Here is a 55,757-nt window from a genome sequence, read left to right on the forward strand (position 1 = left end):
AAGCATGGACCGGGTCAGTCGTACACAGAAGACCGGACACTCTCCCACGTTCCGCGAGGCAAACCGCCGCACGTAAGGCAGGTGCTCGCGGATAAGGCGTTCGGTAGCGGATTCGGAGATCAGGATTTCGACTTCCAGCTGACTGGCCTCGGCTTGGCACGCTGGGAACAGCGCCAGTCTGCGAACCAACTCCTTGTGGAATGCGAGAGAGAGTTCCAATGCCTCGAGCGCAGCAAGTGCCTCTCTTCGTCGTTTGCCGTCCATTACCCGGCCAGTAGTATACCACGACCTCAGGGCGTCCGCGGCGGCCATTACTTCGGCCGTCTCCGCATGGCCCGGTCGCGAGGGAACAATGGTTCTCAGGGAGACCGAGCCGGGGTCTCGCGAACCGTCGCGGATGCGGTCCATGGCGTCGAGGATCATTTCGACGGCTGTCTCGGAGGCCAGGATACCCAGCTAGAGTTCCTGCTTGGCCCGCATCATTGGCTCCAGCAGTTGCAGCTCTTCTGATTTGTCCATGACGAAGCGCTGTGTGCCGGGAAGCCGCGTCCGACGCGTAAGGGCTGCCTCTATCGCGCCAGCAAGGTCTTCGGACGATGTGTCCGAGACGGCGTCCCAGATGTCAGCATCATGCCCCGTCGCCTGAGCGAGATCGAAGCCAGCTGCTTCCAGGTTGCGCTGGAGATTGATGCGCAGTTCCTCGAGATCACCATTTCCTTCGCAATGGGCGACCAGGCGGTCGATATCGTCGAGGGAGCACTGACCCTTTGCCAGAATCTCCTCTGCCCAGGTGACGCAGAGCTCTGGGTCGATCGACATCCGCGTGCCGCTCTGGACGACCGCTCGTTTGACCGATTGTCGGCCGCGGTTCCGGACTTTCAGGAAGTCGTTCTCTGCACCATGATCGGCCGTCACCGCGGCGCTGGAGGCGATGGCTTCTCCAGCAATCGGCGCCGCTGAAAGGTCGAGATCCCAATCCCCATCCTCGCTATCCGAAATCACTGGTGACGAACTGATGAGCGCTACGAATGTCCCCGATGCCGTATCGCCCGCGTGCTGATCGAAGAATTCCTCTGGTTCTGCCTCAGCTTCGAAAGTCAGCAGGTCATCCAGGTCGTCGGTCCTGTCGGTTGGATCTATCTCCTGAAAAACGGCGACACGACGCTCCGGAACTCTATCGGGCCCGGTGACGACATCCCCGACCACAAGTGAGAACTCGCGCTCGCCAACCGTCTCCATTTCCGTCTCCGAAGACTCCGCAACAAGCGAAGACAGAAGCTGGGCGGCGAGACCGTGACCTTCGGCGAATGCCACATCTGCAGGTTTCTGTCGGCCGTGGTTCAATGCGCTGGGGTCGGCACCTGAGCGAATGAAGAGATCGCAGACGGCCAGATTGCCCATGCGCGCGGCAAGGTGGAGTGGTGTATCTCCTTTCGGGTCGGCGGCAAGGAGGCGAGAAGATGCCGCAAATTCGGCAAGCCTCTCGAGCTTCCCTTCGGCGATCAGCCGGATCTCGAAAGGCCCAAGAACATGGCTGTCCGGTTCGCTCGCCGCTGGGTCGGGGCTGCCGAGAATGCGGGACAGTCTATCCATGATCTTCATGAATGACCTCCCTGTTGAGAAGCACGATCTGCTGGTCCTGCGGCTTCCTCGCGCCGGGATCAGTATCAAGCCCGAGCCGCCTGAGCGCGTAGTACAGCAGCGCGCGCCGGAGCTTGATCTTCGCCTTGCCGCCACGCATCCCGTAGTCGAGCGCGATGACCTTGGCCTGAGTTTCGGAAAGGGCGGGGTGGAGGCCGATTTCCAGATTGGCTTCAGTATTCCAGTCGCGGTCGTCCGTCGCGGACACATGGCTTTCCCGACACTCTCGAATCTCGAGCATTCGCGAGAGCAGGAGGTCCTTGAAGGTTCCGTCGGTCAGGCAGAACGCCCGTGTGTGCCAGCGGAACCCGTCGAACCCGATGGCGTCCGGAGCGATCCATCGCCAGCGCGGCTCCGGACTGGACAGGGACTGGTACTTCACCTCGATCGCCTCGGACCGGCGTATGGCGCCGACCACGGAGCGGAGCGTCACCGGATCGACGCCGCGCACCGGGGTCGGGGCTGAGGCGTAGGGTGGGAGATCGGCGATCCAAGAGTCCTTGCGGTCGAGGATCCCGTTCGCCACCGATCGAAGCTGGGCGAGGTAGCGGCTTGCGTCGGGTTCGAGGAACCGGGGCTTGAACTCGGGGCCACGGACGTAGGTCCGCGTGCTCTTGTCGTAGACCATGTTGTCGGGTGCGAAGCCGATGTAGCGGTTCAGGTCGGTGGACGCCTGGTTCACCGAGACTCCGAACGGGTTCATCAGGTCGCTGCGGTTCACATGTCTTTCCCAGAACAGGCGGAACTCTATGGACTCGAGACGCTGCTCGACCCCCCAGCGAAGTTCGGACCTCTCGTTTTATACCTTGGCCTCCCAGCCCCCTGATGCGCACGGTAATTATGCGCGCCCATTTCCTGGGTTGTTGTGAGGCTAGCCAGGGGATGATGATCTGGCAATGGAAATGCTTCTCAGTAGCCCCAGCCAGAGCTGACGAGGGGATCGCCAAGCGGATCTTCAAGCTCGTCGACTGCCGGGAACAGATCGCATTCGCCCGCAAAGGATTTCGCAGCGGTTTGCTCCAGACAAGGTCGTAGAGGTCCCCACGGCTAGTATCTGTGAAGGCGACAATTCTTGAACTCTCCGCAATACAGATTCACGCGGAAGCAATATCCCGCAGCGCCGCTTTAGCTGTCATCGCGACCCGGGTGAAACGTGGAGAAGGGTGGGAGACCAGCAGGCAGGGCAGGACACGGACCGCGGTGCAGATGGCCTCACGAGATTTAGCGCGGCTGAAGCCCAATTGCGACAGGTCCGGGGCAGGTCGGACAGTTGACAGCCGCGATCGCGACCGGCCCGCCAGAGGCGGGGACGTTCAAGCTTTCGCGGATCAGCATTCGGCTGCGGTAGCCTTGAAGCCACCGATAACCGGCTGCCCCCCGCGCGTGGTCGTGATCCAGTCGGTTGCCGGAGACAGCTTGCCGTTCTCGCGCACGATCCACAGGGCTTCGCTGGTAAGGGCGAGCGAGCGGGCGCTCATCGCCAGTTCCGCCGGGCCGAACAGGACCGTGCCGTCCACGTCCGCGATTGCGACCGTTCTCCCATAGGCTCACGCAGGCCTGACCATGGCCGTCAGTTCCGCGACGTTCGAGCGCCCGCCTGCCGCTAAACAGGCTTGCATCCTGCCGGTCCCCGCCCTATCTGGACACTGAGAGGTTGGCGCGGGCGAGCGCCTCGCCAACCCGGTCAGGTCCGGAAGGAAGCAGCCGTAACGAGCCCCGCTTGGGTCGTTGTCCAGCCTCTCACCTCTTTTCCCTGCATCGATGTCACCCGCGCTGCCCGGGCGTACGCGCCGGCCATACGGCGCCGGTCAGCCGCCGAGGGTCACCCGCGACATTCCAGACCGACTTCGACAGGGTTCGGCACCAATTCCAGCATGGCGCCGGTGCTTGCGTCGACACCTGCGCCGATGATGCCGCCCACCAGCACGTTCCCGGCCATCGCGGCGCCGCCGCTGCCGGACACGCGGTTCGTGACCCGGATCTGCTGCGGCTTGCAGTTCTCCTTGGACACGAGCACGTTCAGCTCCGACTTGCGCGGAAGCTTGAAGGTGCAGGGCGTGCCGGTGCAGGACTGGCCGTTGCTCATCTTCACCTGGGCACCCGACGGCGTCGAGTTCACGACAAGGACGTCGTTCGTCCCGCGGGTCACGGTGGCGCAGCCGGCAACCGAGAGCGCGGCGCAGAGTGCGAAGAACCTGGAAAGCATGTCGAACCTCACTTGAATGCAAGATTCGTGTAGGCTGCCCTGAGGATTCGGACAATCCGTCTACTTACTTCGTAGTAAACGGGAAATTAATCCAGATCCGCGTCCTTGCCGGCCAGCCACCGCGAGATCAGCCACCCTGCGATCGGGCCCTTGCGCGGCTGCCGGATGCGGGGGTGCGTTCCCTCCATCACCTGCCGGACCTCCGCGCGGGGCAGCCACAGGGCGTCGTCGAGTTCCACCTCGTCCAGCGTGATCGCGTCGGTCTCGGCCACAGCCGTGCAGCCGATCATCAGGGATGCGGGGAACGGCCACGGCTGGCTGCCGGCATAGGCGACCGCGCCGACGACGACGCCGGTTTCCTCGGCCACCTCGCGGCGGACGGCGGCCTCGATCGTCTCGCCCGGCTCCACGAAGCCCGCGAGGCAGGAATACATCCCCTCGGGCCAGCCGGGGGACCGGCCCAGCAGCAGCCTGCCATCGCGTTCCACCAGCATGATGACGACCGGATCGGTGCGGGGGAAATGCGCGGTCCGGCACGACGGGCACACGCGCTGCCAGCCCGATTGCGCGGGCGCCGAGTCATGGCCGCAGGCGGCGCAGAAGCGGTGCGAGACGTGCCAGCCGGTCAGCGCCCGCGCCACGGCGGCCAGCGCGCCGTCGGCGGCATCCAGCGCCGGCATCGCGCCGCGAAGGTCCACGAAGCGGGCGCCCGCGATCTCGGGGTGCCGCTGCTCGGTCGGATCGAGGAAAAGCTGCGCCTCGGCGAGGCTCGGCGGGCTCCAGGCAGAGATGTCCTGCGCGGCGACCGGCGCACCGTCCAGAAGGCCCAGCAGGATCGGATCGCCCGCCCCCAGCGCAGCGTGCCCGGGCGGCAGCCATGCCAGCGCGCCGTCGTCGCCCAGCAGCACCTTGCCGCGCCAGACGGGGGTGATCCGCGCGCCCTCGCGCCACGCGCCGTCCTGGCGCAGATGCGCCGCGCGGTCGATCCTCCCTGCCCCGCCGTCGCCGCCCGTGAAGGCCAGCATCCACCCGTCCGCCTGCATCGCGATCCCCCGCCCAAGCCCTGCGAGGGCAACCTGCCGCGGGCGCCGTTCGCCGGCAAGCGGCGGTTTACCTTGGACCCGCGCGCACCTAGATTGCCGCTGTCATGGAGTTCCCGATGCCCGACGACCCTTCCGCCGCGCCTTCGACCGACCCGGCGGCCGCCCCCGCATACCAGGTGCTGGCCCGGAAATACCGGCCCGAGACCTTTGCCGACCTGGTGGGGCAGGACGCGATGGTCCGCACGCTCAAGAACGCCTTCGCCGCCGACCGGATCGCGCAGGCGTTCATCATGACCGGCATCCGCGGCACGGGAAAGACCACGACGGCGCGGATCATCGCCAAGGGCATGAACTGCATCGGCCCCGACGGGACCGGCGGCCCCACGACCGAGCCTTGCGGCGTCTGCGAGCACTGCCGCGCCATCATGGAAGGCCGCCACGTCGACGTGCTGGAAATGGACGCGGCCTCTCGCACCGGGGTCGGCGACATCCGCGAGATCATCGAGAGCGTCCATTACCGGGCGGCCTCGGCGCGCTACAAGATCTACATCATCGACGAGGTCCACATGCTGTCGACCAGCGCGTTCAACGCGCTGCTCAAGACGCTCGAGGAGCCGCCGCCACACGTGAAGTTCATCTTCGCCACCACGGAAATCCGCAAGGTGCCGGTCACGGTCCTGTCGCGCTGCCAGCGCTTCGACCTGCGCCGGATCGAGCCCGAGGTGATGATCGCGCTGCTGCGCCGGATCGCCGCCGCCGAAGGGGCCGAGATCTCGGACGACGCGCTCGCGCTCATCACCCGGGCGGCGGAAGGGTCGGCGCGGGACGGGACCAGCCTGCTGGACCAGGCGATCAGCCACGGCGCGGGCGAGACCACCGCGCCCCAGGTCCGGGCGATGCTGGGTCTGGCGGACCGGGGCCGCGTTCTCGACCTGTTCGACATGATCCTGCGCGGTTCGGCCGCCGAGGCGCTGGCTGAACTGCAGAGCCAGTATGCCGAGGGCGCGGACCCGCTCGCGATACTGCGCGACCTGGCCGAGATCACCCACTGGATCAGCGTGGTGAAGATCACGCCCGACGCCGCCGACGACCCGACCGTCGGCCCGGACGAGCGCGAGCGCGGCCGCGACATGGCCGCGCGGCTTCCCATGCGTGCGCTCAGCCGGATGTGGCAGATGCTGCTCAAGGCGCTGGAGGAGGTGTCGGCCGCCCCCAACGCCATGATGGCGGCCGAGATGGCGGTCATCCGCCTGACGCACGTGGCCGACCTGCCGGACCCGGAGGCGCTGATCCGCAAGGTGCAGGCGGCGCAGGCGGCAGGCGACTTCAGCCGGCCGGCGATGCCCGCCCCTTCGCAGGCGGGGAACGGTGCGGGCAGCGCGCCGGTGATGCAGGCCGCACGGTCGGGCGGGGGCGCCGCGCGCCAGCCCCGACCGGTGGATGCCGTGGCGGTCGATGCCGTGGCCGTCGATGCCGTGGCGCAGGCCGGGGCCGAGATTCTGGCCAGCTATCCCGACTTCGACACGGTGGTCGACCTGATCCGGCGGATGCGCGACATGGCCTTGCTGCTCGATGTCGAGAAATCCGTGCGCCTCGTCCGCTACGCCCCCGGCCGGATCGAGTTCCAGCCGACGCCGGACGCACCGCCGAGCCTTGCCGCGCGCCTGTCGGACCGCCTTCGCGGCTGGACCGGGGGAACGCGCTGGACCGTCTCGGTCGTGGACCAGGGCGGCGGCCCGACCATCGCGGAACGCCGCGCCGAGCGCGAGGCCGCCGAGATCGAGACCGCGCGCCGGAATCCCGTCGTGCAGGCAATCCTTTCGGTGGTGCCCGGCGCGCCCATCAGCGTGCGCCACGAGGCCCCACCGGCCCCGCCCGCGGACGCGGATGGCGAGGTGGCGGCCGAGGATCTGCACGGCCCCTCGGACGGACCCGTCGCGGCGGTCGAGGAATGGGACCCGTTCGAGGATGAGGAGTGAGACGATGAAGAACCCCTTTGGCGGCATGGGCGACCTGTCGAAGATGATGCAGGCCGCGCGCGAGATGCAGGACAAGGTGGAGAACCTGCAGAAGTCTCTCGACGCCATCACCGTGACCGGCGAGGCCGGTGCGGGGCTGGTCCGCGCGACCGCCACGGCGAAGGGCGACCTGACGGCGCTCGACATCGATCCCTCGATCTTCGTCGCCAGCGAAAAGCAGGTGGTCGAGGACCTGATCCTCGCCGCCATCAAGGACACGCAGCGCCGCGCGCAGGACCGCGCGAAGCAGGAAACCGAGCGGCTGGCCGGCGACATGGGCCTGCCGCCCGGCATGAAGCTGCCGTTCTGACGCGGGCGCGGACTTGGGGCTGAAGGGGCCATGACGCGCGAGGGCAGCGACGATATCCAGGCGCTGATCGCGCAGATCGCGCGGCTGCCGGGGCTCGGCCCCCGGTCGGCCCGCCGCGTCGTGCTGGCGCTGATCCGGCGCCGGTCGACCCAGATGACCCAGCTTGCCGCGCTGATGGCGCGGGTGGCCGAGACCTCGCGCGAGTGCGTCCGCTGCGGCAACATCGCCGAGGCCGAGCTGTGCCCGATCTGCGCCGACCCGGCCCGCGCCACTGGCGAGCTGTGCGTCGTGGAAGGCGTCGCCGACCTGTGGGCGATGGAACGTGGCCGCGCGTTCCCCGGCCGCTATCACGTTCTCGGCGGGACGCTATCGGCGCTGGACGAGGTGGGCCCCGAGGATCTCGGCATCCCGCGCCTGCTTGGCCGGATCGCGGACGAGAACGTGACCGAGGTGATCCTCGCCCTCAATGCCACCGTCGAGGGGCAGACGACCGCGCACTACATCGCCGAGGCGCTGGAAGGCAGTTCCGTGGCGGTGACGGGCCTCGCCCACGGCGTCCCGATCGGCGGCGAGCTCGACTTCCTCGACGACGGCACGATCAGCGCGGCCCTGCGCGCGCGGCGGCGGCTGTAGGCGGAGAGGTATTTCCGCGGCGCCTCGGCGTTACGGCCACGAACGGCTTTACCGAAGCGGCGGGGTGTCCCGGACCTCCGCGGAACGTGGCTGAGATCGGCCGAGGTCACCTGCGGGCTTGAGGGATCTACAGCCCTGAACACCGCCTGACCGGCCGACGCTTCCTGAGGGTTCACCGCCCACTCCGTCCTGGCGCAGGCAACCGCACGCGGCAGCGGAACACGCCAGACTGAGAGCAGGATCGACGGCGTGTTGGCCGGGGAAATGGCCGTTTCGGCTTGGCGTTCGCGCTGAGGCCGCGTTAACCGCGCATTAGGCAGACGGATACTAAGGTCTGGACAGGGCCGATTCGAGGCTGCTCACAGGGGGACGCGCCGATGGACGACTGCAAGAATCCGATCACCCGCGACGACACCGCGCCGCTGTGGCGCGCCGCGCTGCCCGGACGGCCGCTGACCGGCCTGACCGTGCTGGTGGTCGAGGACTCGCGCATCGCGTCCGAAGCGGTCCGGCTTCTGTGCCTGCGCTCGGGCGCCCGCATCCGCCGCGCCGACAGCCTGCGCGCGGCCTCAAGGCACATGGCGGCCTATCGTCCGGCGGTGGTGATCGTGGACCTGGGCCTGCCCGACGGGAACGGGGCGGAACTGATCGCCGCGATCGCCAGCACGACGCCGCGCGTGCCGGTGCTGCTGGGAATGTCGGGCGATCCCGACAACGAAGGCGCGGCGCTGCAGGCCGGGGCCGACGCGTTTCTCGCGAAACCGGTCGAAAGCCTTGCGGTGTTCCAGCACGCGATCCTGTCGAACCTTCCCGCCGACGCCCGCCCGACCGGGCTGCGGCTGGTCGTCGACGACACCATCATCCCCGACAGCGGCGCGCTGCGCGACGACCTCGTCCACGTGGCCGAGGTGCTGGCGGCGGCGGAAAGCACCGACTGCATCGACTACATCGCCCGCTTCCTCGCGGGCGTCGCCCGGTCCTCGCACGATCCGCGGCTCGAGGATGCGGCGACGGCGCTGGCCCGCGACCACTCTGCCGGCCGGGCGCTGGCCGCCGATCTCGCGCGGATCAGCGGGCTGGTGCAGGACCGCCTGGCAGCCGCGGGGGCCTGACGACGCGGGGCCGCGGCGTCAGGCGCGCCGCAGGTCCCCGCGCAGCTCGGTCATCGAGCGGCGCTGGCGGCCATCCGCGTCGAAGTTGTCCAGGGCAAGCCACGCCTCGTAAACCTTGCGGACCTCGGGCCAGTCATCGTCCGTCATCGCCCACCAGGCCGTGTCGCGGTTCCGCCCCTTGACGATCATGTGGTTGCGAAAGGTGCCCTCGAAGGTGAAGCCGAACCGGTCCGCGGCCCGCATGGAGGGAGCGTTCAGGTCGTTGCACTTCCACTCGACACGGCGGTAGCCGGCGTCGAACGCCCAGCGGATCATCAGCATGATCGCCTCTGACGAGGCGGAGGTGCGCTGCAGGACCGGCGCAATCTGGATGTGGCCGATCTCGATCACGCCGTTCGCGCGGTCGATCCGCAGGAACGAGGCGACGCCGCCCACCTTGCCGGTCGCGGTGTCGCGCAGCGCGTAGAACAGCGGATCCGCCGATGCGGCCATCGCCGCCTGCCAGGCGCGATAGTCGTCCAGCGCGGCAAATGGGCCGTAGCCGAGATAATCCCAGACCTCGCCGCGGCCGAGATTCGCGTCGAACAGGTCGGCGGCATGGCGGTCCGGGTCCAGCCGCTCCAGCGTGACGAAGCGGCCGGCGATGGCGTCCGGACCCGGCGCGGGCGGAGCGGTGAAGTCCGGGACGAGCCGCCCGAGGCGGGATGACGCGTCCTCCCCTGGAACCGACGGGGCGGGAACGGATCTGCCGTTGGTCATCGCCTCAATCCCCTTCTCAAGCGTCCTTCGGCAGCGCCCGCAGGCGAAGCTCGCGCATCTGCTCGTTCGTGGGCTCGCTGGGCGCGCCCATCATCAGGTCCTCGGCGCGCTGGTTCATCGGGAACATGATGACCTCGCGGATGTTCTGCTCGTCCGCCAGCAGCATCACGATCCGGTCGATCCCCGCCGCGCAGCCGCCGTGGGGCGGCGCGCCATAGCGGAACGCCTTGACCATGCCGCCGAAGCGTTTCTCCACCTCGGAGGCCGGGTAGCCCGCGATCTCGAACGCCTTGAACATGATCTCGGGCGTGTGGTTGCGGATCCCGCCCGAGATCAGCTCGTAGCCGTTGCAGGCGAGGTCGTACTGGTAGGCATGGACCTTCAGCGGGTCGCCCGACAGCGCTTCCATCCCGCCCTGCGGCATCGAGAAGGGGTTGTGGCTGAAGTCGATCCTGCCGTCGTCGGTCTTCTCGAACATCGGGAAATCGACGATCCAGGCGAACTTGAACTGGTCTTCGTCGATCAGGCCCAACTCGCGCCCGATCTCGGTCCGGGCGCGGCCGGCCACGGCCTCGAAGTCAGCGGGTTTGCCGCCGAGGAAGAAGACGGCGTCGCCTTCGCCCAGGCCAAGCTGGCTGCGGATCGCCTCGGTCGGGCCCTCGCCCAGAGCCTTGGCGATTGGGCCCGCCGCCTCCATCCCGTCGCCTTCCGCCTTGCGCCAGAAGATATACCCCATCCCCGGCAGCCCCTGCTGCTGGGCAAAAGCATTCATCCTGTCCGCGAACTTGCGCGACCCGCCGGTCGGCGCAGGGATGGCGCGGACCTCGGTCCCCTCCTGCTCCAGCAGACGCGCGAAGATGCCGAAGCCCGAGCCGCGGAAGTGGTCGGAGACGTCCTGCATCTCGATCGGGTTGCGCAGGTCGGGCTTGTCGGTGCCGTATTTCCGCAGGCTCTCGACATAGGGGATCAGGGGCCAGTCGCTGTCCACGCGGCGGCCGCCGCCGAACTCCTCGAACAGGCCCTGGATGACCGGCTGGACAGCCGCGAAAACGTCCTTCTGCTCGACAAACGACATTTCCACGTCGAGCTGGTAGAAGTCGGTGGGCGAGCGGTCGGCGCGCGGGTCCTCGTCGCGGAAGCAGGGCGCGATCTGGAAATAGCGGTCGAAGCCCGCGACCATGATCAGCTGCTTGAACTGTTGGGGCGCCTGCGGCAGCGCGTAGAACTTGCCCGGATGCAGGCGCGAGGGCACGAGGAAGTCGCGTGCCCCCTCGGGCGACGAGGCGGTGATGATCGGCGTCTGGAACTCGGTGAAGCCCGCGTCCCACATCGCGTCGCGCAGCCACTTGATGACGCGCGAGCGCAGCATGATGTTGGCGTGCAGGCTCTCGCGCCGCAGGTCGAGGAAGCGGTAGGCGAGGCGCGTCTCCTCCGGGTAGTCCTGGTCGCCGAAGACCGGCAGCGGCAGCTCGTCCGCGGGGCCGAGGATCTCGACGGCGGTCGCATAGACCTCGATCTCGCCCGTGGGCAGCTTCGGGTTCACCAGCGCAGCGTCGCGCAGCTTCACCCGCCCGTCGATGCGGATCACCGTCTCGGCGCGCAGCCGTTCCAGCGCGCCGAAGGCGGGCGAGTCGCTGTCGGCGATCACCTGGGTAATGCCGTAATGGTCGCGCAGATCGATGAACAGCACGCCGCCATGGTCGCGGACGCGATGCACCCAGCCCGACAGGCGCACCTGCGTGTCGGCGTCCGCGGCGGTCAGCTGGCCGCAGGTATGGGTGCGATAGGCGTTCATCGGTCAAATCCCTTCGATCATCCGGCCCCGCATACACTTGCTGCAGGGCACGAAGTCAAGAAGCGCGCGCAAGCGCGAGGACCGGTCAGAACGGGCGGACGACGTTGCCCGACCAGAAGAATTCGCCCATCCCCATGGTGAACAGGATGTTCCCGGCCAGGCCGTGGATCAGCCAGGCGGCGGGAAAGCCGCGCTTCATGTAGACGTCGGCGAAGACCCAGCCGCCGACGAAGGTCATGACCGCGACCACCGGCGACCAGTACATCAGGTGCGCGAGCGAGAAGATGGCCGCGTTCGTCAGCCGCGCCGCCCGGTCGGACGCGAACAGCGACCCGTAGCGATGGAAGAAGAGGACGCGAAAGATCACCTCCTGCGGCAGCGCCGACAGAAGCGGATAGAGCACCCACAGGAGCGCGAGGAACCGCAGCCGCTCGGGCGAGACGTTGGGCACGAAGCCGGGCTTCGTCGCGGCCATGACCAGGAAGGCCGCGACCGCCACGAAGACGCAGAACACCGCCGTCCGTCCCCAGCGCACCTCGCCCCAGCCCGAGACGAGGCTTTTCCAGTGATAGTCGCCGGTCAGCCGGATGAGGACCACGGCCAGAAGGCAGAAGCCCGACAGGACGGCGAACATGTATTGCGGGTTGACGAACACCGCGATCGCGACCGGCGCGGCGATGAACAGCGCGACGAACTCGAGGATCAGCCCCCGCCGGGTCCGCGCGATCAGCGGACCGCGCGTCTGTTCACCCACTGCTGCCATTGGCCCCGGCTCCCGACGAAAGCGTTGAGATCGACGTTGCCGCCAAAGCCGGGCGCGGTCCCGGTGCCCGTGTACTGCCAGAACGTCCAGCGCTGTCCCGGATAGGTCCCGCTGGGATGGTCGGCCACCGATCGCAGCCAGAACTCCGCCGGGAGGGCGCGCAGGTTCGCATCGCGGTAGAAGTCGACCGTCGTGTAGACGATCGGTCTTTGGCCGTAATACTGCTGCAGGACGGACATGAATATTCCGACTTCACGGTGGATCTCGCTCGGCGACGGCTTGTAGCGGCAGGTCCGCGACGTGTGGACCCATTCAAGATCCACAACGGGCGGAAGCGCGCCGCGTTCCCTGGGCACGTTGGCGATGTACCAGGCCGCCTGCTCGGCACCCGAACGGCACCAGTAGTAGAAATGATAGCCGCTGCGCGGGATGCCCGCGGCGCGGGTCTGTTCCCAGTAGGTGCGGAAGGCGGGGTCCGCGTGGTCGGCGCCCTCGGTCGCCTTGATGAAGGCGAAGCTGACGCCTGCCTGGCGCGCGCGGTTCCAGTCCACGCTGCCCTGGTAGCGCGACACGTCGACGCCGTGGACCGCGTGGTTGTAGGGGTGCCCCGAAGTCCAGACATGCGGCGCGCTGTCGCCCAGCTGCGGCGCGGCGCCGCCGACATAGCCCGCCCCGCCGCGCGGGCCCCCGCCCCCGCCGCACGCCGTCAGAACCGCCAGCGACAGGACCGCCGCCACCTTCAGGAACTTTCTCACTGCCCGACCCTCGTTTTTCGGTCTCGTTGTTGTGAGCTTTGTTTCACAGGGGCGTTGCGCCGTCAGCCCGTGCGGGGCGGGGCGCGCGATCAATAAACCGTCAGGAAGCTTCAGCCCGCGTCCTGGTCGGGGACGATCTTGCCGGGGTTCAGGATGCCGTTGGGATCGAGCGCGCGCTTGATCGCGGCCATGACGGCCCATGCCTCGCCGTGCTCGGCCGCCATCAGGTCGCGCTTGCCAAGGCCGATGCCGTGTTCGCCGCTGATCGTGCCGCCGACCGCCAGCGCCCGTTCGGCCATGCGCCGGGCGAGGGTCTTGGCCGCGGCGATCTCCTCGGGGCTGTCGGGATCGACCAGCAGCAGCGTGTGGAAGTTGCCGTCGCCCACGTGACCCACGATGTCGCCCATGATGCCGGCGGCTTCCATGTCGGCGGCGGCGGCGGCGACCTGCCCCGGAAGCTCGGTCATCGGAACGCAGGCGTCGGTGACGACGCCCGTCGCGCCGGGGCGCAGTTTCAGCGCGGCCCAGTAGCTCGCGTGCCGCGCGGCCCACAGGCGGTTGCGTTCCTCGAGCGAGGTGGCCCAGTCGAAGCCCTGCCCCTCGCACTCGGCGGCAAGCTCGCCGAATGCGGCGGCGTTCGCGCGCACCGCCTCGGGGCTGCCCGCGAACTCGACCATCAGGTGGGGCTGCAGGGGATAGTCGCTGCCCAGATGCAGGTTCACGGCCCGCATCGCCATCGGGTCCATGAACTCGATCCGGCCCATCGCGATGCCCGCCTGCATCGTCATCGCAACGCAGTTGACCGCATCCTCGAGCGTCGGGAACGCGCAGACGCCCGCCGCCACGTCCTCGGGCTGGCCGTGGAGCCGCAGCGTGAGCTCGGTGATGATCCCGAGCGTCCCCTCGGACCCGACGATCAGGCCGGTGAGGTCGTAACCGTTGCTCGCCTTGGCCGCGCGGGAGCCGGTGCGGATGACGCGGCCGTCTGCCAGCACCACCTCCAGCGCGAGGATGTTGGGCCGCATCGTCCCGTAGCGGACGGCGGTGGTGCCGCTGGCGCGGGTCGCGGCCATGCCGCCCAGGGTGGCGTTGGCGCCGGGGTCGATCGGGAACATGAGGCCGGTCGCGCGCAGCTCGGTGTTCAGGTCCTCGCGCGTGACGCCGGGCTGCACGACCGCGATCATGTCGCCGGCGCGCACGTCGAGAACCCTGTTCATCCGCGTCATGTCGAGCGTCAGCCCGCCCCGGACGGCGAGCGCATGCCCTTCCAGCGACGTGCCCGCGCCCCAGCCCACAACCGGCACCCCATGCGCGTTGCAGATCGCGAGGATGGACGACACGTCCTCGGTCGAAAGCGGCCAGGCAACGGCGTCGGGGGGCGGGGCGCGGTGGAACGTCTCGGATCCCGCATGCGCCTCGCGGTCGGCGGCGGTGATCGACAGGCGTTCCCCCAGAAGGTCGCGGAGCTGGGAAAGGGCGGTGTCCGGAATGGGCATGGTTGGTTCCTGCGAGTTGGCGGATATCAGGCGGCAGCCTGCGCGATGGGGCGGGTCGCGCGGATGAGCCACGCGCGGTCCGTCCCTTCGACCAGCGGCGCCACGGCCTCGCGGACCCGGGCGTGATAGGCGTCGAGCCAGGCCACGTCCTCGCCGGAAAGGATGCCGGGCACGATCAGCCGCGTGTCGATGGGCGCGAGCGTCAGCGTCTCGAACCCCAGCATGTCGCGGCCGTCGGGGCTCGTCGCCTGCTCGACCACGACGAGGTTCTCGATCCGGATCCCGTACTCGCCCTCGCGGTAGTAGCCCGGCTCGTTCGAGAAGATCATCCCCGCCTCGATCGGGACTTCGGACCGGCGCGAAATGCGCGCAGGCCCCTCGTGGACGCTGAGCGCGGCGCCGACGCCGTGGCCGGTGCCGTGGTCGAAGTCGAGGCCCGCCATCCACAGGGGTGCGCGCGCGACGCCGTCGATGTCGCGCCCGGCAACACCCGCGGGAAAGCGCAGGCGGGTCAGCGCGATCATCCCGGCGAGGACGCGGGTATAGGGGTCCTTCGCATCCTCGCGCAGCGGCCCGATCGGGACCGTGCGGGTGATGTCGGTGGTGCCGTCGTCATACTGGCCACCCGAATCGACCAGCAGCAGTTCGCCGCCGTTCACGACGCGGTCGGTCGCTTCCGTCACGCGGTAGTGGTTGATGGCCCCGTTCGGGCCCGAGCCGCAGATCGTGTCGAAGCTGATGTCGCGGGCGCCGATGTTCGCGCGGAACCCTTCGAGCGTGCGGACCACGTCGATCTCCGTGAAGCTGCCGGGCTCCTGCGCGTCGATCCAGGCGAGAAGCCGGACCACCGCGCCCGCGTCGCGCAGGTGCGCGGCGCGCATGCCGGACAGCTCGGCCGGGGATTTGCGGGCCTTGGGCAGTGCCACGGGATCGCTTTCGGCGGCGATCTCGATGCCCGCGCCTTCCACCAGCCGGAACACCTGCTCGGGGGCGGTCTGCGGGTCGATCCGCACCGGGCCGGACAGCCCGACAAGCGCGGGGGCAAGGCCGCCCATCGGCAGGACCGTGACCTCGTTGCCCAGGTGCGCGCGCAGGTCGGGGCCGAACTTCTCGGGGTCGGTGAACAGCGCGACGCGGCCGTCATCCTCGATGATCGCGAAGCCCTGCACGACCGGGTTGCGGGGGATGTCGGCGCCGCGGATGTTCAGAAGCCAGGCGATCGAGTCCGGCTGGGTCAGCACGGCCGCGCGTTGTCCGCCCTCGCGCAGGTCGGCCGCGATCCGGGCGCGGCGTTCCTGCGGCGTGGCGCCGGCGAGGTCGGCCGGGTGGATGCGGACCGCGCCGCCCGACATGGCGGGACGGTCGCGCCAGATCGCGTCGACCGGGTTCTCGATCGGGGCGATGCTAATCGAGGCGGTTGCAAGTTTTTCCTGCAGGTCCTTGATCTCGTTACGCGTATGCAGCCAGGGATCGAAGGCCACGCGGCCGCCGCCCGGCAGCGCCCGACGCAGCCAGTCCGCCGCGCCCGTCTCGGGCCAGTGGACCACCTCGAACAGGTTCGGGTCGGTCTCGGCCCGCACCTGCACCCGGTAACGGCCATCGACGAACAGCCCGGCCCTGTCGGCGGTGACGATCGCGAACCCTGCGCTGCCGGAAAACCCGGTGAGCCAGCGCAGCCGCGCGTCCCTGTCGGTCACGTATTCGCCCTGATGCGCGTCCGCGCGCGGGACCATCACCGCGTCCAGCCCGTGCCCGGCCATCAGGTCCCGCAGCGCGGCGATCCGGGGCGCCGCGGCAGAGGGATCGGCGGTCGCCGTGAAGCTCTGCCACGACGTGCGGGTGGAAGTCTCGCCGTTCATCCGTCAAGTCCTTTCAGTTCGGCCAGCGTGCCCCATGCCCGCCCCGACCGGCCCGCGGCCTCGCCGGTGGCGAACAGCGTCCGCATGTAGGTCGGCTCGAACGGCCGGACATAGGGCAGCGGAAAGTCGGGCGGAACCGCGGTCAGGCGCAGGTCGAAGTCGCCCGCCTGCGCGATCGACTGGATCAGGTAGATGTCGCCGCTGGACTGCGACTTCAGCAGCGTGCTGAGCGACCGGCGCACGATCCCGACCGCGGTCGAGCGCGTCGCGTCCCATTCGGGGGCGAGCTTGGCATTGCGGATCACCCACATGTTGCGCTCGCCCCGGCGCGGCGGCAGCCGGACGCTGGCGGGATAGGCGAAGACGCCGCGCGTCACGCCGCCATCCACGTGGAGTTCCTGGAACCGGACGCCGTCGCGCTCTGCCTCGATCGTCACGGGCTGGAACACGCCGGGCACCGAGGCCGAGGCGAGGATCACGCGCCGGATCAGCGCCACCCGGTCGGGCCGCCCCGAGGCGGCGATCCGGCCGATGTCCCAGATCACCTGCCGCTGCGCGTCGAGGTTGGTCGTCCCGACCAGCAGCAGCCGGCCCTTGCGCCGTTCTTCGGCGATCCGGTCCACCAGCGCCGGGGACACGACGGCCGCGATCCGCCGCGCCAGCGGCGTGCTGTCCGCCGCCGCCAGCCCGCCGGTCAGAAGGTCGAGGATCCTGACGCGATAGATGTCGTCCGCGGAGGTGCGGGTATAGAAATCCTCGAGATACCCGTCATACGCGGACCCGAGGAACGCCATCGGCGCGATAAGCGCGCCCGTGGAAACGCCCGTCACCACGTCGAACTCCGGACGTGATCCGTTCTGCGTCCAGCCCTTCAGGAACCCCGCCCCGTAGGCGCCGTCGTCGCCCCCGCCCGACACCGCCAGCAGGTTGATCGGCCGGCCCGACGAGGTGCGGCTCAGCACGGCGCGGGTCAGGGGCTCGCCCGGGTCGGGGTGGTGGACACCGTCCTCGTAGCTGCGGATTTCGCTGTCGTAGCCGGGGATGAGGGCCATCGGCTCGCCCGTGCGCCGGTCCGGCGGCGGCGGGTCCGAGTTGCGGGCATGCGTGAAGCTGCAGCCGCCCGCGGCCAGGACGACCATGCCCGACACCATTCCCCGCCGCGTGATCATTCCCGGTCCCGCCACATCGTTTGTCGCGTCAGTGACCGGCGCGTCGGGCCGGGCTGCCGAACGCCCGCGCCCGCTTGCGGGGGTCGCTTTCGAACAGCGCGGCGAGTTGCTCGGTGATCGCGCCGGCCAGCTGCTCGGCGTCGGTGATCGTCACGGCGCGCTCGTAATAGCGGGTCACGTCGTGGCCGATCCCGATGGCGATCAGTTCGACCTGGCGACGGCGCTCGACCATCGCGATCACGTCGCGCAGGTGCTTTTCAAGATAGTTCGCGGGGTTGACCGACAGGGTGCTGTCGTCCACCGGCGCGCCGTCGGAAATCACCATCAGGATCTTGCGCGCCTCGGACCGCCGGACCATGCGGCGATGCGCCCATTCCAGCGCCTCGCCGTCGATGTTCTCCTTGAGCAGCCCTTCCTTCATCATCAGGCCGAGATTCGGCCGCACCCGCCGCCATGGCGCGTCCGCGTTCTTGTAGATGATGTGGCGCAGGTCGTTCAGGCGCCCCGGCGTGGCCGGGCGACCCGCCTTCAGCCATTCCTCGCGCGACTGCCCGCCCTTCCAGGCGCGGGTTGTGAAGCCGAGGATCTCGACCTTGACCGAGCAGCGTTCCAGAGTCCGCGCCAGCACGTCGGCGCAGATCGCGGCGATGCTGATCGGCCGCCCGCGCATGGACCCCGAGTTGTCGATCAAGAGCGTCACGACCGTGTCGCGGAACTCGGTATCCTTCTCGACCTTGAAGCTGAGCGGCGTCGTCGGGTTCGCGACCACGCGGGCCAGGCGGCCGGCATCCAGCACGCCTTCTTCCTTGTCGAACTCCCAGCTGCGGTTCTGCTGGGCCTGAAGGCGGCGCTGCAGCTTGTTGGCCAGCCGCGACACGGCGCCCCGCAGGGGATCAAGCTGCTTGTCGAGATAGGCGCGCAGCCGCTCCAGCTCGGCGGCGTCGGCGAGGTCTTCGGCCGCGATCTCCTCGTCGTGACCCTGGGTGAAGACGCGGTAGTCGGCGCTCGCCTCGCTGACCTGCGGCGGCAGTTCGGGCGGCATCTCGCTGTCCGACATCTCGGAGTCTTCGGACAGCTCGTCGTCGGCCTGGTCGTCCATGCTGACCTGCGCCTGGCGCTCGTCCTGCGTCTGTTCCTGCGTGCGTTCGGGGCTGGCCTCGGCCTCCTCGCCCTCATCCTGCTGCTGTGGCGGGTTCTGGCCGGGATCGTCCTCCTCCTGCTGGGCCGTCTCGTCGCCCTCGTCCTGCGCCTCGTCGGGGTCGTCGCCCAGCTGGTCGCCATAGCCCAGGTCCGCGATCATCTGCCGCGCGATCCGCGCGAAGGCGGCCTGGTCGGACAGCGTGGCGGCGGCGCGGTCGAGGTTTCCGCCCGCCTGATCCTCGACGAACGGCCGCCACAGGTCGGCCACGTGCTGCGCCGCGGACGGCAGCTTGCGGCCGGTCGCCGCCTGCCGGACCAGCAGCCCCGCGGCCACGGAAAGCGGCGCGTCGGACGCCTGCCGGATCTGGCCGTAGCCCTTGCGCTCGGCCTCGGCGCCGATCCTGGCGTCGATGTTGGACAGCGCGCCGGGCATGTCGCGCGCGCCCAGCGCCTCGCAGCGGGCGGTCTCCATCGCCTCGTAGAGCTCGCGCGCGACGGGGCCCGCGGGGGTATAGCGCAGGTGCGTCGCGGGGTCGTGGTGGCGGACCTTCATCGCCAGCGCGTCGGCGGTCCCGCGGGCCATCAGCACCTCGTCGCGGGTCATCCGCCGGCTGACCTGCGGCAGCCGCATCGTGTCGCCTGCGACGCCCGACGGATCGGCCGTGAACGTGACGTTCAGCTCGTGCTGCTCGGCGAGCGCGCGGGTCGCCTCGGACAGGGCCTTCTTGAACGGATCGGCGGGGTTGTCGGTCTTCTTCATGCGGGGGTCACGCAACCTTCGGGCGGGCAGAGTTCAGAGGACCGCGGCGCGGCTGGCGATGCGCTTGATGCTGGAGCGTCTGGTTGGTTGCGGGCCGGCGGCATGCATCCTTGTCCCGCATGTCCGCGGCGGAGTCGAGTGGTTGCGGTGGAACCCGTCCCCCCGCCCGCCGTTGGGCCGCGAGTTCCGACGGAGACACCGATGCCCCCTGCCGCGCTTCTCGTTCCTGTGCTCGCCATGGCGCTGGCATCCGCGCCCGCCGCGGCCCAGCAGCCACCCGCACCCGCCCGCACCGTCCTGGACGCGGCGCCGGGGTGCGTGGCCGGGGTCAAGGACGCCTACCGGACCGGCTATGCCGATGGGGTCGAGGCGATCCGGTCGCAGCTCGCGCAGGCGACCGCACGGGTGCAGGAACAGGTGCAGGCCCAGCTGAACGAACAGCTGAGCCAGATGCAGCGCCAGTCCACGGCCGAGCTCGACACCCGCATCGCCGCCGCGCAGGACAAGGCGCTGGCGGACCAGGCCGGCGGTGTGGCGCCGGGGGCGGCCGGCGCGGTCCCGCCCGGCGCCCGGATGCCGTCGCTGTCGGCCACCGTGCAGTCGCTCGACGCGCGCGCGGCGCGCGGGGCGGTGCAGCCATCGGCCCGCGCGGGCGCGCAGGCGGCCGTGCCTGCGGATCCGTCGGCGCTGCCGCCCGGCACCACCATCACCATCACCGACCCGCAGGCCATGCCGCCAGCACTGTTCCGCGCGCTGATGGACTACGCATCCCGCTGAGCCGGGTCGAACCGAGAGGACCACAGATGCAGATCGACGAGAAAGCGCGCGTCGCGGTCATCGGCACCGGCACCATCGGCGCCAGCTGGACCGCCCTGTTCCTTGCCGCCGGTCACGAAGTCGCGGCGAGCGACCCGGCAGAGGGCGCCGAGGATCGGCTGAGGGCGCAGGTAGCCGCGAACTGGGGAGACCTGGAGACCTTAGGTGTCGCATTAGGTTCTTTGGACAACGCTCTGATGTCCCTGACGTTCCATGACGATCCGGCGGCTGCGGCCGAGGGCGCGATGGTCGTTCAGGAAAACGCCCCCGAGCGGATCGAGGTCAAGCGGAAGCTGCTCGCACAGCTGGAAACCGCGCTTTCGCCCGATGCGCTGATCCTGTCGTCAACATCGGGCCTGAAGCCCACCGACATGCAGCGTGACATGGCCCACCCGGAACGGCTCGTGGTGGGCCACCCGTTCAACCCGCCACACCTGATCCCGCTGGTCGAGATCGTGGGCGGCGCGCGCACCTCGGAACAGGCGATCGCGGCGGCGATGCGGTTCTACGAAGGCGTGGGCAAGCAGCCGATCCGCCTCAACCGCGAGATCACCGGCCACGTCGCCAACCGCCTGCAGGCGGCGCTGTGGCGCGAGGCGGTGTATCTCGCGCGCGAGGGCGTGGCCTCGGTCGCCGACATCGACCGCGCGATGACCGGCGCGCTCGGGATCCGCTGGGCGCTGATGGGGCCGCACCTGACGTTCCATCTGGGGGGCGGTCCGGGCGGGATGGAGAGCTTCGTGCGGAACCTCGGCCCGGCGGTGGAAAGCTGGTGGGCGGACCTGGGCGACGCGACGCTGGATGACGAGACCAGGCGGGTCCTGGTCGACGGCATGGCGGAGACCGAAGGGCGCGACGTGGAGGCACTGGCGCGGGCGCGGAACGCGGCGCTGCTGCGGATTCTGGCGCTGGATCGAAGTGTTTGACGAGGTACTGAGGTCAACCAGCGTGCCAAACTAACGTCAACTGCTTGCTCATGCCTGGAACGAGGCAACATCCGCCGGGTAGGCCAGCTTGAGATCGATATCGAACCGCCGAAACAATTTCATGGCGGTTTCTCGCCTACCTTCCACTATGAATAGCCGCAGGTTCCTGATGTGCGACTTATCCTTGTCTCGTTCGCCTATGATGAAGAACCACCGGCGGAGCGCATCCTTCAAGTCGCTCTCGCGAATGAGTCCTTCCTGCGCCATTCGCTCCAGCCCTGCGAAGCGGTTCAGCAGGTCCTCGAAGCAGTCCCGGATCGCAGTATCGATGGGTTCGCAGGTCTGAACAGCCGATGAGGGTGGCACCAGCGCCCTCTCGACATCCACCCAGGTCACCCTCACGTACCGATCTTTCGGATCACTCGCATCCCAGAGTGGTACTTCGCGGTTTCTGCTATCAAGCATCAGCGCCGCATTGCGCGCACCGGCCGAATCCTTGAACCCGTCGAAGAACTGCTGGATTCTTTCCTTCTGCTTCCAGCGGCCATCGCGCCGACTGCCCGGCGGCCAGAAGAACGCCAGTTGCGACCACGACGTCGGCTGCGGCTGACACCCATTCCGGACTGAGGGGCACGAACAACCTGCGCGCCGTGGCGCCCGGTCACCCCGCCTTCGCGACCGCGCTGTCCGGCAGTTCCTCGTCGAACAGGCGCTGGTAGAACTCGGCCACCGTCTGGCGCTCGAGCTCGTCGCACTTGTTCAGGAAGGTCAGGCGGAACGCGTACCCCACGTTGTCGAAGATGCGGCTGTTCTGCGCCCAGGAGATCACCGTCCGCGGGCTCATCACCGTGGACAGGTCGCCCTGCATGAACGCGGTGCGCGTGAGGTCCGCCAGCGTCACCATCGACGCCACGGTCCTGCGGCCCTTGTCGGTGTTCATCTGCGGCACCTTCGCCAGCACGATCGCGGTTTCCGCATCATGGCTGAGATAGTTCAGCGTCGCGACGAGGTTCCAGCGGTCCATCTGGCCCTGGTTGATCTGCTGGGTGCCGTGGTAAAGCCCGGTCGTATCGCCAAGGCCCACGGTGTTCGCGGTCGCGAACAGGCGGAAATAGGGGTTGGGCGAGATGACCTCGTTCTGGTCCAGAAGCGTCAGCTTGCCCTCGGCCTCCAGCACGCGCTGGATCACGAACATGACGTCGGCGCGGCCCGCGTCGTATTCGTCGAAGACGATCGCGGTCGGGTTGCGCAGCGCCCAGGGCAGGATGCCTTCGTGGAAGACGGTGACCTGCTTGCCCTCGACCAGCTTGATCGCGTCCTTGCCGATCAGGTCGATCCGGCTGACGTGGCTGTCGAGGTTCACGCGGACGGCCGGCCAGTTGAGGCGCGCGGCCACCTGTTCGATGTGGGTGGACTTGCCGGTGCCGTGGTAGCCCTGGACCATCACCCGGCGGTTGTAGGCGAAGCCCGCCAGGATCGCGAGCGTCGTGTCGGGGTCGAACTTGTAGGTCGGGTCGATGTCGGGCACACGCTCGGTCCGCTCGGCGAAGCCCCTGACCTTCATGTCACTGTCGATGCCGAACACGTCGCGGACGTTGATGTCCTCGGTCGGTTTCGCATTCTGATCCAGCATTGCCGCACGTCCCATGATCCGTTAACCGGGGATTGATGGTATAATAACCACCCGTGCGCAAGGGTCGCCGGGGCGTGACGATCACGACGGCGGCGGTCACGATCCACGACGTCGCGCAGCCGGACGGCGTGATCCGCAGGGTGCCGATGCCCCGATGTCGGACGGCCCGGCTCAGGTGGCGGTGGCCGTCCCTGCCCTCGAGCGGTCCCGGGTGCGGGCCGCGGGTCCGTTTCTATCTGTCCGCAAGGTCGGTCTCGAACGAACTGACGGGTTGCGCGTTGGCCCGCCAGCAGCCAGAACCTCGGGCAAACAGGGCGGGACTTCAGAACATGGCCGGACTCATCGCGCTTCTCGACGACGTGGCAGGGATCGCAAAGGTCGCAGCCGCGTCCGTGGACGACGTGGCGGGGATGTCGGCCAAGGCCGGGTTGAAGGCGGCGGGCGCGGTGATCGACGACGCCGCCGTGACGCCGAAATACGTCCACGGCTTCGATGCCGACCGCGAGGTGCCGATCGTCCTGCGCATCGCCAGGGGCTCGATCGTCAACAAGGTGGCAATCCTGCTGCCGATCGCGCTTCTGCTCAGCGCCTTCGCGCCCTGGGCGATCACGCCCCTGCTGATGATCGGGGGCGCCTATCTCTGCTTCGAGGGGGCCGAGAAGGTGTGGCACGCGATCCGCCCCCACGAGGTCGAGAAAGCCGACACCGGGATGGAGCAGGGGGATCCGACGCATCTCGAGGAAGCCAAGGTCAAGGGCGCGATCAAGACCGACTTCATCCTGTCGGCCGAGATCATGACGATCGCCTTGGCCACGATCCCGCCGGAACAGGGCATCGTCATGAAGGGCCTGGTGCTGCTGGCGGTCGCGGTCGCGATCACGGTTGCAGTCTACGGCGCCGTCGCCCTGATCGTGAAGGCGGACGATTACGGCATGGCGCTGGCGCGGACGCGGACCGGGTTCCTGGCCGCGGCGGGCAAGCGGCTCGTCAAGGTCATGCCGGGCTTCATGTCCACGCTGTCGGTCGTGGGGACCGCCGCGATGCTGTGGGTGGGCGGCAACATCGTCCTTCACGGCTTCGCGGAACTCGGGCTTCCCGGTGCCTACGACCGCATCCATCACTGGGCCGAAGGGGCGACCCACGCATCGCCGGACCGGTTCGACGGGCTCGTGGCCTGGGCGGTCACGGCGTTCTTCGACGGTCTGGCGGGGCTCGCGATCGGGCTGGTCCTGATCCCCGTGGCGTTCAACGTCATCGGCCCTGCGATCGCGGCCGTGACGGGAAAACAGGCGGCGCACTGACCGAACCCGACCCTGCGGCCCTTGACGGGCGGCCCGGCAGGTCGTTCGCTGCGCCCGAACGCCGCGCCCCCGCTGCCGCGGCCCCGAAATCGACGGACCCGAGCCGATGCTTTACGCCCACAAGTCCCTCGGCACGAGCCTTGCGCCGCTGGCCGCCGACGAGCCGCTGGACAACGCAGTCTGGGTCGATCTCTACCGCCCTCTCGACGCGCAGATCGCGCAGGTCGAGAAGCTGGGGGTGCGCGTCCCCACGCTCGAGGACATGGAAGAGATCGAGATGTCGAACCGGATCTACCGGCAGGACGACGTCTCGCACATGACGGCGGTCCTGCCCGGGCAGCTGCCCGACGGCAAGTTCGCGGCGATGCCGGTGACCTTCATCCTGACCTCGCATCGGCTCGTGACCGTCCGGCACCACGCGCCCCGGCCATTCCACACCTACCCGCCCCGCGCAGGCCTTGCACCCACCTGCCCCGACTGCGCCGACGGCGTGTTCCTCGGGCTCGTGGACGACATCGTGGCCTATCTGGCCGACATGTCGGAAAGCGCGGGCTACGCGGTGGAACAGGTGTCGGCAGACGTGTTCGGCCCGACCGACCAGCGCCGCGCGGCGCAGCTGGAAAGCGCGCTCCAGCGCACCGGGTCGCAGGCCGAGATCATGTCGCGCGTGCGGCTGGGCCTTCTCAGCCTGGGCCGCGTGCTCGCGTTTTACAACCTGATGATGACCAGCCACAAGGGAACGCCGCTGCGCCAGAACGCCAAGGCCATCATGCGCGACATCCAGTCGCTCGAGGTGCATGCCGACTTCCTGTCGACGCGGGTCCAGCTGATCGTGGACGCCACGATGGGCATGATCAACCTGCAGCAGAACAGAACCATGCGGATCCTGTCGGTGGTCGCGGCACTGTTCCTGCCGCCCACGCTGATCGCCAGCATGTACGGCATGAACTTCGACCACATGCCCGAACTGCACTGGCGGTACGGCTTCCTGTGGGCGCTGGGGCTGATGGTCGCGTCGGCCACGGGCACCTGGCTGCTGGCGCGGGTGATGAAGTGGCTTTGACGGCGCCCCGAAGCCTCCCTGCAGGGCGGACCCGCTGGCAACAGCGCGCCGGGGCGCAGCCTGCGGGTTGCCGTCCCCGTCGGTGCGCCCTATCTGCACGCAGGCCCAGAACACAGCATTGACCAACCGGGAACGAGGGAACCGCATGCAGTCCACCTTGCAATACATGAAGTGGCCCCTGATCGTCACATTCTTGGGGCTTCTGCTGGCCGCCTTCATTGGGTGGGAGTTCTCGGGCACGATGGGGGGCATGCTGTCCTTCCTGCTGATCGGCGCGGTTCTCGCGGTGCTGGAAATCTCGCTGTCCTTCGACAACGCCATCGTGAACGCCAACAAGCTGAAGACGATGACCCCGGTCTGGCAGCGCCGCTTCCTGACCTGGGGCATCATCATCGCCGTGTTCGGGATGCGGATCGTCTTTCCGCTGCTGATCGTCGTGATCGCCGCCAAGATCGGCCCCTGGGCCGCGATCCAGCTCGCCGCCACCGACCCGCAACGCTACGCCGAGCTGATCGGCGAGGCGCACCTGCCCATCGCGGCCTTCGGCGGCGCCTTCCTGATGCTGGTGGGCCTCAGCTACTTCTTCGACGAATCCAAGGAGATCGATTGGATCGCCGGGGTCGAGCGCCAGCTTCGCAAGGCCGGCAGCATCCGCGGGATGGCAGTCGGCTTCGTCCTGATCTTCGTGGTGCTGTTCACCATCTTGCTGCCCGTCGAGGAAGAAGCGCGCTTCATGTTCGCGGCCCTCTGGGGAATCATCACCTACCTCGCCGTCGATGCGCTGGGGCATGTGCTGGACCGCTGGGGACAGGCGACGGCGGCCGCCGGGCAGGCGGGGCTGGGCGCGTTCCTGTATCTCGAGGTGCTGGACGCGTCGTTCAGCTTCGACGGGGTGATCGGGGCGTTCGCTCTGACGCAGAACCTGTTCCTGATCGCGATCGGCTTGGGGATCGGCGCCATGTACGTGCGTTCCATGACCGTGATGCTGGTGGAACGCGGGACCCTGGCCGAGTTCCGGTACCTCGAGCACGGCGCGTTCTGGTCGATCCTGATCCTGTCGGTGGTGATGTTCGCCCAAAGCATGTGGCACATCCCCGAGGTGTTCACGGGCTTGGGCGGCGCCTTCGTGATCGGCCTGTCGCTTCTGTCGTCGCTGCGCTGGAACCGCCGCAATCCGGCGTGACGGGCGCCGGTCCCCGGAACGACTAAGGGCGCCCCGGGGGGCGCCCTTTTCACGTCTGAAATCCGGGATCAGCCGTGACGGCGGACGAAGTCGTTCAGCTTTTCGTCCGCATCGGCCTTGGCCCAGCCGTAGCGTTCCTGCAGCTTGCCCGACAGCTTGTCGGCATCGCCTTCGGTCGCGGCGATATCGTCGTCGGTCAGATCGCCCCACTCCTGCTTGACGGAACCCTTGACCTGGTCCCACTTGCCCTTGATGACATCCCAGTTCATTGCAAGCCTCCTTCGGATTGTCGTTCGGGATCATAACTCTCCATGATCATACGGGTTCCGGCCGCGCTTGCGCTTGAGCGGGCCGGCCCCTGCCGCTAACAGGGGCAAACCGCAGGAAAGGCCGCGTTGATGCCGGTGACACTTTCGACAGCCGAGCCCGATTTCGAACCCCGCTTCGCCGCGCTGCTGGCGGCCAAGCGCGAGGATTCGGCGGATGTCGGCGACGTGGTCGCGGCGATCATCGACGACGTGCGGCAGCGCGGCGACGCGGCGCTGGTGGAACTGACGGCGCGGTTCGACCGGGTGACGCTGACGCCGGAGGAGCTGCGCTTCAGCCGGGCCGAGATCGACGCGGCCGCCGACCGCGTGGCGCCCGCCGACGCGGCCGCGCTCGACCTCGCGGCACAGCGGATCCGCGCCTACCACGAACGACAGCTGCCCGCGGAAGAGCGCTGGACGGACCCGGTCGGGGCCGAGCTCGGCTGGCGCTGGTCGCCCGTGTCGGCCGCGGGCCTGTATGTCCCCGGCGGGCAGGCGAGCTATCCGTCGTCGGTCCTGATGAACGCCGTTCCCGCCCGCGTCGCGGGCGTCGGAAGGCTGGTCGTGTGCGTGCCCACGCCCGGCGGCGAGGTGAACCCGCTCGTCATGCGCGCCTGCCGGATCGCTGGCGTGGACGAGATCTACCGCGTGGGCGGTGCCCAGGCGATCGCCGCCATGGCCTACGGCACCGCCACGATCCGCCCCGTGGACAAGATCACCGGCCCCGGCAACGCCTATGTCGCCGCCGCCAAGGCGCGCGTCTTCGGCCGCGTCGGCGTCGACATGATCGCGGGCCCGTCCGAGGTTCTGATCATCGCGGACGGCGCGCAGGATCCCGACTGGCTCGCGCTCGACCTGCTGGCGCAGGCCGAACACGACGCCGACGCGCAGTCGATCCTGATGACCCCCGACGTGGACCTTGCCCGCAGGGTGGCCGATGCGGTCGAGCGGCTGATCCCCACCCTGCCCCGCGCCGCCATCGCCGCGGCAAGCTGGCGCGACCACGGCGCGATCATCGTGACCCGCGACCTGGCCGAGGCCGCCGGCCTCAGCGACCGGATCGCGCCCGAGCACCTCGAACTGTGCGTGGACGACCCCGAGGCGCTTGCCGCCCGCTGCCGCCACGCGGGCGCCATCTTCATGGGGGGCTGGACGCCCGAGGCTGCGGGCGATTATGTCAGCGGACCGAACCACGTCCTGCCGACGGCGCGGTCGGCCCGGTTCTCGTCGGGACTTTCCGTCATGGACTTCCTGAAGCGCACGACCCTGTCGCGGATGACGCCCACGGCGCTTGGCGCCATCGGACCCGCGGCCGCGGCCCTGGCCATGGCCGAGGGGCTCGGCGCGCACGCCCGGTCGGTCCAGGCGCGGCTCGACCGCCTCAACGAAGGGCGCACGGCATGACCCGGCTGATCCGCATCGACATCGACGACAGCGCGCTGCCCCCCGCCACGCCGGAGATGGAGCAGGAACGCCGCGTGGCGATCTTCGACCTGCTCGAGGACAACAGCTTCGCCCTTCCCGGCCGCGAGGGCATGCAGGCCCCGCCCGGCCCCTATGCGCTGCATCTGGCCGTGCGCGACGGCCGACTCGTGTTCGAGATCGCGACCGACGGCGGCGACCCGGTGGCCGAGTTCCACCTTGCGATGGGCCCGTTCCGCCAGGCGGTGAAGGACTATTCCCAGATCTGCGGCAGCTATTTCGAGGCGGTCCGCAAACTGCCCACGGCCCAGATCGAGGCGATCGACATGGCCCGCCGCGGCATCCACAACGAGGGCGCGCGCACGCTGATGGAGCGGCTGGACGGCAAGGCCTGCGTCGACATCGACACCGCACGGCGGCTGTTCACGCTGGTCTGCGCGCTGGTCCCCGGCTGACATGACGGACGGGTTTCCAAGCTCGGTCCTGTTCTGCTGCGATCACAACGCCATCCGCTCGCCCATGGCCGAGGGGCTGATGAAGAAGCTCTACGGCCGGCGCGCCTACGTCCAGTCGGCCGGCGTCCGCAACGACATGGAGATCGACGGCTTCGCGGTCGCGGTCTGCAGTGAGATGGGGGTCGAGCTGTCGCGCCACCGCTCGCGCAGCTTCGCCGAGATGCGCGAATGGGGTGACGACCTGGGCCAGTTCGACCTGATCGTGGCGCTGACGCCCGCGAGCCAGCGGCAGGCGCTGGAGCTGACCAGCAACGCCCATGTCGACGTGGAATACTGGCCGATCATGGACCCGACGGGCCTGGCCGAGGGGCGCGAGGCGCAGCTCGCGGCCTATCGCGCGACCCGCGACCAGATCCATGACCGGATGGTCGGCCGGTTCGGGCCGCCATCCGCGCCCGCCTCGTCCGGCGCGGCCGCTTGACGGCATTTTACGGGCTTTCCCCGCTTCCTCCCGTCGCGGGCCGCGCCCGCTAACCCCGCCTTAAGGGAATTGCGCCTAGATCGTCTGCACGCAGCAAAGGGGCGTCGCATGACCGAGACCACGTTCACCCATACCGACGCCGGCCAGACCCTGGCCGCGATCGACGCAAGCCAGTGCGTCATGATCTATTCGCCCGATGGCCGGATCGTCGCCGCCAACAGCCGCGCGCTTGCGCTGTGCGGCTTCGCGCGCGAAGACCTGATCGGTCGCCCGCATTCCATCCTCGTCGACCCGAACGATCGTGACGAGGCAGCGGCGGCAGAGTTCTGGGCGCGGCTCAGGGCGGGCGAAACAACCATCGGCGAATACCGCCGCGTCGCGCAGGACGGCGCCCCGTTCTGGATCAGCGCCATGCACGCGCCGGTCCGCGGCAGCGACGGCAGCGTCGCGCAGGTCGTCATGTGCGGCATCGACATCACCGCCTCCCGGTCGGACGAACAGGTCGCGCGGTCCAAGCTGAACGCGCTCGACCGGGCGCAGGCGCTGATCGAGTTTTCGCCGCGCGGCGAGATCCTGCACGCCAACGACAACTTCCTTGCGCTGCTCGGCTACCGCCTCGAGGAGTGCGTCGGCCGCCATCACCGCATGTTCATTCCCCCGGCCGAAACGAACCTGGAACAGTCGGTGGAGTTCTGGGCCCAGCTCGCCCAGGGTCAGAACCGCACGGGCGAATTCAAGCGCGTCCGCCAGGACGGCACGCCCGTCTGGATCAACGGAAGCTACGCGCCGGTGCGGGACGACAAGGGCCGGATCGTGTCCGTCATCAAGCTTGCGCTCGACGTGTCGGCGCGGCGGATGGCGCTGGACGAGCTGGTCGAGGGGCTGGCCGCGCTCGCCGGCGCCGACCTGACCTTCAGGATGGCCAAGGGGACGGACGACGAGTTCACGCAGGTGCGCGCGAAATTCAACACCATGCTGGCGGCGATGCGCGAACTGGTGGGCGAGGTGCGCAGCCGCACCAACGCCATGAACACCGAGGCCGAGGCGATCGCGCTGGCCGCGGGCGAACTCGCGCGCCGGGGCGAAGGGCAGGCCGCCTCGATGGAACAGACCGCGGCGGCCGTCGACCAGATCTCGGGCAACATCTCGATGACCAGCCAGTCGGCGCGCGAGGCAGACGCCGCGGCGCGGAACGCGCTTCAGGTGGTCCTCAAGGGCGCCGACGTCGTGGCGCAGGCGATCGCCGCGATCGAACGGATCGACGAGCACACCAAGAGGATGGGCGAGTTCACGCGCGTGATCGAAGGGTTCGCGTTCCAGACCAACCTTCTTTCGATCAACGCGGCGGTCGAGGCCGCGCGCGCGGGCGAGGTCGGGCGCGGCTTCGCGGTGGTCGCGAACGAGGTCCGCAACCTCGCCCAGCAGTCCGCCAAGGCGTCCCAGAACATCGCCGACCTGATCGGGAAAAGCGAGACCGACGTCCGCGCCGGCGTGAAGCTGGTCCGCGACGCCGGCACCTCGCTGGACCAGATCCAGTCCGCGGTCGGCGGGGTGGTGCAGAACATCACCGGCATCGCCCACGCGACCACCGAACAGTCCCACGGCGTGCGCGAGGTGTCCGAGGCGCTGTCCCAGCTCGACCGCGTGAACCAGGCCAATCTCTCGATGTCCGAACAGTACGCGGCCGCCGCCGGGGCTCTGTCGACCCAGGTCGAGGAGCTGGGCCAGATGATGGACATGTTCCGCACCTCGGACACGGTCCCGCCGGCGCGCCACGCCACCCTGGCCGACACCCGCCCGCACGATCCTCGCACGTCCAACCCCAGCCTGTCCGACCCCCGCCTGTCAGACCCCCGCCGGCCCGAAGGTCGCGCCGCCTGACGTGCGGACCATCCGAACGAACAGGCCGGGCTTCCCCCAAAGGGGGCCCGGCCCCTGCGCCTCGGCAGACGCCGGTCGGCGCTGATCGCGTCGCGTCCCGCGGGCGTCCCGGTCGCCCGGACCTCAGGGCCGCCAGCCGAGGAAGTTCCTGATGATCCGCAGTCCGACCTGCTGCGACTTCTCGGGATGGAACTGGGTTCCCACGATGTTGTCGCGTCCCACGACCGCCGTGACGGTGCCGCCATAATCGACCGATGCCAGAAGCGTGTCGGGGTCGGACGGGACGAACTGCCAGCCATGCACGAAATAGGCGTGGTCGCCCGTCGCGATCCCGTCCAGCACCGGGTGCGGAGAGACGATCGCGAGATCGTTCCAGCCCATGTGCGGCACCTTCAGGGCTGCGTCGCGGGGCTCGATCGCGCGGATCTCGCCGCCGATCCAGCCCAGCCCCGGCGTCGGTTCGTGCTCGAAGCCGCGGTCGGCCAGCATCTGCATGCCGACGCAGATCCCCATGAACGGAACGCCGCGGCGCAGGACCGCGTCCGCCAGCGCCTCGTGCAGGCCCGGTTGCGCCTCGAACGCCGCGCGGCAGGACGGAAAGGCGCCGTCGCCCGGCAGCACGATCCGGTCGGCGCGCAGGACGGCGTCCGGGTCGGCCGTGACCTCGATCGACGACACGCCCGCGTCACGCCCCATCAGCGCAAAGGCCTTCTGCGCCGAATGCAGGTTGCCGCTGCCGTAGTCGATCAGCACCAGCCGCATCAGAGCGCACCCTTCGTGGACGGCAGCCGCCCTTCCATCCGCGGGTCGGGCTCGACCGCCTCGCGCAGCGCACGCGCAAGGGCCTTGAACGCGGCCTCGGCGACGTGGTGGGCGTTCTCGCCCCGGATCAGGTCCACGTGCATCGTGATGCCGCCGTGGACCGCCAGGGCCTGGAAGAACTCGCGCACCAGCTCGGTGTCGAAGCTGCCGATCTTGGCCGCCCTGAACGGCAGGTGCCAGCCGAGATACGGCCGGCCCGAAAGGTCCAGCGCCACCCGCACCAGCGCGTCGTCCATGGCGAGGTGGAAGCTGCCGTAGCGCCGGATCCCGGCCTTGTCGCCCAGCGCCTGCGTCAGCGCCTGCCCCAGCGCAATCCCGGTATCCTCGACCGTGTGATGGTCGTCAATGTGCAGGTCGCCGGTCGCCGCGATCTCGAGGTCGATCAGGGAATGCCGCGCCAGCTGGTCCAGCATGTGGTCGAAGAAGCCGACGCCGGTGCGGTTCGCGTAGGCGCCCGTTCCGTCGAGATCCAGCGTCACGGTGATGTCGGTCTCGGCGGTCTGGCGGGTGATGGTGGCGCGGCGCATCGGGGATCCTTTCGGGCTGCCGCCCGATTACAGGATCGGGCGCCGGCGCTGCAAGCCGCGCGGACCGGCCTTCAGTCGAACCAGAGCGAATTGGCCCTGAGCGTCTGCCTGATCGCCTGCTCGCGCTTCGGCAGCCGATCGCGGTCGAAGAGCGGGCGCACCAGCCGGCGCCCGTTGCCGGCAACGACCAGCTGCTGCCACGCGTCCCAGTCGGCCATCACCGGGGCGAGCTCGGGCAGGCGCGCCAGCGCCTCGACCGTCTCGACCGCGCTGTCGGGCCCGGATGCGTAGAGGAGCGGCAGCCTGCGGTAGTGCCAGGTCACGTCGCCGTCCATGCCGGCGAGTTCGGGACCGGGACGGCCGCCGCCGAGGCTATGGACCACCAGCGGCAACACGACCTGGTCGAGCCAGGGCACCAGCTCCTGCGTGGCCAGCGCCTCGCCGGGATCGTTGCGCACCTCGCGCGACCAGTCGAGGAAGCGCCGCCCGAACTCGGCCGGATCGGGGCCGCTGAACCAGCCGGCGTTGAAATAGAGATAGCGTTCCCAGTGCTCGTCGGGCTGGGCGGGGTCGAGCGACGACGCGAAGTCCAGCCCGAAACGGTCGTAAAGCGACCGCCAGATCCCCTCGTAGCCCGGCCCGTAGAGCGGCGGCTCGGGCCAGGTGCCCTCGCGCCGCATCGACGCGGTCGGGCGCGCGAAGTCGAACTGCACCCGGTCCAGTGCGCCGGTGACGACCGTGTCGCTGTCGAGAAACAGGAACGGCTCGCCCGCCGGCAGAAGGCTCAGCGCCTCGATCTTGTTGCCGTGCGGATAGGCGCGGCCGAATTCCCGCGCGTGCAGGGGCACGATGTCGGCGCCGAGCGCCTGCAGCGCCTCGCGGCTCGCGGGGGACATCCGCACGTCGCGGGTTTCCCACGCGCCCGACGGCTGCGGCTCGGCCACGATCAGGCGGCCGGCGAAGCCCGCCGCGCTGTGGCGCAGGCTCGCGGCAAGCAGGACGGCCTCGCGTTCCAGCCGGCCCGACTGGCCGATCGCGAGGATGTTGAACGGGGTGGAGGCGGCCGGGGCAGACAGCGTCCGGGGCTTTCCGGGCCAGGCCGGGCGGAACTGGACCGGGGCCGGGTGCGCGGCGGCGTCGCCTTTGCGGGCGGCCCGTGCCTCGCGGTTCGCGGCTTGCCTCGCCTCGCGCTCGGCGCGGTTGCGCTGCCGGCGCGCGGCCCGCTCGGCGGCCTTGTCTTCCGCGACGGCTTCGTCACGCTCGGCGCTTTCGGCCTGCTCGGCGCCGCCTGCCGCGACATCAACCGAAGCGGCGGCCTTGCCGGCCTGTTTACCACCATCCCCGCGGCGGCCCTTGCCATCTGTCGTGAAATCGTCGCGATCGGTCATCTGAACCTCGGGCAAGGCGCGGTGGCCGCGCGCGGGAGGTGGTTTCCGTCTCGTCACCAGCACGAAGCATGGTGGGCGACCCTGGAATCGAACCAGGCATGGGTCTCCCCGGCGGAGTTACAGTCCGCTGCCGCACCTTGCAGCACGTCGCCCGACGCCGGGGGTGATTAGCTTCGCCGGCGGGGCGGGTCAAGCGCGATTTCCGCCGCTTTGCACGGATACCTGCCGCGCGGCCCCCTGCCCCCTTGCGCTGCATCGCGCCGGCGCGCAGGAAGGCGGGATGCAGGACAAGCCCCACCCTTCCCGCGCCGCGTCGCGAAGCCCCGACAAACCGCGGACCAAAAAGCCCACGTGGGTCATCGACAAGGAACGCGCGCGCCGCGCCGCCGCGGCCGAGACGGTATGGCTGTTCGGGCTACATGCGGTGCGCGACGCGCTGGCGAACCCGGTCCGCGAGCGGTTGCGGCTGGTCCTGACCCGGAACGCCGCCGACCGCTTGGGCGGCGTCGTGGCGGATTCCGGCATGATGGCCGAAATCGTCGACGCGCGCAGCTTCGACAAGGCCGTGCCACTGGCGGGCGAAAGCGTCCACCAGGGCGCCGCGCTGGAGGTCAGGCCGCTGAGCTGGGGCGAGGTCGAGGACGTGGTGCTGGGCGGCGACCCGGACCTGCGGCCGCTGGTCGTCGCGCTGGACCGCGTGACCGACCCCCACAACGTCGGCGCCATCCTGCGTTCGGCCGAGGTGTTCGGGGCGCAGGCGGTGATCGCGCCCGCGCGCCACGCGGCGCCCGAGACCGGCGCGCTGGCCAAGACCGCTTCGGGGGCGCTGGAACGCCAGCCCTACCTGCGGATCACCAACCTTGCCGACACGCTGGTGCAGCTGAAGGGGCTGGGCTTCGTGCTGGTCGCGCTCGACGGCACCGGGGACGCGACGCTGCCGGAGCTGCTGGGCACGATCGGCACGCGTCCGGTCTGCCTCGTGCTGGGGGCCGAGGGGCCGGGCCTGCGCGACAAGACGATCGAGACCTGCGACCACGTCGCCCGGATCCCCTTCGCCGCCGATTTCGGATCGCTGAACGTATCGAACGCCGCCGCCGTCGCCCTGTACGCGGTGCGGCAGGCTCGATGACGGATCACGCCGCCGCGCGGTCGCGCCGCGCCATCGTTCACATGCGCGCGTGCGCCGTCCGGGGCCGGTTGAGATTCGCATGGTCCGGTGGCACATCCCCCGCATGACCGGATCCACCACACCCGACCGCTTCCTGCCCGCAAGATTCCTGGCGCTGCTTGCCGGCGCCGCGATGGCGGCCTCGGCCGCGTCGGCGCAGGATCTTGCCGTCGGCGGGATGGACACGGTGGAGCTTTACGTCACCGGCCGCCCGGTCCCCGGCCGCGCCGATCTGATGACGGCATGGCACGGCCACGCCTGGCTGTTCGTGTCAGAGATCAACCGCGCCACGTTCGAGGCCGATCCGCGGCGCTACGCCCCCGGTTTCGACGGGCTGTGCCCGACCGCGCTTGCCGCAGGGGCGCGGGTCGCCGGCCGGCCCGACCTGGCGGTGATGATCGGCGGTCGAGTCTACCTGTCGTCGTCCGAGGCGCGCCGGAGCGAACTGCTGGCGAACCCTGACGCCGTGCTCGCGGCGGCGCGGGACGCACGTCCCTGAGCATCCGTAAAGCCCCGCTCTCAAGAATTTCACGCGGTGTCACATCGAAGTGACAGATCTGGAACCAAACCCCGTGCATGCGCATTTAGGTCGTGAACATGACCACGGAACGGTCTTGTTCGGATCACTGTCCCTCGTTCCGCGACTAACGCCCGGCCTGCTCGTCAGTGCCGGGCTTTTTTCTGACAACACACAAGGTGCTTCATGACGACGCAAGCCGAGATCGACCGCATCGCCCGTGAAACGAAGGTCATCGCCGTCGTGGGCCTGTCGCCGCGGCCGGAACGGCCCAGCTACGGCGTGGCGCGGTTCCTGCAGGCGCGCGGGCACCGGATCGTCCCGGTCAATCCCGGGCAGGCTGGCGGGACGATCCTGGGCGAGCCGGTCTTTGCCTCTCTCTCCGCCATCCCCGACCGCGACGAAGTCGACATGATCGACATCTTCCGGCAGTCCGACGCGGTGCCCGGCATCGTGGACGAGGCGCTGGCGGTGCTGCCGAACCTGCGCACCGTCTGGATGCAGATCGGCGTCAGGCACGAGGGCGCCGCCGCAAAGGCCGAGGCGGCGGGCAAGACCGTTGTGCAGGACATGTGCCCGAAGATCGAGTTTCCGCGCTGACCGGATGGGGGCCGCCGCTGCCCCCTTCCCATCCCGTGACGTGGCGTTATAGTGCGGTCATGACCCGGACCCGTCGCATCCCGACCGCCCCCGACGCGCAATCCAGCGCGCTGACGGCCGTGAGCCTCCGCGGTCTGCTGCTTCTTACGCTGCGCTGAGCGGGTCCCCGGGCCGCCGCTCAGCAGGTCAGCGCCCGGCTTCCCGACATGATCCCGGCTTGAGCCCGGCCCCGGCCCGGCACCACCAAGGCAGCTTCTCCATGACCACCACGACCGACCGCAACCGCGTCCTGATCTTCGACACCACCCTGCGCGACGGCGAGCAATCGCCCGGCGCCACCATGTCCCACGCCGAAAAGCTGGAAATCGCCCAGATGCTCGACGAGATGGGCGTCGACATCATCGAGGCGGGCTTTCCCATCGCGTCCGAGGGCGACTTCGCCGCCGTGTCCGATATCGCCAAGGCCGCGCGGAACGCCGTGATCTGCGGCCTCGCCCGCGCGCAGATCCCCGACATCGACCGCGCGTGGGAAGCCGTGCGCCATGCGAAGCGCCCGCGCATCCATACCTTCATCGGCACCTCGCCCCTGCACCGGGCGATCCCGAACCTCGACATGGACCAGATGGCCGACCGCATCCACCAGACGGTCACGCACGCCCGCAACCTGTGCGACGACGTGCAGTGGTCGCCGATGGACGCGACGCGGACGGAACACGACTACCTGTGCCGCGTCGTCGAGATCGCGATCAGGGCCGGCGCCACGACGATCAACATTCCCGACACGGTGGGCTACACCGCGCCGCGCGAATCCGCGGCCCTGATCGCCATGCTGCTGGAGCGCGTTCCCGGCGCCGACCGCATCGTCTTCGCGACCCACTGCCACAACGACCTCGGCATGGCGACGGCGAACAGCCTGGCCGCCGTCGAGGCGGGCGCGCGGCAGGTCGAGTGCACGATCAACGGGCTGGGCGAACGTGCCGGCAACACCGCGCTGGAAGAGGTCGTGATGGCGCTGAAGGTGCGCCACGACATCATGCCCTTCACGACCGCGATCGACACGACGAAGATCATGGGCCTGTCGCGCCGGGTGAGCCAGGTGTCGGGCTTCCCGGTCCAGTTCAACAAGGCGATCGTCGGCAAGAACGCGTTCCTGCACGAATCGGGCATCCACCAGGACGGCGTCCTGAAGAACGTCGAGACGTTCGAGATCATGCGCCCCGCCGATATCGGCCTGAACGAGGCCAACATCGCGATGGGCAAGCACTCGGGCCGCGCGGCGCTGCGGGCGAAGCTCGGCGACCTCGGGTTCGAGGTGGGGGACAACCAGCTCAAGGACGTGTTCGTGCGGTTCAAGGCGCTCGCCGACCGCAAGAAGGAAGTCTACGACGACGACCTCGTGGCGCTGATGCAGGACAGCGCCGCCAACACCGACACCGACTACCTGCAGGTCCGGCACCTGCGCGTGGTCTGCGGCGGCGGCGAGCCTGCCACCGCGACCCTGACGATGATGGTGGACGAGGACGAGCAGACGGTGGAACGCCAGGGCGACGGCCCCGTCGACGCGGCGTTCGCCTGTGTCAACGCGTTGTTCCGGCATGACGCCACCCTGCAGCTTTACCAGGTCCATGCCGTCACCGAAGGCACCGACGCGCAGGCAACCGTCAGCGTCCGGCTGGAGGAGGAAGGGCGCATCGCCACCGGGCAGGCCGCCGACACCGACACGATCCTTGCGAGCGTCAAGGCCTATGTCGGCGCGCTGAACCGGCTGCGTGTGCGGCGCCAGAAGACGGCGCCCGACAGCGACACCCGGTCGATCGGGATGTTCTCGTGATCTTGGCGGGGGCGGGCCCGGCTCGCCCCTGCCGGACGATCGCGCCCGTGGCTCTACGCCTGCCGCGGCGGTGGGCCGAGCCGTCAGCAGAAACCTTGCCGCGGTTCGCCCGCAAACAGGCTTTCGCCGCGCGGGCGCAGCGCCTATAGGGGGCAACGCCTGACCGGCCGACGCCGGGGGCCACAACCAGAACAAGACGAACTACGGGCGCGAGAGGGTTTGACATGGCATTCGGCGGGCTGTTCGCAACGGACATCGCCATCGACCTGGGCACGGCGAACACGCTGGTCTACGTCAAGGGCAAGGGCATCATCCTGAACGAGCCGTCCGTCGTGGCCTACCACGTCAAGGACGGCAAGAAGCAGGTGCTGGCCGTGGGCGAGGACGCGAAGCTGATGCTCGGCCGCACCCCCGGCAGCATCGAGGCGATCCGGCCCATGCGCGACGGCGTCATCGCCGATTTCGACAGCGCCGAGGAGATGATCAAGCACTTCATCAAGAAGGTGTTCCGGCGCACGACCTTCTCGAAGCCAAAGGTGATCGTCTGCGTGCCGCATGGCGCGACGCCAGTTGAAAAGCGCGCGATCCGGCAGTCGGTCCTGTCCGCCGGCGCCCGCAAGGCCGCGCTGATCGCCGAGCCCATCGCCGCCGCGATCGGGTCGGGCATGCCCATCACCGAGCCGACGGGCAGCATGGTCGTCGACATCGGCGGCGGCACGACCGAGGTCGCCGTCCTGTCGCTCGGCGACGTCGTCTATGCCCGCAGCGTGCGGATCGGGGGCGACCGGATGGACGACGCGATCGTCAGCTACCTGCGCCGCCACCACAACCTCCTGATCGGAGAACAGACCGCCGAGAAGGTCAAGATGTCGATCGGGACCGCCCGGATGCCCGACGACGGGCGCGGCGCGACGATGCTCGTGCGCGGCCGCGACCTGCTGAACGGCGTCCCGAAAGAGATCGAGATCACCCAGGCGATGATCGCCGAGGCGCTGGTCGAGCCGGTGCAGCAGATCTGCGAAGCGGTGATGATCGCGCTGGAAGCGACGCCCCCCGACCTTGCCGCCGACATCGTCGACCGCGGCGTGATGCTGTCGGGCGGCGGCGCGATGCTGGGCGAGATGGACCTTTCGCTGCGCGAGCAGACCGGGCTGTCGATCTCGATCGCGGACCAGCCGATGAACTGCGTCGCTCTCGGCACCGGCAAGGCGCTGGAATTCGAGAAGCAGCTGCGCCACGTGATCGACTACGACAGCTGAGGCCGGGTTCATGGCGCGCAAGGGCTATGATTTCGTGGCCCCGGCCCGCCGGGTCCTGATCGCTGTCCTGGTCCTGGTCCTGCTGGCGCTGTTCCTGTTCTGGCGCATCGACGGGCCGCGCGCCGAGCGGATGCGGGCGGTCTTCATCGACCGAACCGTCCCGGGCTTCGACTGGGCCATGCGGCCGGTCACGAAGCTCAGCCAGATGATCGGCGGCTTCCAGTCCTATGCCCGGATCTACGAACAAAACCAGGAGCTGCGGCGCGAACTGCAGCGCATGTCGGCGTGGAAAGAGGCCGCGGTCCAGCTGGAACAGGAAAACGCCAAGCTGCTGGCGCAGAACAACGTGCGGATCGACCCCGCGCTGACCAGCGTGTCGGGCGTGGTGATGACCGACAGCGGCAGCGCGTTCCGGCAATCTGTGCTTCTGAACGTGGGCGCGCGCGACGGCGTGCTGGACGGCTGGGCCACGATGGACGGGCTGGGTCTGGTTGGCCGCATCGCCGGCGTCGGCCACACCACCAGCCGGGTGATGCTGCTGACCGACCCCAGTTCGCGCCTGCCGGTGCGCGTGCAGCCGTCGGGCCACCACGCGCTGCTTGCGGGCGACAACACCGCGCTGCCGGTGCTCGACTTCATCGAAAGCGCCGACGACGTGCGGCCGGGCGACCGGGTGATCTCGTCGGGCGACGGGGGCGTGTTCCCGGCGGGCCTCGTCGTGGGGCAGGCGGTGCTAGCGTCCGACGGGCGGATGCGGGTGCGGATGGCGGCGGACTACGGACGGCTCGAGTTCCTGCGCGTCCTGCGCAGCCACCCGGCCGAACAGCTGTCAGACGCGGGCACCCTGATCCCGCCGCCCCCCGACGACTTCATCGGCCCGCCGCTTCCCGCGCGGCTGCCCGTCACCGACCTGCCCGCGCCCGAGGCCGCTGCGAGCGAGGCCGCCCCCGCCGAGGCGCCCGCGCCCGACGCCGACCGCGCGCCCGCCGCGAACGACTGACGCCGCCATGATCGACCCCTACCGCCGCGGGCAGCTGACCGGGATGACGATCTACGTCATCCTGGGGCTTGCGATCCTGTTCACCCGCCTGCTGCCGCTGTCCCCCGGCCGTGTCGCCATGCCCGGCCCCGACGTGCTGCTGTGCCTCACCCTCGCCTGGGTCGCGCGCCGGCCCGACCAGGTGCCGGTCCTCGTCATCGCCGCGATGTTCATGGTCGAAAGCCTGCTGACGCTGCGGCCGCCGGGCCTGTGGCCCGCCATCGTCGTCGTGGGGACGGAAACCGCGCGGTTGCGCGAACAGCGTTGGCGCGAACAGCCGTTTCTGCTTGAATGGCTGCGGGTCGGGACGCTGGTGCTGGGGATGATGATGGCGGACAGGCTGCTGCAGGCGGCGTTCTTCGTGCCCGACGCGATGTCGCCGCGCCCGCCGCTGGGGCAGGCGCTGCTGCACGTGATCGCGACCGTCGCGGCCTATCCGCTGGTCGTCCTCGCGGCGCGCGTGGTGGCGGGGCTGCGCCGCGCGCGGCCGGGCGAAATCCACGACGCGAGGATCTGAGCGGATGCGGAAATCGTCCCGTGAGGTCGTCGAAAGCGCGCGGTCCATCAGCCGCCGCGGGCTGATGCTCGGCGCGATCCAGGCCGCGGTGGTCGGGACGCTGGGCTGGCGGCTGAAGTCGATGCAGCTCGACCGGGCGGACGAGTTCCGGCTGCTGAGCGACGGAAACTCGATCAAGCTGCGGCTGCTGCCGCCCGCGCGCGGGCTGATCCACGACCGCAACGGCGTGCTGCTGGCCGGGAACGAACAGAACTACCGCGTCACCATCACGCGCGAGGAAGCCGGCGACGTGAGCGCGGTCGTGGCCCGGCTGCGCCACCTGATCCCGATGACCGACACCTCGGTCGCGGCGCTCATGGCCGAGATCGACCGCCGCAGCGCCATCACCCCCGTCAGCGTGGCCGACCGTCTGACCTGGGAACAGTTCGCCTCGATCGCCGTCAACGCCCCCGCGCTGCCCGGCGTCACGCCGGAATCGGGACTGTCGCGCGGCTATCCGCGCGGCGGCGACTTCGCGCATGTGCTGGGCTACGTCGGCCCGGTGTCGGACTACGACCTGTCCAAGATCGAAAACCCCGACCCGGTGCTGATGCTGCCCGAGTTCCAGCTGGGCAAGGTCGGCGTCGAGGCGAAGCTCGAGACCGTCCTGCGCGGCAAGGCCGGCACCCGGCGGGTCGAGGTCAACAGCGCCGGGCGCGAGATGCGCGAACTGGGCCGGATCGAGGGCGAGCAGGGCGCGACCGTCCAGATGACGCTGGACGCGGGCCTTCAGAACTTCGCGATCCAGCGGCTGGGCGGGGAATCGGCGGCGGCCGTCGTCATCGACGTGCAGACCGGCGACATTCTGACGATCGCGTCCTCGCCCGTCTTCGATCCGAACATGTTCGTGCGGGGGATCACCAGCAGCGACTATACGGCGCTGATGAACCACGACCACCGGCCGCTCGCGGACAAGACGGTGCAGGGGCTTTACCCGCCCGGTTCGACCTTCAAGATGGTCACGCTTCTGGCGGGGCTCGAAGCCGGCGTCATCAACGGCGGCTCGCGCTTCTACTGTCCCGGTCACCTGCAGATCGCGGGGCGGCGCTTCCACTGCTGGAGCAGGGGCGGCCACGGCTCGATGGACCCGGTGCAGAGCCTCGAGCATTCGTGCGACGTGTTCTACTATGAACTCGCGCAGCGCGTGGGCATCGACCGCATCGCAGAGATGGCGCGCAGGCTGGGGATCGGGGTTCGCCACGACCTGCCGATGTCCGCGGTGGCCGAGGGGATCGCGCCCGACCGGGCGTGGAAGCGCGCCCGGCACGACGAGGAATGGCAGGTGGGCGATTCCATCAACGCCTCCATCGGGCAGGGCTACGTGCTGGCGTCGCCGCTGCAGCTGGCGATCATGACGGCGCGGGTGGCATCGGGCCGCGCGGTCGAGCCGCGGCTGGTGCGGGCCGTCGACGGGGTGGCGCAGGCCGTGCCGGATTTCCCCGATCTCGGGATCGATCCCGCGAACCTCAGGATCGCGCGGGCGGGGATGGACGCGGTGATGAACGGCAGTCGCGGCACCGCCGCCCGGTCGCGGATTCTCGCGCCGGAATGGCGCATGGCGGGCAAGACCGGCACCAGCCAGGTCCGCAACATCACCGCGGCCGAGCGGGCGCGCGGCGTGATCTCGAACGAGCAGCTGCCATGGGCGCGGCGCGACCACGCGCTGTTCGTCTGCTACGCCCCGTTCGAGGCGCCGCGCTACGCGGTGTCGGTCGTGGTCGAACATGGCGGCGGCGGCTCGGCGGTGGCCGCGCCCATCGCCCGCGACATCCTGCTGTTCGCGCTCGCAGGCGGGCTGCCGCCCCTCGACGCCTATCCCCCCGCCGCGCGCGCCGCCGTCGAGGAGACCTGGGCGAAGATGCAGCTCGACACGCCCGAGCCGCCGCAGCTGGCAAGGGTGCGCGCCTGATGACCTATCTCGACTACAAGGTGGCGCAGGCCCCGACCGGCTGGCGCAAGATCCTGCACCTGAACTGGCCGCTGGTGTTCCTGCTGGCGTCGGTGGCGTCGGCGGGGTTCCTGATGCTGTATTCGGTCTCGGGCGGGCGCCCGCACCTGTGGGCCGAGCCGCAGATCGAGCGCTTCGCCGTCGGCATGGTCGCGATGATCGCGCTCGCCTTTGCGCCGATCTGGTTCTGGCGGTCCATATCGGTCCCGGCCTACGTCGTCTGCTGCATCATGCTGCTGGCGGTGGACCTCGTCGGGCATATCGGCATGGGCGCGCAGCGGTGGCTGGACCTCGGCCCGATCAAGCTGCAGCCGTCCGAGCTGACCAAGATCGCGCTCGTCCTGATCCTCGCCGCCTATTACGACTGGCTCGACATGGACCGGATCTCGCGCCCGGTGTGGGTGCTGATCCCGCTGGTGCTGATCCTGCTGCCGACCGCGCTGGTGCTCAAGCAGCCGGACCTCGGGACCTCGGTGATGCTGGTCGCGGGCGGCGGGATCATGATGTTCGCGGCCGGCGTCAGCCTGTGGTACTTCGCGGCCGTGATCGGAGCCGTGGCCGGGCTGGTGTTCGCCGTGCTGGAAAGCCGCGGGACGGACTGGCAGCTGCTCCACGACTACCAGTACCGACGGATCGACACCTTCCTCGACCCGTCCAGCGACCCGCTGGGTGCGGGCTACAACATCACCCAGGCGCAGATCGCGCTGGGGTCGGGCGGCTGGTCGGGGCGCGGCTTCATGCAGGGCACGCAGAGTCGGCTGAACTTCCTGCCCGAAAAGCACACCGACTTCATCTTCACCACCCTGGCCGAGGAGTTCGGCTTCGTCGGCACGATGACGCTGCTCACGCTCTATGCGCTGATCCTCGCCTTCTGCCTCCATTCCGCGCTGACCAACCGGGATCGCTTCGGAAGCCTGCTGACCGTCGGCGTCGGCGGCACGTTCTTCCTGTATTTCGCGGTCAACATGTCGATGGTGATGGGGCTGATGCCGGTCGTGGGCGTGCCGCTGCCGCTGGTGAGCTATGGGGGGACGCAGCTGATGATCCTGCTGATGGCGTTCGGGATCGTGCAATCGGCCCACGTCAACCGCGTGAGGGGGTGACGATGCGCGTCCTTTTCGCCGCGCCGTCGAAGGGCTGGGACAACTGGGCCCCGCACCTGCGCGCCGCCTGCCCCGAGATGGAGCTTCTGCAGGACGGCGAGCCCGGCAGCTTCGACGCGCTCATCTACGCGCCGGGCTACCCGGAAAGCGGCGAGCCGCTGGACTTCACCCCCTTCACCCGCGCCCGGCTGGTCCAGAGCCTGTGGGCGGGGGTGGAAAGGATCGTGGGCAATCCCACCCTCACGCAGCCGCTGTGCCGGATGGTCGATCCGGGGCTGCAGGCGGGGATGGTGGAATACTGCCTCGGCTGGACCATGCGCGCGCATCTGGGCATGGACGGCTACGCGCAGGACGGCGTCTGGCGCAATCCGATAGTCCCGCCGCTCGCGCCCGAGCGGCGCGTCACGGTGCTGGGCACCGGGGCGCTGGGGGGCGCGGTCGCGCGGGCGCTGAAGGCGATGGGCTTCGACGTCGCGGGCTGGTCCGCCTCGGGCCGTGCCGTCGAGGGGATGGAGGTGCTGCCCGGCGCCGACCTTCACGCGGCGCTGGCGCGGGCCGAGATCCTCGTGTCGCTGCTGCCCGACACGCCCGGGACGCGCGACCTGCTGGATGCCGGAACGCTGGCGCTGCTCCCTTCGGGCGCGACCATCATCAACCCCGGCCGCGGCACGCTGATCGTCGAGGACGACCTCCTGGCGGCGCTGGATCGCGGGCAGGTGGGCATGGCCGTGCTGGACGTGTTCCGGACCGAACCGCTTCCGCCCGAGCACCCGTTCTGGGCCCATCCGCGCGTCGTCGTGACCCCCCATATCGCGGCCGACACGCGCCCGTCGACGGCCGCGCCTATCGTCGCCGAGAACCTGCGCCGGGCGATGGACGGCCGCCCGCTTCTGCACCTCGTCGATCGCGCGCGCGGCTATTGACTACCAGCGCAGGCGCGGCGGCCGGTCGACGGCGGGCGCGGGTTCCGGCTCGGGCTGCGGCTTGCGGCTGAGTTCCAGCCGCAGCGCGCCGGGCGGCAGCGGCAGGGCCTCGAACGTGACGTCGAGCCCGCCCTCAACGGGCGGAAGGAACGCCACGAGTTCGGCCACCGATTTCGCGATCGACGCCTGTTCATCGGGCGCCGCACCCGAGATCACCAGCAGGTGCCCGGCCGCTCCGTCGGTCCAGTCCGCACCCGCGAGCGCGGCGCCGGACAGGATCTCGCCCATGTCCGCCAGCCTGGCGGCGAGCGGTCCCGACAGCGCGTCTACCACCCCCGGATCCGGCGCGCGCAGCGCCGCCGGACGCGCCTGTGCCTCGTCGGGGCGCTGCGCCAGCGCGCGTTCCAGCCACGCCAGCGAGCCCGCGTCGAGCAGCATCTGCGAAGGCCGCCCCGGGTTGACCAGGACCGCGCGCCCCTCGGCGGCCAGCGCCCCCGCAAGCACGCGGCCCGGCATCGCGGCATGGGCGACCGGGCCGCCGACGAAGGCCGCGAGTTCCGCCGCGTCGTCGCAGGCAAGCGCCGCGCCGGTGCCGTCCAGATCGAACAGCATCAGGTCGGCCACGTCGCCCTGCGGATCGGCGGACAGCGCGACGAAAAGCTCGGTATCGGCAAGCTGGCGCAGGACGGCGGCGCGGGCGGCGGCGTCCGCCTCGTGGAAGGGGACCGCGCACAGGCGGTCGAGGGCGGTCGGTCGGGTCACAGCAGCTCGGCCAGGGTGCGGCGCAGTTCGGGGACCAGCTCCGCCTCGAACCACGGATTGCGTTTCAGCCACCCGGTATTGCGCCAGGACGGGTGAGGCAAGGGGAACACCGCCGGGGCGTGGTCGCGCCAGGACCGCACCGCCTGCGTGACGCCCGCCATGCCGAGATGCCACCGCATCGCGTGGCCGCCGATCAGCAGCGTGACGCGCGGCTGCAGATCGGCCAGCACCCGCGCCCGCCACGTCGCGGCGCACAGGGGCGGCGGCGGCAGGTCCGACCCCTTCGCGTCGTAGCCCGGAAAGCAGAACGCCATGGGCACGATCGCCACGCGCGAGCGGTCGTAGAACGTCGCCTCGTCGACGCCCATCCAGTCCCGCAGCCGCCGCCCCGACGCGTCGGTGAAGGGCCGCCCGGACCCGTGGACGCGCAGCCCCGGCGCCTGGCTTGCGACCAACACCCTCGCGCCGGGGGCGAACCACGCCACGGGGCGCGGCGCGTGGGCGGTGGCGGTCGTGCGGAACCGCTCCGCGCACAGGCGGCAGGCGGTGATTTCATCCTGGATCATCCTCGGCAGATAGGCACCCGCCCGGCCGGAAAAAACCCTGCATTCTCACGATCCGCGGCACGGCGATGGACAGGGATGCGCGGCCGCCGTATGTTCCGGGCCGAAGCCGGGGCGCTTCGCGGCCCAGGCGCCGCGTCCCGGCAGGATCGTCATAGCCGTTCGACCACGGGCCAACACCCGGGGGTGCGCGGCCCCCGGGGCGCTGGTGCCGCATCTTTCATGCTTGAATTCGACAACGTCTCGAAGTCCTTCTGGACCGGATCGCAACGCAAGGTGATCCTCGACCAAGCCTCGTTCCGGGTGGAACTGGGGCAGTCGATGGGCATCCTGGCGCCGAACGGAACGGGCAAGACGACGATCATCAACATGATGTGCGGGCTGGAACAGCCCGACGAAGGCACCGTCCGCCGCAGCTGCCGGGTGTCGTTCCCGCTGGGCTTCATGGGGGGCGTCGCGCCGAAGCTCTCGGCCAACGAGAACGCGCGCTACATCGCCCGGATCTACGGCCTGGACCCCGACTACATCGAGGCGTTCTGCCGCTGGATGTGCGACCTGGGCGAATACTTCGACCAGCCGGTGGCGACCTACAGCGCCGGGATGAAGGCGCGGCTGAACTTCGCGCTGCTGCTGGCGCTGGAGTTCGACATCTACCTGATCGACGAGGGCATGCCGGCCACCACCGACGTGAACTTCAACCGCAAGGCGGGCGGCGTGCTGTTCGACCGGCTCAAGACCTCGACGGTCGTTGTCGTGTCCCACCAGCCCGCAACGCTTGAAAAATTCTGCCGGACGGCCGCGGTGCTGCGGGACGGCCGGCTCTACATGTTCGAGACGCTCGACGAGGCGAAGCAATATTATGACTACTCCTCCTAAGGCCCGCCTCTACCGGTTGAGCCGCGACGAATCGGTCCTGGCCCGCGCGCGGGGCGACCGTCCCGCACCTCCGCCCCCCGCGCCGGAGAACCCGGCGGCAGGCGTGCGGGTGGAGCTTCTGCGCGGCAAGACGGCGCGGGCGCAGCAGACTGGCGAACAGGCGGCGCAGCGGCAGGCCGCGCCGGCGGCGCAGACCCCGCAGGCCAGGGGTCCGCAGCCCGTCGGCCCGCAGCCCGGTGCCGCGCAGGCTGGTCCGGCGCAGGCCGGTGCCGCGCAGGCCAGTCCCGCGCAGGCCGGCCCCGCGCCCCAACCTAGCGACAGCCTTTTCGCGCCCGCGGCCGACGGGTTCGAGGGAATGGCGTTCCCCGGCTCGGCCGCCGTTCCCAAATCGCCCGCGCCGCCCGCGGGTGCGGACGCGCCGCCGGTCCACACCGTCGAGTCCGTCAGGGCCGAGAACCTGACCCAGCGGCAGCTTCGCATGGCGTCGCGGATCGCGGCGATGAACAGGATCGAGGTCGCGTCCGACATCGACGCCGTCATCAAGCTGCGGGAACGCGGCATCGACCCGTTCCACCGCGATTCGGTGGGGAAGGTCCTGTCCCGCGAAGGCGCCCGCGCCCGCAGCGCACCCGCAGCCAACACGCCGGCCCTGGCGCCGCAGAACATGCCCGCGCGCACCGCCAGGCGCGAGATCGCGCCGCTCGCGCCGCCCGCCCTGCCCTCGCGCGAGGATCTGACCGAGGATCGCCGCGCGGCCGAGATCATGCGGATCCAGCGCGATCTGGCCCGCCGCCGCCGCTGGCGGCTGACGATGCTGACCCTGCGGCTCGCCGCGCTCGTGCTGCTGCCGACGATCATCGCGGGCTGGTACTATTTCGCCGTGGCGACCCCGCTCTACGCGACCAAGTCGCAGTTCCTGATCCAGCAGGCCGATACCGGCGGCGCGCTGGGAGGCGGCGGGCTTCTTGGCGGCAGTCAGCTTGCCACCAACCCCGACAGCGTATCGGTGCAGAGCTATCTCAGCTCGCGCGCCGCGATGCTGCGACTGGACGAGGACAAGGGCTTCAAGCGCGCGTTCCAGGACCCTTCGATCGACCCGATCCTGCGCCTGCCGCCCGACGCGTCGAACGAGGCTGCCTACAAGGTCTACCAGAACATGGTGAAGATCGGCTACGATCCGACCGAGGGCGTCATCAACCTCGAAGTGATCTCTCCCGATCCGGGGCTGAGCCAGGAATTCACGCTCGCGCTGATCAGCTATGCCGAGGGGCAGGTCGACCAGATGTCGGCGCGGCTGCGTTCCGACCAGATGGAGGGAGCGAGCGCCAGCTATGCCGACGCCGAGGCCAAGGTGCTCGAGGCGCAGAACCGCGTCCAGGCGCTGCAGGAAAGGATGGGCGTCCTCGACCCTGTTGCAGAAGGCTCGGCGGTCATGTCGCAGGTCACCCGGCTGGAAGGCGAGCTGACCGAGAAGCGGCTGGAACTGGGCCAGCTCCAGGCCAACGCGCGCCCGAACCAGAGCCGGGTCGCCGGCGTGCAGGGCGACATCCAGCGGCTGGAGCAGATGATCGAAGAGACTCGGAGCCAGCTGACCGAGGACACCACGATCCGCGCCTCGCTCGCCTCGATCTCGGGCGAGATCCGGATTGCGGAAAGCGACCTTCAAACGCGGCAGGCGCTGCTGTCCAGCGCGGCCGAGCAGATGGAGACGGCGCGGATCGAGGCCAACAAGCAGGTCCGCTACCTGTCGCTGTCGCTGCCGCCGGTGGCGCCCGACAGCCCCACCTATCCGAAGGCGTTCCAGAACACGTTCGTGGCGTTCCTCATCTTTTCGGCCATCTATCTGATGCTGTCGCTGACCGCGTCGATCCTGCGCGAACAGGTATCCTCATGACCTCCACCCCTGCAAACCCGCCCCCACGGCACGTCGCCGCGCGCGGCGCGACCTTCGGAAATGACCTGCCGCTGGTGCTGATCGCAGGCCCGTGCCAGCTGGAAACGCTGGACCACGCGCTGTCGATCGCCGAGCCGCTGGCGGCAGCCTGCGACCGCAGCGGCGCCGGGTTCGTGTTCAAGGCCAGCTATGACAAGGCCAACCGCACCTCGCTGTCGGGCAGGCGCGGCGTCGGCATGGACGAGGGGCTGGCCATGCTGGAAGCCGTGCGCGACCGCATCGGCTGCCCGGTCCTGACCGACGTTCACGACGTGGCCCAGGCGACCGCTGCCGCCGCCGTGATCGACATCATCCAGATCCCCGCGTTCCTCAGCCGCCAGACCGACCTGCTGCTGGCCGCGGGCCGGTCGGGCGCGGTGGTCAACATCAAGAAGGGCCAGTTCCTCGCGCCCTGGGACATGCCCAACGTGGCCGACAAGGTCGCGTCCACCGGCAACCGGAACATCCTGCTGACCGAGCGCGGCGCGAGCTTCGGCTACAACACGCTGGTCGCCGACATGCGGTCGCTGCCGATCATGGCGGCGACCGGCTACCCCGTCATCATGGACGCGACCCATTCGGTCCAGCAGCCGGGCGGGATGGGCGGGTCATCGGGCGGACAGCGCGAGTTCGCGCCGGTCATGGCGCGGGCGGCGGTGGCGCTGGGCGTTGCCGGCGTCTTCATCGAGACGCACGAGGATCCGGACCGGGCGCCGTCGGACGGCCCGAACATGATCCACCTGGACCGGATGCCCGCGCTGATCGACAGCCTGATGGCTTTTGATAGGCTGGCCAAATCCGACCCGGTGATGGGCTGACGCCGGGCGGCACGTTGCTGGCACCGGCGCGCCCAGCGCGTCGTGGAGGTCGTCAGCCCCTTCCGGACGGTCCGGAACACTGCCGGCTCGCCGGCGTTGCCAATGGTCGGCCAGATTCATGCCGCGCGCTGCGCCGGACAGGGCGCTCGCGTTCCTGCACTCAACTCAAAGGCGTCGCAGTCCGCATCTGGAATCGGCTCGGCACCGGCGCGTTCCGCCTGTGGCAACCTCACCAGACGCATCGCTGCCTGGGCACATGCAGTTGTCGCTCTCATGTCCGACGCACTTCGCAGGCTGTTGCCGCTTGATCCTCGCGTGGCTCCGCGGTCGCCCGCGGGCTTCTCGGTTCAGCTATCCGCCTAAGCACCGCGACGGATCATCATGCGCGGAACCCGGCAACCCGCCAGCGTTCCCCGGGTCCCGCCTTACGCCGCCAGAAGCGCCCGCGCCGCGGCGAAGGCCGACGCCCAGGCCCACTGGAAGTTGTAGCCGCCGAGCCAGCCGGTCACGTCCACCACCTCGCCCACGAAGTACAGCCCCGCCATCGACCGCGCCTGCATCGTGCGGCCGTCGAGATCGCGGCAATCGACGCCGCCGACCGTGACCTCCGCCGTGCGCCACCCCTCGGACCCCACCGGGCGGACCGTCCAGCCGTTCACCCGCGCGCCCAGCCTGTCCAGCACCGCGTTGGGCTGGTCGGCAAGGCGCTGGCTGGCCAGCCCCTCGTCCGCAATGACAGCATCGGCCAGCCGCTCGGGCAGGATCCGCGACAGCGCGGTCGCCACCTGGACCCGGCCGCCCTGCCCCTTCTGCCCGCGCAGCAGCGCCGCCACGTCGCGTCCCGGCGCAAGGTCCGCCACGATCGCGCCGCCCGGACGCCAGAAGCTCGACACCTGCAGCACCGCCGGGCCGGACAGTCCGCGATGGGTGAACAGCAGGCCGTCGTCGAAGCTGGTCCTGCCCGCGGCAAGGCGCGCCTCCACCGACACGCCGGAAAGCGGCGCGGTGCGGCGCAGGTCCTGCTCGGCGAAGGTCAGCGGAACCAGCCCCGGCCGCGGTTCGACGAGCCGCAGCCCGAACTGGCGCGCAATGTCGTAGCCCACGCCGGTCGCGCCCATCTTGGGGATGGAGCGCCCGCCCGTCGCCACCACCACCTGCCGCGCCGTTTCCACCCCGCCCGGTGTCGCGACCTCGAACCCCTCGCCCTTGCGCACCACGCCCGTGACCGCCTCTCCCAGCCGCAGGTCGACCCCCTGCATCCGGCCCAGCAGCATGGAGACGATCTGCCCGGACTTCCCGTCGCAAAAAAGCTGCCCCAGCGTCTTCTCGTGCCAGGCGATCCCCGCCCGGTCGACCAGCGCCACGAAGTCGCCGGGCGTGTAGCCCGCTAGCGCCGAGGCGCAGAAGCGCGGCGTCTCCGACAGGAACCGCTCGCGCGAGGTGGCGAGATTGGTGAAGTTGCACCGCCCCCCGCCCGAGATCCGGATCTTCTCGCCCGCCCGCCGCGCATGGTCGAGCACCAGCACCCGCCGCCCCGAGCCGGCCATCTCGCCCGCGCAGAACAGCCCCGCCGCACCCGCCCCGAGGATGATCACGTCCCAGCTTTCCATGCCGCCACCTACCCGACGGCGACCCCGCCCGCCAGCCATGAGGATTTCCGCAAATCCCCCTTGCACCCCCTGAACGGCTTGGCTAAACACCCCCCCACTGTTGGGGCGTGGCCAAGTGGTAAGGCATCGGTTTTTGGTACCGTGTACCGTAGGTTCGAATCCTACCGCCCCAGCCAGTCATCCTTACCTGAGTTCATATCACGCCTGAGGCGCAGGAAGACCTGCGCCATGCCCGTGGCTTGCGCGGACCCGCCGCGCACTGCGGGGGTGACGTGTCTAGAGGATGGCTGGGCCGAGAATACCCATTCACAAGCCGATGTGCCTCTGCGCTTGGACCCTGATTTCAGGCAAGTCGCCTGAAAAGCTGCTGATGCTGTTCACGACGGCACAAGGCTCACGTAATTGTTGCCAGAGCATCTCGGCTCTCGTATCGTCGGGGAGATAGCGGACAACGCACGGCATTCATGCCCGTCACAACCAATCTGGTTGGACGGGCTTTCTGTTGTTGCCTTGGGGCAAGACGAGTGAAGCAGACACTGGACATCGGCCTGGTCTATTCGCGCACAGGGAGCTACCTGCGCCTGTCGGATGGCGCCAGGGCCGGGGTTCTGCAGGCAGTGGCCGAAGTCAACGCGGATCCGGCCGGGGACTGGTTGATCCGCGTCCACGAGGCCGATCCGGCAGGACAGCAGGACCATTACGCGCCCGCAATGCTGGCTGTGCACCGCGAAACGGGCTGCCGGCATTTCTTCGGGGCCATGACGTCTTCCAGCCGCAAGGAGATGATCCCGGCGCTTGAGCGTTGCGGCGCCAGCCTGTGGTATGGTGCGCCCTACGAAGGATTCGAGGCCGCCGACTGCGTCGCCTACATGCACACCACCGTAAACCAGAACGTGATCCCCCTGCTTGACTGGACGCTGCCCCGACTGGGCCGCAGGGTGTTCCTGGTCGGCTCGAACTACATCTGGGGATGGGAGATCAACCGCATCGCCCGCGACCTGATCGCGGCGGCAGGCTGCGAGGTCGTGGCCGAGCGTCACATTCCCCTGGGCGACACCGACATCGCCGCGCTGCTGGACGAAATCGCGCGAACCCGGCCCGACATCGTGCTGAACTCGCTCGTGGGCGAGACACAGTACTGCGTTCTCAGGGCGCTGCGAGCGGCGGGCATAGCCTGCCGGGTCCTCTCCTGCAACTTCACCGAGGCCGAGCTGCCCGAGGTCGGAGAGGCGGCCGAGGGCCTGATCTCAATCGGGCCCTATTTCGCACAGCCGGGGGATGTCTTCGACAACTCGCTGGCACGCGCAGGCTACCTGTCGGTTATGAACCTCGTGCGGCTCCTGTCGCTGCCGGGGGCCAACGCGGCAATGACGCTGCCCGAGCTTCTGGCGCTGGGCCCTGGCGACATCGATCCAGTCAGCCACCACGTCGCGCAGCCCATCGTCATCGCAGAGGTCCGGGGGGGCGCCTTCGCCCCGCTGCTGTCGCTGCCCGTCACGGCGGGCGACCCCTACCTGGCCCGCACGCCGCGGATCAAGGCCGAGCGTCCGAGATTGAGGATCGTCAAGTGAGTGCCGCGCGTTCCCCCCGTCGGATGGACAGCGACCTTCGCGGTGCCCGCCTCCTGGTGCTGAACCGCCCCCATGACTCGCTGCGCGTCCTGCGGCGGCAGGCCGAGATCATCGGGCTTCAGGTGACGGAATGCTGGCCCTCCCTGCCCGAGGACGCGACGGGCTACGACTTCCTCGTCCTCGACGCCGACGCGGGACATGATGAGCAGCTGCCCTGGGGCGCCGCGCCGATGCCGCTGCCCACCGTGGCGCTGATCGGGTCCGAGGCGCCGGGTCGGATCGACTGGCTCATGTCGCGCGGCGTCCATGCCACGCTGATGCAACCCATCGGAGACCGGGGGCTTTACGCCGCGCTGCTGATGGCCCGCTACCGCTTTGCCACGGAGACCGAACTTGCCGCGCGCCTGCAGAAGCAGGCCTGGCAGCTGTCCCAGCGCGAAAACGTCCTGCGCGCGGCCCTGCTGCTGGGCGAGGCCGAGGGGTCGCCCGACGGCTATGCGCAACTGCGCCGCGCGGCGACCGCCGGCCGGATCACCGTCGAAGAGGCAGCCCTTGCGGTGATCTCGCAGGCCCAGGCGCCCCGAACCGCGCGAGGCCGCCGGTGAGCCGCGCCCTGATCGTGACGAGGAAGACGTGACCGAGACCACTGACGCTGTCGCAGCCGCCATCCCCACGGACATCCGGCCCCGGCTGTTCCGCCGCCTGATGCGCCGCAAGACGGCGGTCTTCGGCGCGGCCGTGATCGCGCTGGTCGTGCTGGGCGCCGTCTTTGCGCCGCAACTCGCGCAGTTCCCGCCCGACCAGCAGAATTTCGACGGGTTGACGCTGGAAGGCGCGCCCATGCAACCGAACGCGACCTACTGGTTCGGGACGGACTTGCTGGGCCGCGACCTGCTCTCGCGCCTGCTTTACGGCGCGCGGACCTCGCTGATAATCGGAGTGGTGGCGAACGGGCTTTCGATCCTGATCGGGACGGCCGTGGGCGTGACCGGGGGCTGGCAGAGGGGCTGGGTCGGCGCCGTCCTGATGCGCTTCACCGACCTCATGATGGCCTTCCCGGCGTTGCTGCTGGCGATCTGCCTGGCCGCGATCTTCCAGCCGTCGTTGTGGATCGTGGCCCTGGTGATCGCGCTGGTGAACTGGGTGCAGACGGCACGGATCATCTACACCCAGACGATCTCGCTGGCCGAGCGGGACTTCATCGCGGCCGAGCGCACGCTGGGTGCGAGTGACTGGCGCATCCTGCGTCACCACATCCTGCCGCACCTTCTGCCGACGCTGCTGGTCTGGGGAACGCTGGGCATTTCCATCACCGTCCTGCTGGAAGCCACCCTGTCCTTCCTGGGCGTCGGCGTGCAGCCTCCCACGCCAAGCTGGGGCAACATCATCTTCGAAAACCAGACCTACTTCCAGTCGGCGCCCTGGCTGGTCTTCATCCCCGGCGCCGCGATCCTGCTGCTGGCGCTGGCCTTCAACCTGGTGGGCGACGCGCTGCGCGAGGAAATGGACCCGACGCAGAAAGGACGTGGCTGAGATGTGGGCCTATCTGCTGCGCCGCCTGATCCAGGCCGTCCTGATCCTGCTGGGGGTCAGCTTCATCACCTTCCTGCTTCTCTATGTCCTGCCCGCCGATCCGGTGCGCCAGATTGCGGGCCGTTCGGCCACGCCGCAGGTGGTGGAGAGCATCCGGCGGGAACTGGGCCTCGATCAGCCCTTCCTCGTCCAGTACTGGAACTACCTGACCGGGCTCGTGCAAGGCGACTTCGGCCGCAGTTACCTGCAGAAGGCCGATGTTGCCGGGCTGATCGCCTCGCGCCTGCCCGCCACGCTGCAACTGATGGCGCTGGCGATCCTGTTCGAGCTGATCATCGGCCTCGGCATGGGCGTCGCCGCCGCGCTGTGGCGAGGCCGGGCGGTGGACAGCGTGCTGATGATGACCAGCTTCGCCGCCGTCTCTGCGCCGCAGTTCGTCGTGGGGCTGCTGCTGTTGTATCTCTTTGCGGTGCAGTTCGGGTGGTTCCCGATCAGCGGCTACGGGACCTTCTCGCACGCCGTCCTGCCGGCCCTGACGCTCGCCATCACAGGGTCGGGCTGGTACGCGCGGATGATGCGTTCGTCCATGATCGACGTGCTGGACACGGATTACCTGCGCACCGCCCGCGCCAAGGGCCTGTCACGCGGGCGCATCATTCTTCGCCATGCCGTCCCGAACGCCATCCTGCCCATCATCGCCATGATCGGCATCGACATCGGCATCTTCATGGGCGGCGCGGTCGTGGTCGAAAGCGTCTTCGGCTGGCCGGGCATCGGGCAGCTTGCCTGGCAGGCGATTCAGCGTGTGGACATCCCCATCATCATGGGCGTCACCATCGTCTCGGCCGTCGCCATCGTGCTGGGGAACCTCCTGGCCGACATGATCGCGCCCTTCGTCGATCCCCGCATCAAGCTCAGATAAAAACAGGGAGACCAAAGCATGAAACTTCCCCACCTTCTTCTCGGCACGGCCATGGCCCTGGCGCTGGCCGGGCCCGGCCTCGCGCAGGAAGAACAGCTGGACCCGAATGCCAAGCCGGGCGGCAGCATTGTCATCACCTATAAGGACGACGTGGCCACGCTGGACCCGGCCATCGGCTATGACTGGCAGAACTGGTCCATGATCAAGTCGGTCTTCGATGGGCTGATGGACTATGCCCCCGGCACGACGGACCTGCGCCCCGGTCTTGCCGAAAGCTACGAGATCAGCGACGACCTGCTGACCTACACCTTCAAGCTGCGTCCCGGCGTCAAGTTCCACAACGGCCGCGAGATGACGGCCGAGGACGTGAAGTACTCCTTCGACCGCGTGCTGCTGCCCGCGACCCAGTCGCCGGGCGCGGGCTTCTTCGGCTCGATCAAGGGCGCCGACAAGATGGCCGACGGCTCGGCCACCTCGCTGGAAGGCCTGACGGTCGTCGATCCCCTGACCGTCCGCTTCGAGCTGTCCCGCCCGGACGCGACCTTCCTGCACGTGCTGGC

52 protein-coding genes, 2 tRNA genes, 1 other RNA gene and 2 pseudogenes (1 of these 57 running past the window's edge) are annotated in these 55,757 nt (G+C 69.4%); 33 read left to right on the forward strand and 24 right to left on the reverse strand.

Going from position 1 to position 55,757, the window contains the following annotated elements; translation table 11 throughout:
* The 4 genes and pseudogenes from ELI80_RS16370 to ELI80_RS05690 all read right to left on the reverse strand — a co-directional run.
* Positions 1-423 (reverse strand): annotated as a pseudogene (locus ELI80_RS16370) (sigma-70 family RNA polymerase sigma factor); the annotation flags it as partial.
* Positions 424-456: 33 nt separating this feature from the next.
* On the reverse strand, positions 457-1,602 hold the full coding sequence (locus ELI80_RS05680) for a hypothetical protein (protein WP_236641357.1): 1,146 nt from the start codon (positions 1,600-1,602) through the stop codon (positions 457-459).
* Positions 1,586-2,440 (reverse strand): annotated as a pseudogene (locus ELI80_RS05685) (BrxR family helix-turn-helix transcriptional regulator); the annotation flags it as partial. The gene ELI80_RS05680 and the pseudogene ELI80_RS05685, both read right to left, overlap by 17 nt.
* A 529-nt stretch (positions 2,441-2,969) precedes the next feature.
* Complete coding sequence (locus ELI80_RS05690; RefSeq protein ID WP_136650136.1) at positions 2,970-3,158, reverse strand: hypothetical protein; 189 nt, start codon at positions 3,156-3,158, stop codon at positions 2,970-2,972.
* Positions 3,159-3,288: 130 nt separating this feature from the next.
* On the opposite strand from ELI80_RS05690, the gene ffs reads away from it, so the two are divergent.
* An RNA gene (ffs, locus tag ELI80_RS05695) (signal recognition particle sRNA small type) lies at positions 3,289-3,387 on the forward strand.
* A 76-nt stretch (positions 3,388-3,463) separates the two neighbouring features.
* On the opposite strand, the gene ELI80_RS05700 is transcribed toward ffs, so the two are convergent.
* On the reverse strand, positions 3,464-3,847 hold the full coding sequence (locus ELI80_RS05700; protein ID WP_136650137.1) for a translation initiation factor 2: 384 nt from the start codon (positions 3,845-3,847) through the stop codon (positions 3,464-3,466).
* Between the two features lie 86 nt (positions 3,848-3,933).
* Complete coding sequence (gene nudC, locus ELI80_RS05705) at positions 3,934-4,872, reverse strand: NAD(+) diphosphatase (RefSeq protein WP_136650183.1); 939 nt, start codon at positions 4,870-4,872, stop codon at positions 3,934-3,936.
* 134 nt (positions 4,873-5,006) lie between these two features.
* Between nudC and ELI80_RS05710 the strand changes: the two genes are divergently transcribed.
* The 4 genes from ELI80_RS05710 to ELI80_RS05725 all read left to right on the forward strand — a co-directional run bounded on the left by ELI80_RS05710 (position 5,007) and on the right by ELI80_RS05725 (position 8,963).
* Entirely contained in the window at positions 5,007-6,869 is a 1,863-nt protein-coding gene (locus ELI80_RS05710; protein ID WP_136650138.1) for a DNA polymerase III subunit gamma/tau, read from the forward strand.
* 4 nt (positions 6,870-6,873) lie between these two features.
* The gene (locus ELI80_RS05715; protein ID WP_136650139.1) at positions 6,874-7,218 is read left to right on the forward strand and encodes a YbaB/EbfC family nucleoid-associated protein; all 345 of its coding nucleotides are present in this window, start codon (positions 6,874-6,876) and stop codon (positions 7,216-7,218) included.
* A 30-nt stretch (positions 7,219-7,248) separates the two neighbouring features.
* On the forward strand, positions 7,249-7,851 hold the full coding sequence (gene recR / locus ELI80_RS05720; RefSeq protein WP_136650140.1) for a recombination mediator RecR: 603 nt from the start codon (positions 7,249-7,251) through the stop codon (positions 7,849-7,851).
* A gap of 377 nt (positions 7,852-8,228) precedes the next feature.
* Positions 8,229-8,963 (forward strand): response regulator, encoded by a 735-nt coding sequence (locus ELI80_RS05725; protein ID WP_136650141.1) that lies wholly within the window; start codon positions 8,229-8,231, stop codon positions 8,961-8,963.
* 18 nt (positions 8,964-8,981) lie between these two features.
* Here ELI80_RS05725 and ELI80_RS05730 read toward each other — a convergent pair whose 3' ends face one another.
* From ELI80_RS05730 to cobT, 8 genes are all read right to left on the reverse strand, one after another.
* Positions 8,982-9,722: a GNAT family N-acetyltransferase gene (locus ELI80_RS05730; RefSeq protein ID WP_136650142.1), complete on the reverse strand. Its 741-nt coding sequence runs from the start codon at positions 9,720-9,722 to the stop codon at positions 8,982-8,984.
* Positions 9,723-9,738: 16 nt separating this feature from the next.
* Positions 9,739-11,517, reverse strand: a complete 1,779-nt coding sequence (gene aspS / locus ELI80_RS05735) for an aspartate--tRNA ligase (RefSeq protein WP_136650143.1) — start codon at positions 11,515-11,517, stop codon at positions 9,739-9,741.
* A gap of 85 nt (positions 11,518-11,602) precedes the next feature.
* On the reverse strand, positions 11,603-12,280 hold the full coding sequence (locus ELI80_RS05740) for a CPBP family intramembrane glutamic endopeptidase (protein ID WP_136650144.1): 678 nt from the start codon (positions 12,278-12,280) through the stop codon (positions 11,603-11,605).
* Positions 12,244-13,035: a glycoside hydrolase family 25 protein gene (locus tag ELI80_RS05745; RefSeq protein ID WP_236641358.1), complete on the reverse strand. Its 792-nt coding sequence runs from the start codon at positions 13,033-13,035 to the stop codon at positions 12,244-12,246. The genes ELI80_RS05740 and ELI80_RS05745 overlap by 37 nt, the downstream gene beginning before the upstream one ends.
* 110 nt (positions 13,036-13,145) lie before the next feature.
* Positions 13,146-14,531: an FAD-binding oxidoreductase gene (locus tag ELI80_RS05750; RefSeq protein WP_136650145.1), complete on the reverse strand. Its 1,386-nt coding sequence runs from the start codon at positions 14,529-14,531 to the stop codon at positions 13,146-13,148.
* Positions 14,532-14,557: 26 nt separating this feature from the next.
* The gene (locus tag ELI80_RS05755; RefSeq protein WP_136650146.1) at positions 14,558-16,390 is read right to left on the reverse strand and encodes an aminopeptidase P family protein; all 1,833 of its coding nucleotides are present in this window, start codon (positions 16,388-16,390) and stop codon (positions 14,558-14,560) included.
* Positions 16,387-17,559, reverse strand: coding sequence for a patatin-like phospholipase family protein (locus ELI80_RS05760; protein ID WP_136650147.1), 1,173 nt, complete (start codon positions 17,557-17,559; stop codon positions 16,387-16,389). Before ELI80_RS05760 ends, ELI80_RS05755 begins: the two co-directional genes overlap by 4 nt.
* A 28-nt stretch (positions 17,560-17,587) precedes the next feature.
* Complete coding sequence (cobT, locus tag ELI80_RS05765) at positions 17,588-19,459, reverse strand: cobaltochelatase subunit CobT (protein ID WP_136650148.1); 1,872 nt, start codon at positions 19,457-19,459, stop codon at positions 17,588-17,590.
* 201 nt (positions 19,460-19,660) lie between these two features.
* Here cobT and ELI80_RS05770 point away from each other — a divergent pair, with 201 nt between their 5' ends.
* The gene (locus ELI80_RS05770) at positions 19,661-20,236 is read left to right on the forward strand and encodes a hypothetical protein (protein WP_136650149.1); all 576 of its coding nucleotides are present in this window, start codon (positions 19,661-19,663) and stop codon (positions 20,234-20,236) included.
* A 26-nt stretch (positions 20,237-20,262) separates the two neighbouring features.
* Positions 20,263-21,201 carry a 3-hydroxyacyl-CoA dehydrogenase NAD-binding domain-containing protein gene (locus ELI80_RS05775; RefSeq protein WP_136650150.1) on the forward strand — a complete coding sequence of 313 codons (939 nt, stop codon included), beginning with the start codon at positions 20,263-20,265 and terminating at the stop codon, positions 21,199-21,201.
* Positions 21,202-21,249: 48 nt separating this feature from the next.
* On the opposite strand, the gene ELI80_RS05780 is transcribed toward ELI80_RS05775, so the two are convergent.
* Both ELI80_RS05780 and cobS read right to left on the reverse strand, forming a co-directional pair.
* Positions 21,250-21,603 carry a hypothetical protein gene (locus ELI80_RS05780; protein WP_143803199.1) on the reverse strand — a complete coding sequence of 118 codons (354 nt, stop codon included), beginning with the start codon at positions 21,601-21,603 and terminating at the stop codon, positions 21,250-21,252.
* 259 nt (positions 21,604-21,862) lie between these two features.
* Positions 21,863-22,834, reverse strand: a complete 972-nt coding sequence (gene cobS / locus ELI80_RS05785) for a cobaltochelatase subunit CobS (protein WP_136650152.1) — start codon at positions 22,832-22,834, stop codon at positions 21,863-21,865.
* 329 nt (positions 22,835-23,163) lie between these two features.
* On the opposite strand from cobS, the gene ELI80_RS05790 reads away from it, so the two are divergent.
* The 3 genes from ELI80_RS05790 (at position 23,164) to ELI80_RS05800 (ending at position 26,381) form a co-directional block, all read left to right on the forward strand.
* Positions 23,164-24,135 (forward strand): DUF808 domain-containing protein, encoded by a 972-nt coding sequence (locus tag ELI80_RS05790; RefSeq protein ID WP_136650153.1) that lies wholly within the window; start codon positions 23,164-23,166, stop codon positions 24,133-24,135.
* Positions 24,136-24,241: 106 nt separating this feature from the next.
* Complete coding sequence (locus tag ELI80_RS05795) at positions 24,242-25,198, forward strand: CorA family divalent cation transporter (protein WP_136650154.1); 957 nt, start codon at positions 24,242-24,244, stop codon at positions 25,196-25,198.
* A gap of 145 nt (positions 25,199-25,343) precedes the next feature.
* Complete coding sequence (locus ELI80_RS05800; protein WP_201740560.1) at positions 25,344-26,381, forward strand: DUF475 domain-containing protein; 1,038 nt, start codon at positions 25,344-25,346, stop codon at positions 26,379-26,381.
* Positions 26,382-26,449: 68 nt separating this feature from the next.
* Here ELI80_RS05800 and ELI80_RS05805 read toward each other — a convergent pair whose 3' ends face one another.
* Entirely contained in the window at positions 26,450-26,650 is a 201-nt protein-coding gene (locus ELI80_RS05805; RefSeq protein ID WP_136650156.1) for a CsbD family protein, read from the reverse strand.
* A 129-nt stretch (positions 26,651-26,779) separates the two neighbouring features.
* On the opposite strand from ELI80_RS05805, the gene hisD reads away from it, so the two are divergent.
* The 4 genes from hisD (at position 26,780) to ELI80_RS05825 (ending at position 30,928) form a co-directional block, all read left to right on the forward strand.
* Positions 26,780-28,093 carry a histidinol dehydrogenase gene (gene hisD, locus ELI80_RS05810; RefSeq protein ID WP_136650157.1) on the forward strand — a complete coding sequence of 438 codons (1,314 nt, stop codon included), beginning with the start codon at positions 26,780-26,782 and terminating at the stop codon, positions 28,091-28,093.
* Positions 28,090-28,566, forward strand: coding sequence for a UPF0262 family protein (locus ELI80_RS05815; RefSeq protein ID WP_136650158.1), 477 nt, complete (start codon positions 28,090-28,092; stop codon positions 28,564-28,566). Before hisD ends, ELI80_RS05815 begins: the two co-directional genes overlap by 4 nt.
* 1 nt (position 28,567) lies before the next feature.
* Positions 28,568-29,047: an arsenate-mycothiol transferase ArsC gene (locus tag ELI80_RS05820; RefSeq protein ID WP_136650159.1), complete on the forward strand. Its 480-nt coding sequence runs from the start codon at positions 28,568-28,570 to the stop codon at positions 29,045-29,047.
* A gap of 108 nt (positions 29,048-29,155) precedes the next feature.
* Positions 29,156-30,928 carry a methyl-accepting chemotaxis protein gene (locus ELI80_RS05825; RefSeq protein ID WP_136650160.1) on the forward strand — a complete coding sequence of 591 codons (1,773 nt, stop codon included), beginning with the start codon at positions 29,156-29,158 and terminating at the stop codon, positions 30,926-30,928.
* A 123-nt stretch (positions 30,929-31,051) separates the two neighbouring features.
* Here ELI80_RS05825 and hisH read toward each other — a convergent pair whose 3' ends face one another.
* The 4 genes from hisH to ELI80_RS05845 form a co-directional block, all read right to left on the reverse strand.
* Entirely contained in the window at positions 31,052-31,690 is a 639-nt protein-coding gene (gene hisH / locus ELI80_RS05830) for an imidazole glycerol phosphate synthase subunit HisH (protein ID WP_136650161.1), read from the reverse strand.
* A complete protein-coding gene (hisB, locus tag ELI80_RS05835) occupies positions 31,690-32,277 on the reverse strand; it encodes an imidazoleglycerol-phosphate dehydratase HisB (protein ID WP_136650162.1) in 588 nt (195 codons plus the stop codon). The genes hisH and hisB overlap by 1 nt, the downstream gene beginning before the upstream one ends.
* Before the next feature lie 71 nt (positions 32,278-32,348).
* Positions 32,349-33,665, reverse strand: a complete 1,317-nt coding sequence (locus tag ELI80_RS05840) for a GT-B fold glycosyltransferase domain-containing protein (protein ID WP_328592233.1) — start codon at positions 33,663-33,665, stop codon at positions 32,349-32,351.
* A 69-nt stretch (positions 33,666-33,734) separates the two neighbouring features.
* Positions 33,735-33,818, reverse strand: a tRNA-Tyr gene (locus tag ELI80_RS05845).
* A gap of 127 nt (positions 33,819-33,945) precedes the next feature.
* On the opposite strand from ELI80_RS05845, the gene rlmB reads away from it, so the two are divergent.
* From rlmB to ELI80_RS05895, 10 genes are all read left to right on the forward strand, one after another.
* Complete coding sequence (rlmB, locus tag ELI80_RS05850) at positions 33,946-34,794, forward strand: 23S rRNA (guanosine(2251)-2'-O)-methyltransferase RlmB (RefSeq protein ID WP_136650163.1); 849 nt, start codon at positions 33,946-33,948, stop codon at positions 34,792-34,794.
* Positions 34,795-34,873: 79 nt separating this feature from the next.
* Positions 34,874-35,332 (forward strand): YHS domain-containing (seleno)protein, encoded by a 459-nt coding sequence (locus tag ELI80_RS05855; RefSeq protein ID WP_136650164.1) that lies wholly within the window; start codon positions 34,874-34,876, stop codon positions 35,330-35,332.
* 204 nt (positions 35,333-35,536) lie between these two features.
* Entirely contained in the window at positions 35,537-35,950 is a 414-nt protein-coding gene (locus ELI80_RS05860; RefSeq protein ID WP_136650165.1) for a CoA-binding protein, read from the forward strand.
* 259 nt (positions 35,951-36,209) lie between these two features.
* Positions 36,210-37,781: a 2-isopropylmalate synthase gene (locus ELI80_RS05865; protein WP_136650166.1), complete on the forward strand. Its 1,572-nt coding sequence runs from the start codon at positions 36,210-36,212 to the stop codon at positions 37,779-37,781.
* A 224-nt stretch (positions 37,782-38,005) separates the two neighbouring features.
* Positions 38,006-39,040, forward strand: coding sequence for a rod shape-determining protein (locus tag ELI80_RS05870; protein ID WP_136650167.1), 1,035 nt, complete (start codon positions 38,006-38,008; stop codon positions 39,038-39,040).
* Between the two features lie 10 nt (positions 39,041-39,050).
* Entirely contained in the window at positions 39,051-40,040 is a 990-nt protein-coding gene (mreC, locus tag ELI80_RS05875; protein ID WP_136650168.1) for a rod shape-determining protein MreC, read from the forward strand.
* Positions 40,041-40,047: 7 nt separating this feature from the next.
* Complete coding sequence (locus ELI80_RS05880; RefSeq protein ID WP_136650169.1) at positions 40,048-40,596, forward strand: rod shape-determining protein MreD; 549 nt, start codon at positions 40,048-40,050, stop codon at positions 40,594-40,596.
* A 4-nt stretch (positions 40,597-40,600) separates the two neighbouring features.
* On the forward strand, positions 40,601-42,544 hold the full coding sequence (gene mrdA / locus ELI80_RS05885; RefSeq protein ID WP_136650170.1) for a penicillin-binding protein 2: 1,944 nt from the start codon (positions 40,601-40,603) through the stop codon (positions 42,542-42,544).
* Positions 42,544-43,686, forward strand: coding sequence for a rod shape-determining protein RodA (rodA, locus tag ELI80_RS05890; protein ID WP_136650171.1), 1,143 nt, complete (start codon positions 42,544-42,546; stop codon positions 43,684-43,686). Before mrdA ends, rodA begins: the two co-directional genes overlap by 1 nt.
* A 2-nt stretch (positions 43,687-43,688) precedes the next feature.
* Positions 43,689-44,609, forward strand: coding sequence for a 2-hydroxyacid dehydrogenase (locus ELI80_RS05895; protein ID WP_201740561.1), 921 nt, complete (start codon positions 43,689-43,691; stop codon positions 44,607-44,609).
* Here the strand turns inward: ELI80_RS05895 and ELI80_RS05900 are convergent, their stop codons facing one another.
* Together ELI80_RS05900 and ELI80_RS05905 are read right to left on the reverse strand one after the other, a co-directional pair.
* Positions 44,610-45,371: an SseB family protein gene (locus ELI80_RS05900; RefSeq protein WP_136650173.1), complete on the reverse strand. Its 762-nt coding sequence runs from the start codon at positions 45,369-45,371 to the stop codon at positions 44,610-44,612.
* A complete protein-coding gene (locus ELI80_RS05905) occupies positions 45,368-45,937 on the reverse strand; it encodes a uracil-DNA glycosylase family protein (protein ID WP_136650174.1) in 570 nt (189 codons plus the stop codon). The genes ELI80_RS05900 and ELI80_RS05905 overlap by 4 nt, the downstream gene beginning before the upstream one ends.
* A 219-nt stretch (positions 45,938-46,156) precedes the next feature.
* Here ELI80_RS05905 and ELI80_RS05910 point away from each other — a divergent pair, with 219 nt between their 5' ends.
* Genes ELI80_RS05910 through kdsA form a run of 3 tightly spaced genes read left to right on the forward strand, consistent with a single transcriptional unit; the run spans position 46,157 to position 49,561 of the window.
* Positions 46,157-46,810, forward strand: coding sequence for an ABC transporter ATP-binding protein (locus tag ELI80_RS05910; protein WP_136650175.1), 654 nt, complete (start codon positions 46,157-46,159; stop codon positions 46,808-46,810).
* Positions 46,794-48,704, forward strand: coding sequence for a KpsE/RkpR family capsule polysaccharide export protein (locus ELI80_RS05915; protein ID WP_136650176.1), 1,911 nt, complete (start codon positions 46,794-46,796; stop codon positions 48,702-48,704). Before ELI80_RS05910 ends, ELI80_RS05915 begins: the two co-directional genes overlap by 17 nt.
* On the forward strand, positions 48,701-49,561 hold the full coding sequence (gene kdsA / locus ELI80_RS05920) for a 3-deoxy-8-phosphooctulonate synthase (protein WP_136650177.1): 861 nt from the start codon (positions 48,701-48,703) through the stop codon (positions 49,559-49,561). The genes ELI80_RS05915 and kdsA overlap by 4 nt, the downstream gene beginning before the upstream one ends.
* 425 nt (positions 49,562-49,986) lie before the next feature.
* On the opposite strand, the gene ELI80_RS05925 is transcribed toward kdsA, so the two are convergent.
* Positions 49,987-51,171 carry a BaiN/RdsA family NAD(P)/FAD-dependent oxidoreductase gene (locus ELI80_RS05925; protein ID WP_136650178.1) on the reverse strand — a complete coding sequence of 395 codons (1,185 nt, stop codon included), beginning with the start codon at positions 51,169-51,171 and terminating at the stop codon, positions 49,987-49,989.
* Between the two features lie 101 nt (positions 51,172-51,272).
* Between ELI80_RS05925 and ELI80_RS05930 the strand changes: the two genes are divergently transcribed.
* From ELI80_RS05930 to ELI80_RS05955, 6 genes are all read left to right on the forward strand, one after another.
* Positions 51,273-51,347 (forward strand) — tRNA-Gln (locus ELI80_RS05930).
* 348 nt (positions 51,348-51,695) lie between these two features.
* Positions 51,696-52,742 (forward strand): transporter substrate-binding protein, encoded by a 1,047-nt coding sequence (locus tag ELI80_RS05935; RefSeq protein ID WP_136650179.1) that lies wholly within the window; start codon positions 51,696-51,698, stop codon positions 52,740-52,742.
* 23 nt (positions 52,743-52,765) lie between these two features.
* A complete protein-coding gene (locus tag ELI80_RS05940) occupies positions 52,766-53,347 on the forward strand; it encodes an ANTAR domain-containing response regulator (protein WP_143803201.1) in 582 nt (193 codons plus the stop codon).
* A gap of 100 nt (positions 53,348-53,447) precedes the next feature.
* Positions 53,448-54,275: an ABC transporter permease gene (locus ELI80_RS05945; RefSeq protein ID WP_136650186.1), complete on the forward strand. Its 828-nt coding sequence runs from the start codon at positions 53,448-53,450 to the stop codon at positions 54,273-54,275.
* Between the two features lies 1 nt (position 54,276).
* On the forward strand, positions 54,277-55,197 hold the full coding sequence (locus tag ELI80_RS05950; RefSeq protein ID WP_136650187.1) for an ABC transporter permease: 921 nt from the start codon (positions 54,277-54,279) through the stop codon (positions 55,195-55,197).
* Positions 55,198-55,215: 18 nt separating this feature from the next.
* Positions 55,216-55,757, forward strand: the 5' portion of a protein-coding gene (locus ELI80_RS05955) for an ABC transporter substrate-binding protein (protein WP_136650181.1). 1,093 nt of this gene lie beyond the right edge of the window; only the first 542 of its 1,635 coding nucleotides appear in the window; it begins with the start codon at positions 55,216-55,218; the stop codon falls past the right edge of the window.

This window comes from Paracoccus aeridis, from assembly GCF_004923205.2.
GTDB classification, from domain to species: Bacteria; Pseudomonadota; Alphaproteobacteria; order Rhodobacterales; family Rhodobacteraceae; genus Paracoccus; species Paracoccus aeridis.

Coding starts and splice junctions, on each gene's coding strand:
- cobT (WP_136650148.1), bottom strand. CDS start 19,459: ATGAAGAAGACCGACAACCCCGCCGATCCGTTCAAGAAGGCCCTGTCC.
- ELI80_RS05880 (WP_136650169.1), top strand. CDS start 40,048: ATGATCGACCCCTACCGCCGCGGGCAGCTGACCGGGATGACGATCTAC.
- ELI80_RS05710 (WP_136650138.1), top strand. CDS start 5,007: ATGCCCGACGACCCTTCCGCCGCGCCTTCGACCGACCCGGCGGCCGCC.
- ELI80_RS05715 (WP_136650139.1), top strand. CDS start 6,874: ATGAAGAACCCCTTTGGCGGCATGGGCGACCTGTCGAAGATGATGCAG.
- kdsA (WP_136650177.1), top strand. CDS start 48,701: ATGACCTCCACCCCTGCAAACCCGCCCCCACGGCACGTCGCCGCGCGC.
- ELI80_RS05680 (WP_236641357.1), bottom strand. CDS start 1,602: ATGAAGATCATGGATAGACTGTCCCGCATTCTCGGCAGCCCCGACCCA.
- hisH (WP_136650161.1), bottom strand. CDS start 31,690: ATGCGGCTGGTGCTGATCGACTACGGCAGCGGCAACCTGCATTCGGCG.
- rlmB (WP_136650163.1), top strand. CDS start 33,946: ATGCAGGACAAGCCCCACCCTTCCCGCGCCGCGTCGCGAAGCCCCGAC.
- ELI80_RS05800 (WP_201740560.1), top strand. CDS start 25,344: ATGCAGTCCACCTTGCAATACATGAAGTGGCCCCTGATCGTCACATTC.
- ELI80_RS05790 (WP_136650153.1), top strand. CDS start 23,164: ATGGCCGGACTCATCGCGCTTCTCGACGACGTGGCAGGGATCGCAAAG.
- ELI80_RS05905 (WP_136650174.1), bottom strand. CDS start 45,937: ATGATCCAGGATGAAATCACCGCCTGCCGCCTGTGCGCGGAGCGGTTC.
- rodA (WP_136650171.1), top strand. CDS start 42,544: ATGACCTATCTCGACTACAAGGTGGCGCAGGCCCCGACCGGCTGGCGC.
- ELI80_RS05770 (WP_136650149.1), top strand. CDS start 19,661: ATGCCCCCTGCCGCGCTTCTCGTTCCTGTGCTCGCCATGGCGCTGGCA.
- ELI80_RS05815 (WP_136650158.1), top strand. CDS start 28,090: ATGACCCGGCTGATCCGCATCGACATCGACGACAGCGCGCTGCCCCCC.
- ELI80_RS05725 (WP_136650141.1), top strand. CDS start 8,229: ATGGACGACTGCAAGAATCCGATCACCCGCGACGACACCGCGCCGCTG.
- ELI80_RS05910 (WP_136650175.1), top strand. CDS start 46,157: ATGCTTGAATTCGACAACGTCTCGAAGTCCTTCTGGACCGGATCGCAA.
- cobS (WP_136650152.1), bottom strand. CDS start 22,834: ATGCTGGATCAGAATGCGAAACCGACCGAGGACATCAACGTCCGCGAC.
- mrdA (WP_136650170.1), top strand. CDS start 40,601: ATGCGGAAATCGTCCCGTGAGGTCGTCGAAAGCGCGCGGTCCATCAGC.
- aspS (WP_136650143.1), bottom strand. CDS start 11,517: ATGAACGCCTATCGCACCCATACCTGCGGCCAGCTGACCGCCGCGGAC.
- ELI80_RS05950 (WP_136650187.1), top strand. CDS start 54,277: ATGTGGGCCTATCTGCTGCGCCGCCTGATCCAGGCCGTCCTGATCCTG.
- ELI80_RS05820 (WP_136650159.1), top strand. CDS start 28,568: ATGACGGACGGGTTTCCAAGCTCGGTCCTGTTCTGCTGCGATCACAAC.
- ELI80_RS05915 (WP_136650176.1), top strand. CDS start 46,794: ATGACTACTCCTCCTAAGGCCCGCCTCTACCGGTTGAGCCGCGACGAA.
- nudC (WP_136650183.1), bottom strand. CDS start 4,872: ATGCTGGCCTTCACGGGCGGCGACGGCGGGGCAGGGAGGATCGACCGC.
- ELI80_RS05805 (WP_136650156.1), bottom strand. CDS start 26,650: ATGAACTGGGATGTCATCAAGGGCAAGTGGGACCAGGTCAAGGGTTCC.
- ELI80_RS05925 (WP_136650178.1), bottom strand. CDS start 51,171: ATGGAAAGCTGGGACGTGATCATCCTCGGGGCGGGTGCGGCGGGGCTG.
- ELI80_RS05895 (WP_201740561.1), top strand. CDS start 43,689: ATGCGCGTCCTTTTCGCCGCGCCGTCGAAGGGCTGGGACAACTGGGCC.
- recR (WP_136650140.1), top strand. CDS start 7,249: ATGACGCGCGAGGGCAGCGACGATATCCAGGCGCTGATCGCGCAGATC.
- ELI80_RS05855 (WP_136650164.1), top strand. CDS start 34,874: ATGGTCCGGTGGCACATCCCCCGCATGACCGGATCCACCACACCCGAC.
- ELI80_RS05865 (WP_136650166.1), top strand. CDS start 36,210: ATGACCACCACGACCGACCGCAACCGCGTCCTGATCTTCGACACCACC.
- ELI80_RS05860 (WP_136650165.1), top strand. CDS start 35,537: ATGACGACGCAAGCCGAGATCGACCGCATCGCCCGTGAAACGAAGGTC.
- ELI80_RS05760 (WP_136650147.1), bottom strand. CDS start 17,559: ATGATCACGCGGCGGGGAATGGTGTCGGGCATGGTCGTCCTGGCCGCG.
- ELI80_RS05700 (WP_136650137.1), bottom strand. CDS start 3,847: ATGCTTTCCAGGTTCTTCGCACTCTGCGCCGCGCTCTCGGTTGCCGGC.
- ELI80_RS05730 (WP_136650142.1), bottom strand. CDS start 9,722: ATGACCAACGGCAGATCCGTTCCCGCCCCGTCGGTTCCAGGGGAGGAC.
- ELI80_RS05940 (WP_143803201.1), top strand. CDS start 52,766: ATGGACAGCGACCTTCGCGGTGCCCGCCTCCTGGTGCTGAACCGCCCC.
- hisB (WP_136650162.1), bottom strand. CDS start 32,277: ATGCGCCGCGCCACCATCACCCGCCAGACCGCCGAGACCGACATCACC.
- ELI80_RS05840 (WP_328592233.1), bottom strand. CDS start 33,665: ATGACCGATCGCGACGATTTCACGACAGATGGCAAGGGCCGCCGCGGG.
- ELI80_RS05740 (WP_136650144.1), bottom strand. CDS start 12,280: ATGGCAGCAGTGGGTGAACAGACGCGCGGTCCGCTGATCGCGCGGACC.
- ELI80_RS05945 (WP_136650186.1), top strand. CDS start 53,448: ATGCGCCGCAAGACGGCGGTCTTCGGCGCGGCCGTGATCGCGCTGGTC.
- ELI80_RS05870 (WP_136650167.1), top strand. CDS start 38,006: ATGGCATTCGGCGGGCTGTTCGCAACGGACATCGCCATCGACCTGGGC.
- ELI80_RS05795 (WP_136650154.1), top strand. CDS start 24,242: ATGCTTTACGCCCACAAGTCCCTCGGCACGAGCCTTGCGCCGCTGGCC.
- ELI80_RS05825 (WP_136650160.1), top strand. CDS start 29,156: ATGACCGAGACCACGTTCACCCATACCGACGCCGGCCAGACCCTGGCC.
- hisD (WP_136650157.1), top strand. CDS start 26,780: ATGCCGGTGACACTTTCGACAGCCGAGCCCGATTTCGAACCCCGCTTC.
- ELI80_RS05775 (WP_136650150.1), top strand. CDS start 20,263: ATGCAGATCGACGAGAAAGCGCGCGTCGCGGTCATCGGCACCGGCACC.
- mreC (WP_136650168.1), top strand. CDS start 39,051: ATGGCGCGCAAGGGCTATGATTTCGTGGCCCCGGCCCGCCGGGTCCTG.
- ELI80_RS05755 (WP_136650146.1), bottom strand. CDS start 16,390: ATGAACGGCGAGACTTCCACCCGCACGTCGTGGCAGAGCTTCACGGCG.
- ELI80_RS05750 (WP_136650145.1), bottom strand. CDS start 14,531: ATGCCCATTCCGGACACCGCCCTTTCCCAGCTCCGCGACCTTCTGGGG.